Source organism: Tannerella forsythia (assembly GCF_003860135.1).
GTDB lineage: Bacteria > Bacteroidota > Bacteroidia > Bacteroidales > Tannerellaceae > Tannerella > Tannerella forsythia_A.
In genome coordinates this window covers 1-57,671 of record NZ_RQYN01000010.1, presented here as the reverse complement: position 1 = coordinate 57,671, position 57,671 = coordinate 1, and the positions used below count along the sequence as shown (strand labels likewise).

Sequence of the window (57,671 nt, the reverse complement as noted above, 5' to 3'; positions counted from 1 at the left end):
GGAAACACCGATGAGTGTAAGATTGCTTCCACGATCCTCCTTCGGTCATACAACTTTAGCCTATCAATATGCATCGGGTGAACTGATAAAGGTGCAGATGCCTGAACAATTTCGCGACGTTTCATTGACATCCATCGGGCTATACTCTGCCGAACGATGGCAGGTATACGGGGAGTTCGCTTATCATCGTACCTTTTCCGACAGCGTACAATGGCTCTTGAGTGAAAAGCCTCGTGATGGTATGCCCTATTATTTTGCATCACCACAAAAAGGAAACTGGGAAACGGAAATATACGATATCAACGGGAATTTTAATATCGATCTCTTCCTATCATTTGTGGTTGGAGCCTCCGCATCCATACATTATTTCAAAGGCACCCGTTCAAACGATCCGCGTCCGTCGGCCGAAAGTTTTCGCTCACATTACTATTTATATGCCGGATTAAGACTTCCCAAACTCTCTCTGACCGTCGAAGGCGGGTGGGGCTATGGTACACGCGACAACAACATTGCCTATCGAAATACAGATAACGATCGCCCGATACGCCTCGATAAAATGGCTTATGAATTTATGGGCTTCGGAATCAATCGGAAGACACAAAAGTTTCAGAACAGAGACTTAGAAGCGAATCTCTACGCCCAGCACATCGGCGTGCAGCTGGAGAGCCGGTTAAGCAACACGATGACTGTATGGGGACGCTTGGCCTACGACCGCCAACAAGACAGCATACGCCGTAGCCGTACCACGAATGTCGACCGCAGTCTGCTTTCAACGTATACGGTACATAAAACATCTTTAGCATTGGGGAGCACATGGTCACCCTGCGGCAAGATAAAATGGGGATCCTTCTTCTTTCTGTATCAGGCAAAAGGCTTCGACAAATTGAACAACATCCTCCAAGGACAAAAAAACTATGTATACAATCATACCGATCTCGGATTAAGGACTTGGATGAATGTAAAACACAATCCCCGACGAACAGATTGTTACGGGATAACCCTCAACCGTTTGTCGGAAAGACGAGCCGACGGGTCGTCCGAACATCTTTTCCGCATAAACAGCACGGAAGCAAGCATCATGTGGGGACAGCAGCGGGTCGTACGCTCCTCTTATCGAATCTCATATCATCTTCGTCAAGGGCTGGAAGTCCCGCGCTCCACATTGACTTATCCGGACTCTCAAATAAACATCTTTACAACCGATGTGGCTGTTCCGTTATCTCATTATTATCATACGGATCGTGGTTACACGAATTTGCACGCCGTAATCGGCAAACAGTTCGGAACAAGCCTACTGTACCTATCATTCGATTACAACATCCTATACTTGCTCGGAAACTCTCCTTATCTGAAAGGCGCTCGAAATACTTTCACCTCAGCACTGACCTTGAGCTTCTAACCCTCTACCGCCCTACCGTCTCGCGGTAGAAGTCGAGCGATTCGAAGACGCGCTTCTTGTCCACTTCCTGATCGATACGGATATCGCCGACCCCTCCCAAGAGCACAAAACGGATACGTCCTCCTTCGTTCTTCTTATCGTGGGTCATGCGCTCGTACAAGGCTTCGTAATCGTGGCAGTCGAAAGCGAGCGAGGGGTATCCGCTACGGATCAGATTCACCGTCCGCCGTAAGACTTCGACAGACATCGCGCACTGTTTATGCGAGAGATACAGTTCGCAAATCATGCCGGCGGCCACCGCATGACCATGGAGGATCGGGTGATGCTTGGCAAAGAACAAACTCTCGAGTGCATGGCCGATGGTATGGCCGAAATTAAGCGCTTTGCGGATGCCCAGTTCTTTCGGGTCTTCGTGAACAATGCGTTCTTTGACAGCCACTGAAGTCTCGACCAGCGCGTGCAGTGGTTCTATGTCGATCTTTCTCCCCTCGATCTCGAACGCGAGGAGGCTGTTCAGATGATTTTCGTCGCTGATCAGCCCGTGTTTGAGCATCTCGGCAAAGCCGGAGAGGAGATTGTCACGGTCGAGCGAATGCAGGAAGACCGTATCGATCAGCACGGCATCAGGCGGGTAGAATGCCCCGATCTCGTTCTTCAGTCCGTCGAAGTTAATGCCCGTTTTCCCGCCTACGGCCGCATCGACCGCGGCCATGAGCGTCGTAGGGATATTAAGCGTATGCAGCCCGCGTTTGAACGTAGCTCCTGCAAACCCGCCCAGATCGGTCACCATCCCTCCGCCGAGATTAATCAGCAGAGAATGGCGGGATGCGCCGCTTCGCGAGAGGATCGTCCAAATTCGGGCAACCTGTTCGATGTCCTTATGCGTATCTCCGGGCTCGATCGTAATGACCTCCGCCTGCCTGAGCTTCTGTACGGGCTCCAAAAGCGGCAGACAAGTATCTCGTGTATTCGTATCGGTCAGGATATACGTCCGGTCGTGTTGATGCGACGCAAGATACGACGTCAACTCCCCGACAATATCTTTTGTGATAAGCACCATCGTTTATTTCAACCCGGCTTCTTCAAGGATGGTTTCTATGGCGGCGTTCAGACCGTCTTTCTTTTTGCCGCCGGCCGTGGCGAAATGCGGCTGTCCGCCGCCGCCGCCCTGAATGTGCTTGGCGCCGCTTTTAACGAGTCGTGAAGCATCCCATCCGTCGGCCACGAGCGCATCGCTGAGTGCGACAATCAGTCCGCATTTATCGTGATCCTCGATGCCCGCAACGAAACAGACCCGTTCGTCCTTCCGGCTTTCTCCTTTGATCTGGAAAGCAATGTCTTTGAAGATATCGAGGTTCCCTTCGCCGTTGAAGACAAACAGCTTGACCCCATTCCTTTCGATGGCACGAGACAAGATTCGTTGTTTGATCAGCACCGCTTTTTCTTTGATATATTCGCCCAACTGCTTCTTCAGTTCGCTGTTCTCCTCGATCGATTTGCGGATCGTCATGGCAAGGTTCGGCACATTATTGAACATGGCACGCAACTCGCGGATGGCATCCTGCGCAAGGTAGAACTGTTTCTCGGCGCTCTCGGCCGTTACCGCTTCGATACGACGCACTCCGGCCGCGATCGAACTCTCGTTCACGATATACATCGAACCGATCATCCCGGTCTTCGGGATATGCGTACCGCCACACAGCTCGACAGACGATCCATAGCGGACTACACGCACTTCGTCGCCATATTTCTCGCCGAAGAGCGCCATCGCGCCCATCGCTTTAGCCTCCGCGATCGGGATATCACGATATTCTTGCAGCGGAAAATCTTCACGTATCTTGCGGTTGACCGCCATCTCGACCTTGCGGATTTCTTCATCTGTCAGCTTCTGAAAGTGGGAGAAGTCGAAACGCAACGATTCGGGCGACACGTACGAACCTTTCTGTTCGACATGCGTACCCAGCACTTCACGCAACGCTTCGTGCAGTAAGTGCGTAGCCGAGTGATTACATTCGCAACGGATACGCATCTCCTTGTTGATTTGAGCGGTGAACGTACCGGACACTTCGTTCGGCAACTTTCGGGTCAGATGAACGGGTAAGTTATTTTCACGCTTGGTGTCGATGATCTCCGTCTTCTCGCCGTCCGGAGCGATCAGCCAACCGCAGTCGCCTACCTGTCCACCCATCTCGGCATAGAAAGGGGTCTTATCGAGTACGATCTGATACAGTTCTTTATTTTTTTGCTTGACTTTCCGGTAACGCAGAATCTCCGCATCGCACTCGAAATGATCATAACCGACAAAATCGGTTTCACCATCGCGAAGCACGACCCAGTCGCCGGTTTCGATCGTCGCGGCATTGCGTGCCCGCTCTTTTTGCTTCTGCATCTCCGCATCAAAAGCCTCGATATCGACGGTCATCTGATGTTCGCGCAAGATCAGCTCCGTGAGGTCGAGCGGGAAGCCGTACGTATCGTAAAGCACAAACGCATTCACGCCGTCCAGCATGCTCTGTCCGGCAGCTTTTGCTTCTTCTATTTTTTTATCCAGCATCCTGATACCGGTCTCAAGGGTACGCAAGAACGCATTTTCTTCTTCGCGCATCACTTTGCCGATCAGTTCCTGCTGAGCAACCAGCTCGGGGTATGCCGTCCCCATGGTGTCGATCAGAGCCGGAAGGAGCTTATACATGAATGCTTCGCGTCGGTCGAGGAACGTATATCCGTAACGCACCGCGCGACGCAGGATGCGACGGATGACATAGCCGGCCTTGGCGTTCGAAGGCAACTGTCCGTCGGTAATCGAGAAGGCGATGGTACGGATATGGTCGGCGATGACGCGCATCGCAACGTCTTTTTGCTTATCGGTACCATAAGGTGTCGACGTCATATCGGCAATGGCACGGATGATGGGCTGGAAGACGTCGGTATCGTAGTTCGAGGTCTTTCCCTGCAAGGCCATGCAAAGCCGCTCAAAGCCCATCCCCGTGTCGATCACATGGTTCGGAAGCGATTCGAGTGTGCCGTCGGCTTTGCGGTTATATTGCATGAACACGAGGTTCCATATCTCGATGACGAGCGGATGGTCTTGGTTGACGAGCGTGGCCCCGGGCACCGTCCGGCGTTCGCTCTCGGGACGCAGATCGACATGGATTTCGGAGCAGGGGCCACACGGACCGGTATCGCCCATTTCCCAGAAGTTATCGTGTTTGTTGCCTTCCAAGATATGATCGTGAGGCAAAAACTGTTCCCAGTATTGTGCCGCTTCATTGTCACGATCGATATTTTCGGACGGACTGCCCTCGAAAATCGTCACGTAGAGTTGTTCCGGATTGAGATGCAGACAATCGACGAGATATTCCCATGCCCAACCGATGATTTCTTTTTTGAAATAGTCGCCGAACGACCAGTTGCCGAGCATCTCGAACATGGTATGGTGGTACGTATCGTGTCCCACTTCTTCCAAGTCATTATGTTTCCCGCTGACGCGCAAACATTTTTGCGAATCCGCCACACGCGGATATTTAATCGGCACATTGCCGAGGATAATGTCTTTGAATTGATTCATCCCGGCATTGGTAAACATCAGGGTCGGGTCACCTTTGATAACCATGGGAGCCGAGGGTACGATATGGTGTCCTTTTGACGCAAAAAAAGACAGAAACGATTCACGAATTTCCTTTGCTGTTAGCATATTAATAAAAGAGGAATGCTTGTTAAAACCTTTCAAATATTTTGCAAAATTAGAGTAAAATCTTATATTTGCAACCTGATTTAAAGAAAGACTTTACGAATGGGACTGTTTAAGTCGAAGAAAATATACTATTTATATAATCCGGACACGTTGAATTATGAGCGCGTATATCCAACCGCCAAGCAACGTCTGTTTGCCGTAATCAGGCATCTGAGTGTCGGGCTTTTTTTCGGCGCCGTGGTCTTTTTTATTTTCATCAATACGTTCTCATCCCCCATGGAATCTTTGTTGCAGAAAGAGAACAAACTACTGCAAACACAGTATGAGGTACTCGATTTGCAACTCAGCGAGGCCTTGAAAGTGTTGGATGACATTCAGCAGCGAGACGAGAACTTGTACCGCGCGATTTTTCAGGCCCACTCGATTCCCGAATCGGTTCGTAAATCAGGATTCGGCGGTACGAACCGGTACGAGTATCTGACGAGTCTTTCGAACTCCGAACTGGTGATTGAAACGACGAAGAAGCTGGATATGCTGAAGAAGCAGCTTTATATCGAATCCAATTCGTTGGAAGAATTGATTGCCATGGGTAAAAATCTGGAAGAACGCAGTCGTTGCGTTCCGGCGATTCAACCGGTATCGAATAAAGACCTCAAAAGAACGGCTTCGGGATACGGGATGCGCATCGATCCGATTTACCGTACGCTCCGTTTTCATTCGGGCATGGACTTTTCCGCCCCTACCGGCACCGATATTTATGCCACCGGAAACGGTCAGGTCTCTTTCGTGGGCTGGCGACAAGGGTACGGCAATTGTGTAATCATCGATCACGGTTACGGTTACAAGACGTTGTATGGTCACATGGAGAAGTACTTCGTGCGCGTAGGGCAGAAAGTGACTCGCGGCGAGACGATCGGCACGGTCGGAAGTACGGGCAAATCGACCGGGCCTCACCTGCATTACGAAGTGTTGGTCAATAACAAGCCCGATAATCCTGCCAAATATTATTTCCAGGATCTGACCCCCGAAGAATATGACCAAATGCTCCAGATATCGGAGAATCACGGTCAGGTAATGGATTAAAGCTCTTTCATGGCTCTGAAACAAGAGAAAGTCGAAAAGTTATATTTCTCGATCGGAGAAGTAGCACACTTGTTTGGTTTGAATGAATCCACCCTGCGATTCTGGGAAAAAGAATTCGACGAAATCTCGCCCCGAAAAACGAAAAAAGGAACTCGCTACTATCGTCAGGAAGACATCGAACAAATCCGGTTGATTTATCATCTGGTGAAAGAACGCGGCATGACCTTATCCGGCGCGCGTCGCAGGCTGAAAGACAATAAAGAAGCGACGGTTCGTCTGCTCGAAATATCGGACAGACTCAAAGGAGTGCGCGCCGCTTTGGTTTCCATGATCGAGGCGCTGAACGAAGCAGAAAAAGAACAAGAAAACAAGAAGAACAATTACGAACCATAAACAAAGAACAAATGATAAACAATGACATTTTGGCAGTAGGAATGGTTATTGCCGGTTTGGTTTTAATTTTAGTCGGCGCCAATGCTTTGACCGATGGAGCGGCCGCCGTAGCCAAACGATTCCGCATCTCGAACTTAGTGATCGGTCTCACGATTGTGGCCTTCGGTACTTCGGCCCCGGAATTGGCGGTAAGCGTCGTCTCCGCCTTGAAAGGAAGCCCCGATCTGGCCATGGGCAATGTGGTGGGCAGTAATATTTTCAACACGCTCCTGATTGTAGGATGTACGGCAGCGATCGTTCCGTTGGGAGTGCTTAAAAGCACGATTACGAAAGAAGTTCCCTTATGTATTTTAGCATCGGTCGTGCTGCTGGTATCGGCCAACGACATCTTAATCGATGGTGCGACCGAAAATATCCTCACCCGTTCCGACGGCGTGATTCTGATCGGTTTCTTTCTGATATTTTTCGGCTATACGTTTGCGATTGCCCGTAATCACACGGAAGGAGACGAGACGGAAACGGTAAAAGATATGCCGATCTGGAAATCCGCCCTGTTTATCGTAGCCGGATTGGCCGGGTTGATTTACGGCGGACAGTTCTTTGTCGACGGTTCTTCGCAGATTGCCCGAAGCCTCGGCGTAAGTGAGTCGGTCATCGGACTGACGCTGGTGGCCGGAGGCACGTCGTTGCCGGAATTAGCCACCTCGGTCGTGGCGGCATGGAAGAAGAACCCGCAGATGGCGATCGGGAACGTAGTCGGTTCGAACCTGTTCAATATCTTTCTGGTACTGGGCGTCAGCTCCTCCATTTACCCATTGCGTGTACAAGGCATTACGCTTCTCGACTATGCCGTTATGCTCGGCTCCTGCGTGCTGCTGTTCATCTTCGGAAGGTTCTTCAAGAAGCAGATCATCACGCGTTGGGAAGGCATCGTCATGGTACTCTGCTTTCTGGCCTATATGACGTATTTGGTGCTGAATGCTCAGGCAACGACAAGCCCGGTGTAAGGCGCTGTTTTCGGTACGCAAACCCGATCGCGTCAAACGTCGGAAGGCTTTTCCCAATCCGGCCAATCTCTCTCTGAGGTGAAACGGAAGACCAAAAAGGTGAAACAGATCACCTCGGAGATGAAACGGAACACTAAAATGACGATACGGAATACCAAAATGACGATACGGAACACCCAAATGACGATACGGAACACCCCGGAAAGGATATGGAAGACCTCGGGAGGTGAAACGGAACATCAAAAAGGTGAAACGGAAGACGAATTTGGAGAAACAGATCACCTCGGAGACGAAACGGAACACCTCCGGAAGTGAAACGGAACCTTAAAAAGGTGAAACGGAACGTCAATCAGGTATAACGGAAGGTCAAAAAGGTATAACGGAAGAGCTTTGAGGTGAAATGAAAAGCCTCCAAGGTTAAACATATCGTCGATACGGTCAAACGTTTGGCATAAAAAGCCAATGGTTTAGCCCGATTTCTTAAAAGCTTTTCGATTTCATTTCTTTTTTATCCCCGTTTTTAATCCAAATTACGCGATACACTGTTCGGCGTTTACCATTAATAACTATTATATCAGGCTTACAGCCCTCTGCCGGGATGCGATGTCTTTTTCCCCAACGCTTTGCATTGGGCTGAATTAAGGCGCCCTTTCAGGGCTTTTGTTTAATTGTTAATTGTCAATGGTTAATTGTTATACCGGGTACATGGTTCGGCGTGTACCATGCATAACCATTGACAATTAACCATTGACAATTATTTAACTAAGGGCTGAAAGCCCGAATTATTTCAGCCCCATCCCGTAAGGGTGGGGTATCAACATCCGGACCTTGTTCGGAGGGCTGAAGGCCTGAATTAAATTCATGCTTATTTGTTCTATCGCGGAATCCGGGTTTAATCCGCAATTCGGGCGATTGATTTCACGTTTTTAATTTTGGAAAGGATGACACACATTTTCTGAATATCTTCTACATTGTGTACCATCATTTTAATTTTTCCTTCAAATACTCCGTCTTTGGCTTCGATAGATAGTTTCTGAATATAGACGTTGAAATCTTCCGAAATCGTTTTCGTAATCGTGTTTAAAACGCCCAGAGAATCGATTCCTTTGATTTCGAGGGTGGCTTCGAACGAAGTATTGATATGATTGCTCCATACGATGGAAAGAATCCGTTCGCCGAAACTGCTTTTCAGGCGTGTGGCGATGGGACAGGATATTTTATGCACGACCACATTGCCGTCGTCATTGATAAAACCCAATGCTTCATCGCCCGGAATGGGTTTACAGCAACTGGCAACGACATAATTTCGATCGAATTTATTTTCGCTGAGCACATAAGGTTTTTTCCGGTCGTACTGCGAAAGTTTCTTTTTATGATTCTCCGGTAAAACGGTTATCTGTATTTCTTTCTTCTTCCCTACCCGAAGCGCCTGTTTGAGATATTTAAAAAGCACATTGTCCGTCTTCTCCTGAATCACTTTTTTCAGATTATCCGAGAGAAGCACATCGCCTTTTTCAATCGCATAACAGAAATCCTCACGCGACGAAAATCCGTAATAAATCGCCATCTTATCCATCCGTGAAGTGGTGGGTTCCATACCGGCTTTCTTGAAAGCCTCCAACAACTTCTGTTCTCCTTCCTTCACCGTCTCTCTGCGTACGCGCTTGAGATAAGCCTCGATTTTGGTCCGCGCCTTGGCCGTAACGACATAATTCAACCATTCCGGAAGCGGTCGTTGCGATCGGGAAGTCAGAATTTCAACCTGATCTCCATTCGATAACGGATGGCTCAACGGAACAAGCCGGTGATTCACTTTGGCACCGATGCAGTTATTCCCGATATTCGTATGCAGGGTATATGCAAAATCAAGCGCCGTGGCTCCCTGAGGAAGGGTCTTGATGTCGCCTTTGGGCGTAAAAACAAAAATCTCGGACGAGAAAAGATTCATCTTGACCGTATCCAGAAAATCGAGCGAATTCGGATTCGGGCTTTCCAATATTTCGGTAATCGTAGCCAGCCATTTATCCAGCTCCGTATCTTCTTCGATGTTTTTCTCTTTATATTTCCAGTGAGCCGCAAAACCTTTCTCGGCAATGTCATCCATCCGCCGACTGCGAATCTGTATTTCGATCCATTGCCCGTCAGGCCCCATCACCGTGAGATGAAGCGCCTGATAACCGTTCGATTTCGGACGACTCACCCAGTCTCGAAGACGATCGGGACGGATGCGATAAATATCGGTAATGGCCGAGTAAATATCCCAACAAAGATTCTTTTCATCCACGCCTTCTTTCGGCTCGAAGATGATGCGAACGGCAAAAAGATCGTACACATCTTCAAACGGAATATTCTTGGCCGTCATCTTATTCCAAATCGAATACGCCGATTTGACACGAGCACGCATCTCATACGTCAAACCCATATTCTGTAGCTTCTGGTCTACGGGCTTGGCAAACTTTTCGAACAGCCGCTGACGGGCAGCCTCGGTAGCTTTCAACTTCTGATTGATGTTCTCGTATTCCTGCGGATGTTCATACTTGAAACTAAGGTCTTCAAACTCCGTTTTGATGGCAAATAATCCGAGCCTGTGTGCCAACGGAGCATACAAATACAACGTTTCGCCCGCAATCTTATACTGCTTGGCCGGCAACATGGAAGTAAGCGTACGCATATTGTGCAGACGGTCTGCCATCTTAATGAGGATCACGCGAATATCACTGCTCATGGTCAGCAACAACTTGCGGAAGTTTTCGGCTTGCGCCGATGCCTGCTCATCAAAAATAACTCCACTGATCTTCGTCAGTCCGTCTACGATCTGAGCAATCTTATCATCGAACATGTCACGAATATCCTCGACCGTATATTCCGTGTCTTCCACTACATCGTGCAACAAAGCGCAACAGATGGAAGTAGAGCCGAGCCCCATCTCATTACATACGATACGGGCCACTGCCAAAGGATGCATGATATAAGGCTCTCCCGAACGACGCCTTACTCCTTTATGCGCCTGACGGGCAAAATGAAACGCTTTGGTGATACGTTCAATCTTCCGTCGGTGATTCGTATGAAAATAATCATCCAGCAAACGGTTGAATTCCTCCTGCACCATTTGCTCTTCCGTAGCGAGCAGCTCTTCTTGTGTATTCATGTTTTTTTCCTCTATCACCCTACCGGTATCTTCAATATCTGACCGGCATGAATGGTTGAACTCTTCAACCGGTTAGCCGACTGGATTTTCGCAACCGTAACTCCCGGATATTTCCGGGCAATCTTCATCAGGGAATCTCCCGATCTTACCTTATACGACACATATCCTTTCCGACTATTCGTTGACTTTTTCTGACTTTGAGATTTGACGGTTGATGAGGACGATGGGGTCGTCTGAGAAACCGTCGCCGCGATTGCCGCCAAACTACCGCTTTCTTGCTGTGTGCTCGCTCCATAACTGATACCTCCGTTATCGACGTGAATCACCAGCCGCTTTCCACGCGGCACCCGGTTTGACTTCAACCGGTTCCATTTGCGAATATTTTGGGCCGTAACCCCGTATCGATTCGCAATGATATAAAGATTCTCACCGGATGCCACGGTGTGCTTGATCGTCTCCTTCGTTGAGTTCGTAACGCCCTTTGCCGCGGCAGACAGTTCACCTTCGGGCATGCTGTTTCCCAAAAGCTCTTCCGCCCGATGAAGATTGATCGTATCCTGATGATCAATATAAGCATACGTGGCCTGCACGGGCAGTTTAAGTACGGAAGGCCTGATGTTGCCCGGAATAATCTCGCGTTTATACTGCGGGTTAAAAGTCCTCAGAAGTTCCATGTCTACTTTCAGAAGATCGGAGACCTGTTGCAGATGTAGCATTTTTCGGACCATGACCGTGTCCGAAGCAACCGACAGGCTCGTCTGCATCGGACAGAGATTATGCTCGCAATGATACGTCATAATATACGTTGCGGCAATAAAAAGAGGCACGTATGAGCGTGTTTCCTTCGGTAAATAGGGAAAAATATCCCAAAAATTCGTTCGTCCCCCGGCGCGCCGGATCGCTTTGTTTACATTACCGGGGCCGCAATTGTACGAGGCCAGCACCAAATGCCAGTCGCCGAAGGTCGCATACATATCTTTAAAGTAACGACAAGCCGCATGAGTGGATGCATACGGGTCTAATCGTTCGTCAATCAGACTATTGATCTCCAATCCGTAGAGTTTTCCGGTAGGAAGCATAAACTGCCAGAGGCCGGCAGCTCCGACCCTCGACAAAGCCCGCGGATTGAGTGCGCTCTCGACAACAGCCAGATATTTCAATTCGAGCGGTAAATCATATTGATCTAAGATTTGTTCGAAAATCGGGAAATACAAATCCGCCATCCCCATCATGTACCGTACCAGGTCGCGACGACGGTCGGCATACAGGCTGATACAATTACGTACGATCGGATTATAATCGAGCGGAATAATACTGGGAATACGGGCTAACCGGTCGCGGTAAATTTCATCGGCAAAATAAACGTTTTCATGGTCGTCCAGACAATGCTTCTCCGTCTGTGAGAAATACTGGGCGTGCCAGCCTTGAAGCAAGGTTTTCACATTTTCGTCCATTACTTCAGGTATCAGTCCGATCGCTTCATAGGCCGAGTCGGCCGACAAAACGGAGTAGCTTGTCATGTCCGGACGGGAACCGCTGCGATCGCCTTGGGCCGAAACAGCCGACACCATCAGACTGCATATCCATAGGGCAAAAAGAATCTTCTTCATATCATTAAAATTTTATACTACAATTGAGTCCGTATAGTTGCGGACTGTAACTTGTGCGAGGTACCACAACAGGCTCGAGATGCAAAGACAGATCGCTCGATATATCGAAGTCGAACAGCTGTGCATCAACGTAAGAATCTGCAATACAAAGAAAATACCACGCAACGGTGAGAATAATACTCAGATCGCGATAACGACGGTAATAGTCTTTTCCGCTTTTCAGATTACTTCTGAAGTTCGCATTCGAGATATAATCTTTCGGGTCCCGGCCTGCCGGCACAAAATTCTTCCAACTCGAATGCCACGTATCGGGTTTCACCGGGTCATCCGTGACGATATGCAGATAAGCTTCCGAATAGTCCCGATAGTTTTTGTTATTCCACGTCACGGCATAAACGAATCCCATGAATCCTCCGTACACAAGAGGTAATTTCCAATATTTCCGGTTATAAATCTGCCCCAATCCGGGAAAAATGGCCGAATAAACAACCGCTTTTTTCGGATTGGGCTTGAACGAAACAGGCGTACGGCTCATGCGCACGGTGTCTATCCCCTGCCATGGCTCCATAGCTACATTGGCCGGTATACGGATCGTATCTTCTGCCGCCGTAATCACTTCCTGCGCTTTTCCTTCCGTAGAGAAGCCCATCCAGCCCACGACACACAACCCAACACCGATTATTTTCCGACACCGATCCTTCATGAGATACCTCTCTCTTGATTTATCCTTCTTTCATACGGTCTAAAAGTCCCATGATACTTTCCAATTCTCCTTCCGACTGAAACGGTATCGTGATCTTTCCTTTTCCGCTTTCTTCGTTGTATGTCAGCTTTACCTTCGTTTGAAAGAACGATGACAGATGCTCCTTGAGAATTTTAAATTCTTCCGGCAGAATTTTGCGGGAAGGTTGTGGCGAGGGCGCCTCCTCCTGAGGTTTCACTTCTTCTCCGGCCAAAGCATTGCGCGCCAGCTCTTCTACATTTCGGACGGATAATCCTTGCGTGATGATCTGCTCATAAAGGGCCAGTTGGACTTCGGGATCATCGATCGAAATCATGGCACGTGCGTGCCCCATATCAATCCGTCGATCTTTCAACCCGACTTGTATCTCTGCCGGAAGTTTCAAGAGACGCAGATAGTTGGCAATCGTTGTCCGTTTTTTCCCGACACGTTCGCTCAGCTCTGCTTGTGTGAAACCATTCGAATCAATCAGCTTCTGATAAGCCAGAGCCGTTTCGATCGCGTTCAAGTCTTCCCGTTGTATGTTTTCGATCAGGGCTATCTCCGCGATGTTTTCATCGGCAGATGTTTTAATATAAGCCGGTATTTTTTCGAGTCCGGCTTTAACAGCCGCGCGATAACGACGTTCACCGGCAATGATCAGGTATTTGCCCGCGCCCGTATCTTTCAGGATAATGGGTTGAATAACCCCGTAAGTGCGAATTGATTGAGCAAGCTCGTTGAGCGTATCTTCTTCGAAGATCGAACGGGGCTGGTCCGGATTGGGTTCAATCTGTGCCAGCTCGATCTCGTTGATCGAGGAAGAGCCGCTTGTCGTCACTTCGTCGGGCGGCGTAAGAAGCGCCTCTAACCCGCGTCCTAATCTGTTTTTATTCGGTTTTGCCATCTGTTATTTATTTTTCTCAATGATTTCCTGTGCCAGTTGCATGTGATTGGCAGTCCCTTTCGAGTCCGCATCATAAAGCAAAATGGGGCTTCCGAAACTCGATGCTTCCACTAATTTGACATTTCGCTGAATAACCGTTTTGAACACCAAATCCTGAAAGGGGCGTTTCACCTCTTCATAAATCTGGTTAGCCACTCTCAGACGCGAATCATACATGGTAATCAGAAAACCTTCAATTTCCAACGCCGGATTTAATTTCGACTTGATAATCTTAATCGTGTTCAGCAATTTACTGATTCCTTCCAGCGCAAAATATTCACACTGAACAGGGATAATAACCGAGTCGGCAGCCGTAAGCGCATTCACCGTAATCAGTCCCAACGACGGAGAACAGTCGATCAAAATGTAGTCATACGCATTTTTTAATGGCTGAATGATCCGCTTTAAAATTTGCTCTCGCTGCTCCATATTCAGCATTTCGATTTCTGCCCCTACCAAATCGATATGTGACGGAAACACATCCAATCCTTCCAATTCGGTCTTTACGATTGCCTTCTGCGGTTCCTCACCATTGATAAGACATTCGTAAAGAGAACAGTCCAGATTTTTGATATCAATACCTAATCCCGAGGAGGCGTTAGCCTGCGGGTCGGCATCGATTACCAGCACCTTTTTCTCTAAAGCCGCTAACGATGCAGACAAATTGATGGTCGTGGTGGTCTTCCCAACACCGCCTTTCTGATTTGCTAATGCGATAATTTTTCCCATAGTGTTCTTTTGTTTTTATTACAATCGCGCGTATTTGTTTCCGTATTTTATCCCTGCTATTGTAACTTGCAAAGGTATGGATTTTTTTTTATTTTCACTTCGCCGTTGCTCTGCCTTATCGAAAGAACTCCGCCAAAGCCCTCTCAAACCGCTTATAAATAATATGTAAAAATCAACAAACCACACTATTCCCCTCTCGGTCAGATCTACATAGAACGCTTTCTCAGAAAGTATCCTGACATGAAACCACACAACAGCCTGAAAATTTATACATGACTCAATTTTGTTTCGTCTTTGAAGTAATGTAGCGAATCGCTTCTTCGATGATGGTGTCTTTCCCTTTCTTCATGTCTTCACTCTTCATGTCTACTTTGATATCCGGGTCGATACCGTTTTCGGTATGTTGTTTCTCGGCATCGAGCATGGGAGAGGCTGAAAAGCGCACCGTCCATCCGTTAGGAAGCTCAGAGTTAAAGGGGAGTCCGCTCCCTCCTCCTGTCCGGTCCCCCATAATAGTCACCTGATCAAGAAGCCGCATTTTATTCACAAAGTCGTTCGTCGCACTGTAACTGTGGCGGTTGGTCAGCACCACGACCGGGCGCATCCAACGAAGGCGGTTCGAGGGCTCCAGCTCGATCGGGTATGGTTCGGAAAAAGCGTCATGCGCAGGTCCCGTCTTATGGAGGATATATCCGGCAACGATTTTCTTTTTCAGAAAGCGCGAGGCTATGCGGTCTGAATTCGTCAGTGAGCCGCCACCGTTATCACGCACATCAATGATCAATCCTTGGCATTTCCGGAAAGCAAAAAGAACTTCGTCCAGATTTTTCTCCCCGACACTGTTCGAGAAACTTCCGTAGTAAATATAGCCGATTTTCGTTTCCGGTAATTGCAGGTACTTCATCCCCCCGGCAATCGAATAACGGGTTCCGAGGTAGTTCTTTTGTATTTCCCGATTAAAGTTGGAAGGATAATCTTCGTACCACGACCAGTAACGGGCAACATTAAACGGCGATACGAGATTCGTATGCCCGTCCTTCAGTTCGGCCAGCATATTTCCCAACAAATCGAACAGCTTGTATCGATCCATCGTATCCGTTACCTGAGGGCTATACTTTTGATAGACCTCATCCCAATTCACATCTTTATATCCGAAGAAACAGTAATGTTCATCCATGATGGTCCAGAGCGCTTCGAAATTGGCACGCGCATCCATCGTATAATCATCCGCCTTCTCACACGATGAAAACAACACCCCCACAAAGAGTAACAGACCTTTTAAATAATGTTTCATCCCTCAATAATATGCACTTTGATACAAATGCGTTTTTCGAAGACGCTTACCGCCCAGCGAGATCAGTTCCTTCACCATCCCGACCATAAAACTGTGCGACACATAATTGGCGTGAATGCCATTCACTTTCGTATGATAAAGATCATTCAGATAGCCCAAACGAACCGTCCAATTGCCGACAGGCAAATCGACTGTCAGATAGTTACGGAGAGCCCACTTATTGTGCAGAGAAAAGAATTGAACAACACCGTCCGAATTACCGACACCGAATATTTCGTAATACGACTGTCCGTAATGCGGCGAAAAAAGCGCTCCCGCTATCGGAATATCGGTCTGGTAACGTGCCGTCAACGGATAATGACGCAGACGAAAAGTATAAATGGCTGCTGCCGAGAGACTCATATCCAGATCCACGTGTAACGCTGCCAGGTTGTTGCCGTTTTGCATGTTATAGACAAAACCGAACATAGCGCCGGCCGAGCCTCCCGCCAGAATTTTCAGTCTCGGAGCGGGACGGAAATGATAATGCAAGCCGTAAGCATAATCGATGAAGCCCGCATAAGCGCGACTGGTTCCCGCAGGATGACCCACAGTCGACAAATCGAGGAGAAGCGTCTGCTGCCGGGAGATACGCGGACGTATCAGCTTCATCCGTTCATTCAGCACGTTGATCCCCCAACCATCGTATTTAATGGCCGAGAGGTAGGTGTTCTTGATCTTATATCGTCCGCAACCGATCAGTGTCGCCTCATTCACAGAACGGGGCGGCTCATCCGCTTGTGCACACAACGAAAGAACGAATACCGAAAAAAAAAGGAAACAAACGGTTTTTCTCATACATTTATCTTTCTATTCTTCTATACATCAAAGAGGTTCATCTGTTCCTCACGTTCTTCCGGTTCTTCATCGTGTATGGTTGCCGGCCTGTTCTCTTCTTCTTTAGGAGCAAAACGCACCGGTTCCAGCTCATTAACAGTCTCTATCTGATAGGTGCTGATACGTTTCCCTCTCGCTTTGACACTCTTGACGCCGATAAACTGTTCGGCATCGACTGTCAGCGGCTCACGGAAGCTATCGTGTCCCCCGAACAGCACTTCGATGCGAGGATACGCCTCGTCGGTAAGCAGGAAGAGGCGGTGCTCCGGGTTCTCTCCCATCAGATTTTGTCGCTTCCCACCGGCATCGAGCTGGAAACGTTTGAGATAAACGTATTTTTGGTCGGCATCGTAGAGCACGGCCGTCCATATCTTACGACTGTCATACCGTTCGATCAGGAGGATATTTTCTTCATAATGATTACTCAGGTCGAAGTCGGTGGTATAAAATTCTCCACTGCGGAGCACGACCAGAATCTGGTCATCGCTCTGGAATTCTCCCAGTTCTTCGCCACGGCCATCGTAGTTGAGGCGTAACACATCACGATCGAACCATACCTGACGTCCGCCAAGTGTAGAACTACCTTTCTGCTTCAACGTAATTTTATGTATCTCGGCTTTCGTCAAAAGATTTCCCATCGAGGCACGGCCTTTGATTAAAATCTCGCTGAAATCTTTCTCGAAAACGAGTGTCTTCTGACGCAACTTGGGTTTAAGAATCACTTTTACCGTCTCGGCCTCTCCATTCGGATTAGCACTGAAATAGAGGATACGCGAGCCTTCGACACCTCTCGTTACGGTATATTCTTTATCGCGCGTAACCCCCGTAACGGCAAATCGCTTGATAAAGTTTCGCCCTATTTTTCCGTCACGGTAGATGACATTGTAAATCGTACGACTGTCGTTCCGTTTGAAAACATTGACGTAAATAACGCCCTTGCCGACAAAGATTTTATCGCTCACGCGTATAACCTTATATGTGCCATCGCGGTAGAACAGAATGATATCGTCGATGTCGGAACAATTGCAGACAAACTCGTCCTTTTTCAAGCTCGTACCGATAAATCCTTCGTTACGGTCGATGTACAGTTTCTCGTTGGCTTCAACCACTTTCGTGGCCTCGATGGTGTCGAAACTGCGGATTTCCGTACGTCGCGGATAAGCAGCACCGTATTTCTCTTTCAATAACGAAAACCACGCCACCGTATAGCCGACCATATTGGCCAGATGTTTTTCAACCTGCGCGATGTCTTTCTTCAACTGGGCGATCAGTTTTTCGTTTTTGTCGGCGTTAAACTTCAAGATGCGTCCCATTTTGATCTCCATCAGTCGAAGGATATCGTCGCGGGTGATGTCACGGATCAGATCGGGTTTGAAAGGCTCCAGTCGTCGGTCGATATGCGCCACGGCCTTATCCATATCCTTCGCGTTCTCAAACTCCGTATCTTTATAGATGCGCTCTTCGATAAAAATCTGCTCCAGCGAAGCGTAAAAGAGCGATTCGAGCAATTCACTTTTCTGAATCTCCAGTTCACTGCGCAACAAGCTCAGTGTCTGATCGGCCGAGTGACGCAACACATCGCTGACCGACATGAAGCGCGGCTTGTTGTCTTCGACGACACAGCAGTTCAGATAAATGCTTTTTTCGCAGTCGGTAAAGGCATAAAGCGCATCGATCGTCTTATCGGATGATACGCTCGGCGCCAAATGAATCAGAATCTCGACATCTTTGGCGGTATTGTCATCCACTTTGCGGATTTTAATTTTGCCTTTATCGTTCGCCTTGATGATCGAGTCGATCAGCGACCCGGTCGTGTGACCGAACGGGATTTCCGTAATGACGAGCGTTTTATTGTCGAGCTTGCCGATCTTCGCACGCACTTTGACCATACCTCCGCGACCACCGTCGTTATATTTCGAGACATCGATCAACCCACCCGTCTGAAAATCGGGATACAATTTGAACTCCTCACCTCGCAGATGTGCAATTGAAGCGTCGATCAGCTCGTTAAAGTTATGCGGTAGAATTTTAGACGACAGTCCGACGGCAATACCTTCGGCTCCCTGAGCAAGCAACAGCGGAAATTTGATCGGTAAGCTAACCGGCTCTTTATTACGACCGTCGTATGAGAGTTTCCAAAGAGTTGTTTTAGGGTTGAACACCGTCTCGAGAGCGAATTTCGAGAGGCGCGCTTCGATGTATCGCGGTGCGGCGGCGCTGTCGCCCGTCAGGATATTCCCCCAGTTTCCTTGGCAGTCAATCAGCAGGTCTTTTTGTCCCAGCTGCACCAAAGCATCGCCGATCGACGCATCGCCGTGCGGGTGAAATTGCATCGTTTGCCCTACCACGTTGGCCACTTTGTTATAACGGCCGTCATCGATCCGCTTCATCGCATGCAGGATACGCCGCTGAACCGGTTTCAATCCATCGTTGATATGCGGTACGGCACGTTCAAGAATCACATACGAGGCATAATCGAGAAACCAGCTCTGATACATACCCGGCAGATGATGGACCGCGTCGCCTCCTCCCTGTACAGTGTAGCCGGAGCGTGAAGGCAATACGTCTCCTTCTTCTACGATCTCATCCGACTCCGATGTTTTAGATATTTCATCGTCAGAATATGCGTTTTCATTTGCCCGGACTTCTTCGTCGGGCTGCATTTCTTCGTCTCGTTCTCGTTCAGTCTGATTCTCTTCTGCCATGTGCTTAGCCTCTATCATTCACGCCCTGCAAATGTACATGAAAAAGTTGGAATCGCAAATAAAGCCATCCGCTCGTCGGACGCAAATCGACCGTATCTTTACGCACCAAAAAACCGATGATTGACTCTCTCAATACGAGGATTACAATCCGTTTATAAACAATGAATTTAAAAGGGCAAAATTCTCCTATAAGACCATTTAAATTGTCTTATAGGGGAATTTAAATGGTCTTAGCAGAGAGTTTAAATTGTCTTAGCAGACAATTTGGAGAGGCTACGCAACAGCCACATATTGTCTTGTAGCCGGCATCAATTTGCACCCATCCAACACTCGTTTTTCTACAGAAAATATGAAGCCCAAATTAGGCGATATACGATTTGAGATGTACCATGCATAACCATTGACTATTAAATTATATATATCAGATTTACAGCCCTTTATTGAAATACATTCTTCCCCCCCCAACGCTTCGCATTGGGCTGAATTAACACGCCCTTTCAGGGCTTTTACAGCTGTCAATGATCAGGTTTCACCGTAATTTAATTGTTATGGAAAAATGAAAAACGAAGAATGAAAAACGAAAAGTCCTCATTTAATTGTGAATGGTTATTCTTTACTGCTTTAACTACTTTGACTACTTTTGACTACGTTTTTCACTTTTCACTGTCTTTAAAAACAGATTTGCGGATTTCGATTAAAACGCTTACCTTTGCTCGCGATTTTTGAACATCGTTTCCAAGAATCGGTCCCATAGCTCAGTTGGTTAGAGCACCTGACTCATAATCAGGGAGTCCTTGGTTCAAGCCCAAGTGGGACCACGCGTTGGATGCATTTGTGCAAAATGCTTTTTTAGAGAATGTATGGAGATGGAAAAAACCGTTACGTATCAATCGGAGAAGGGTTTTTCAATACACGACGTGGAGAGGCTGCTGTTGGAGCAGAGCCATCTAAAACTATCCGCAGAATCGTTGCAGAAAGTAGAACGTTGCTTTACTTTTTTATGTGATTTTTCGACCGATAAAGTGATTTACGGCATCAATACCGGTTTCGGTCCGATGGCGCAATATCGCGTGGACGATAATTTCCTGAAACAACTGCAATATAATATCATCCGCAGTCACTCGACGGGAGCCGGCGAACCATTGGCTCCGATCTACGTGAAAGCAGCCATGATCGCAAGGTTATCGACCTTTTTACAAGGCCATTCCGGCGTACATACCGACCTCGTCCGACTGCTGACCGAGTTTATCAACCGCGACATCTGCCCGTTCATTCCCGAACACGGGAGCGTAGGAGCAAGTGGCGACCTCGTACAGTTGGCACATATTGCCCTGACCCTGATCGGCGAAGGTGAAGTTTTCTACGAAGGCAAGCACCGGCCAACGGCCGAAGTGATGCAGAAAGAAAAACTCGCTCCCCTCAATATCTACATTCGGGAAGGGTTGTCGGCCACGAACGGCACCTCGGTCATGACAGGCATCGGACTGGTGAACCTGATTTATGCCAAGCGACTACTGAGCTGGTCGATCGCCGCCTCGGTGATGATGAACGAGATTGCATCATCATACGATGACCTGATGTCGCCCGCGCTGAATGCGACTAAACGACACGAAGGACAGCAGGAAATCGCCCGCGCGATGTGCCGGTGGGCGGCGGGAAGCCAAGCGATGCGTAAACGTGAGATTGAAATGTTTCAACGACATACCGAAAAAGTATTCAGACACAAGGTACAGGCCTACTATTCGCTGCGTTGTGTACCACAAATATTAGGTCCGGTATGGGATACGATCGTACACACAGAAAAGGTGCTCGTTGACGAGCTGAACTCGGCTTGTGACAATCCGATCGTAGACCCGGAGACACAATACGTCTATCACGGCGGCAACTTCCACGGCGATTATATTTCGTTCGAAATGGACAAGCTGAAGATTGCCGTGACCAAAATGACGATGCTGGCGGAACGACAGCTCAACTATCTGTTTCATAATCGAATTAACGACGACATTCTGCCACCGTTCGTGAATCTCGGCGTGCTGGGGCTGAACTACGGTTTGCAAGCCGCGCAGTTCACGGCCACGTCGACAACGGCCGAATGCCAAACGCTCTCTAATCCGATGTATGTACACAGCATCCCGAACAACAACGATAATCAGGATATCGTCAGCATGGGCACCAATTCTGCCTTGATGGCAAAAACGGTTATTGAAAACGGTTATCAAGTGATGGCAATCCATTTCATGGCGCTTGTGCAAGCCATCGACTACCTGAAACTGCAACCGCGGATGGCGGAAAAAACGCGCGCCGTTTACGACGAAATCCGCTCGTTCTTTCCCGTATTTACGGACGATACCCCGAAATACCGGGAGATCGAAACGATGGTAACGTATTTAAAATCTTCAGAAGAAAAAGATAAGGCATGAAAGTTCCCGAAAAATATTACGACGAAATATTCGAATTTAACGGGCAGTGGGATATGTTGTCGAAATGTGGTCTCAAAATTCTCGATAAGGGAGGGAAAAAGACGGTCATCGTCACCGAGCTATATCAGGACAACCCCGGCACTTCGGTTACGTATGCGGGATATGCCTTAGCTCGTCAGATATGCGAACGCAAAAATCTCGACTTAAACGACATCTGTTATCTGGAATGTAACCCCGATACGCAGTCGAAGCTCTCGTTCTACGACGAGGAGTATTTTGAAGTGACCTTCCCCGAAGCAACGGGAGGGAACGGCCGGGCAACTTACCGCCAACTATCGAAAGACGAAGTCATGGCTCTATTCGCATAACCCGTCAAACGCATGAATATCAAGCCCAGCATAGAGACGCAACCGGCCTCAGTCATCAAACAGTTTCAGGAAACGAAGCTGACAGTCGCTTTAGCCTATCTCTCCGATCATTCGGCTTTCTACCAACGGATGTTCCATGAACATCGCATCGATATAAAGAAAATCAGGACGCTGGAAGACCTGACAACGATTCCGTTTACAGACAAATCCGATCTCCAGACATATAACAAGGATTTTATCTGCGTACCGCAACATAAGATCGTGGACTACATCACCACGTCGGGTACGCTCGGCGATCCGGTGACGTTTGCCATGACGGATGCCGACCTCGACCGACTGGCCTACAACGAACAAATCTCTTTCCAATGTGCCGGTGCCAAGCCGGGGGATATCTTCCAGCTGATGACGACCATAGACAAGCGGTTTATGGCCGGACTGGCGTATTTCCTCGGTATACGCAAACTGGGAGCGGGTATCGTTCGTGTCGGGAACGGTATCCCCGAACTGCAATGGGACACGATCCGACGCATCTGCCCCGACACGATTATCGTTGTGCCGTCATTTATCCTGCGCATCATCGAATATGCCGAAAAGCACGGCATCGATTATCGCCGTTCGAGTGTACGGAAAGCTGTCTGCATCGGTGAGAACCTGCGCGAACAGGACTTTTCACTTAACTTGTTAGGGCAAAGCATCCGCGAGAAGTGGGACATCGAACTGTATTCGACATACGCTTCTACCGAGATGGCCACCACTTTCACCGAGTGTCATTGCGGATGCGGCGGGCATCATCACCCCGAACTGATTATCTGCGAATTGATCGGTGAAGACGGGATGCCTGTCGAGGAAGGGGAAGAAGGGGAATTGGTGGTGACGACACTGGGTGTCGAAGGGATGCCGCTGCTGCGTTTCAAGACGGGCGATCTGGCACGCTTCCACCGTGAGCCGTGCCGCTGCGGCCGCACAACCATGCGTGTTAGCCCCATCATCGGACGACGCAACCACATGGTCAAATACAAAGGGACCACCCTCTACCCGCCCGCCGTCTTCGATGTATTGGATCAGACGCCTTACGTCGAGAACTATGTGATGGAAGTCAGCGATAACGAGTACGGAAACGACCGGATCGTCGTCCGGATCGGACTGCGTGAACAGCCTTCGTTCGATGTGACAAAAGAATTGAAAGACCGCTTCCGCGCCCGCATACGGGTAGCCCCGGAGATCGAGATCGCCGAAGTCGGAGAGATACGACGCATCAATTATCCGGACATGAGCCGCAAACCTGTAAAATTCATCGACAAACGCAAACACACAGCGAATCATGCACCATAAATTCGACGATATCCGCCCTTTCTGCACCTCGGAAATACCGGAAGCGATGCAGGTCATTGCCGAAAGCGAGCATTTCGAACTACTCGCACGCTATATCTTTCCCGACAGAGACATCGAAGAAGTGCGTGAGATGATACGAGCCATCCGGACAACCGACGAATTTCAAATCAACGTGATGTACTACGTGAACGAACAAATCGTTCGCCGCTCGATCACCCAACTGACACAAAACAGTTTCGCCCACCTCGATCCCCAAAAACAGTACCTTTTCGTCTCCAACCACCGTGACATCATGCTCGACTCGTCACTGCTCCAGTATATCCTTCATATCAACGGTTTCCGTACGACGGAGATCACTTTCGGCAGCAACCTGATGCGGGGAGCGCTCGTCACCAACATCGGACGAGCCAACAAAATGTTTAAAGTGATACGTAGCAGCAACCTCCATGACTTCCTGAAGAACTCGATGCACCTCTCGGAATATATCCGCTACACCCTCACGCAGAAAGACGAATCCATCTGGATCGCACAGCGAAACGGACGCACGAAAGACGGTCATGACGCAACGGATCAAGGGATTATCAAAATGTTTTGCATGAGTGACAAGTCCGACTTAGCCCATTCTGTCGGAGAACTGAATATCGTGCCCATGGCTATTTCGTATCAGATCGAACCGTGCGATATCCTCAAGACACGTGAGCTGTATCTCTCACGAGATGGTGAAAAATACGTCAAGCAGCCGGATGAAGACTTGAACAGCATCCTCACCGGCATCACGCAACCTAAGGGACACGTACATATCAGCCTCGGTGAACCGATCACATACGAGCAGCTCCCATTCGATCACCGCCATGCCAACGAATTTTATAAAGGGGTTGCTTCGTTGATCGATCAGCAAATCTACACGCACTACAAGCTCTACGATAACAACTACATCGCGCATGACTTGCGCAGCGGCACATCGACCTATGCCGACCGCTACACCCTTGAAGCAAAGAAGACTTTCGAAGAGCGCTGCAACGCAATGTTGCAACAACTCGAAGGAGACCGAGACACGCTACTCAACATTTTCCTCGGCATTTATGCCAATCCGGTAGAGAACGCACTCTCTTGTCCTGAAAAAGGTTAACAGTTAATGGCGCACCTCCTCTACATGTCTGATTGTATTTGATTTGCATAAGCCTTGGTAATTGACAATTAAACGCCCCTCGGCATTTCATCCCTCCGAACCAGATGATAGGTAACGATTACCCTACCCTTGCGCAATGAAGATGAAATATCTCGGGTTTACACTCCTTACATGCCCCGGAAAGGATTTAATCAACTGATTTATTTATTGTTTATCGACTGACTGCTAATTGCAAATACAATTTGTAAAACCCGTAAAAAAACTTGTGATCAATCTGATGAGTGAATGCTGACTAATAGACGATGAAAGCTAAACAACTCAATATTTATAATGTGAAGGAGTAAAGATTCAACAAAAACAGCAAAGAGAAGAGCACGGAATGAAACAAAAAAAAGAGGGCATTTTAAATAAAATGTCCTCTTCTTATTTTCTGTGCGAAACGGATTTACTCGGCTTTCGGTGCTTCTTCAGCCTGAGGTGCTTCGGAAGCTTCTTCAGCCGGTGCGGTAACTACGGTTTCTTCCGCTGTTGCTTCTTCCGCAGCTTCTTCTTTAGCCTTTGCCTCGGCGGCGGCAGCCAACTCAGCCTTTTTCTTCGCTACCACTTCCGCTTTTGCCTTGTTCACTTCTTTCTCCGCATCCAGACGGGCTTTCACTACGGCTTTCGATTTTTCTCGTTCCGCATCTTTCACTTTCTGTAAAGAGAGTTTCTTCTCCGTCAGCCACGACTGGAACTTTTCCTCAGCTTTAGCCTCGTCGAATGCACCTTTCTTTACCCCGTCGAGCAAGTGCTTTTTCATGCACACGCCTTCGCGCGAAAGAATCATACGCGCCGTGTCGGTCGGTTGCGCGCCTGTCTGTAACCAATACAAAGCTCTATCGAAATTCAAATCTATTGTGGCAGGATTTGTGTTCGGATTATAAGAACCGATCCTTTCAATAAACTTTCCATCTCGTGGAGCCCTGCTGTCTGCAATAACGATCTGATAAAAGGCGTAGCTTTTACGACCGAATCTTTGCAATCTAATTCTTGTTGCCATGTTTGAATAATTAAATAAAACTTTGTTCGTAAAAAATTGAGCGGCAAAGATACGCATTTTTTTTATACCTCCGCCTCTTCCGACAGAAAAATCAGGCTTTTCGGTTGATAATTTATAACGAGCGTTTAACACGAAATTACGTCACGTTGTTGTAGCTTTGCGACGATAAAACGGAGATAACAGGTATGAAAATAAAAAGATGGAGCATGGTGTTCGGACTGCTACTCATAGCAGGGACGTTGCAGGCGCAGACGTATGAAGAAATGATTCGCAGAAGTTACGAGTACGCGGATCAGGGCGATTTGCCGGCAGCTGAGGAGGCGTTGAAGGCAGCCATGCATGCCGAACCGGCCAATAAGAACAACTTCGCCCTGCTCTCGAATCTGGGAACGATTCAGCGACAGCAAGGCAAAATGGATGAGGCGCTCGTGTCGTATGCGGCTGCGCTCACTCTGCAACCGAAGAACAAGTTAATTCTTTCGAACCGTGCGGAGCTTTATGTCGAAATGGGTGAGACAGAAAAGGCGCTGAGCGATTATCTGGCGTTGCTGCTTCTCGATCCACTCGATCTCGATGCGTATTACCGCCGCGGGATGTTATATATAGAAATGAAGGATTATATGTTGGCCGACGAAGATTTCGAGAAGATCATGTCGATCGACAAAGAGTCGGAGCAAGGCCGTTTCGGGTTTGCCGTACTTGATAAGGCACGTGGTAATTACGAAGACAGTGAAGCCATTCTCAACTACCTGATTGAGAAATCGCGAACTCCTCTCCCCTATTACGTAGAACGTGCCGAGCTATATTTTCTGATGAAAAAAAACACACGCGCCATGGCCGACTTGAACAAAATCTTTGCCGAAGCGAAAGACGTACCGGCACACTTATACGTCTTGCGCGGCAAGATTAAACTCGCGCAATTTGAGAAAGAATCGGCTGCAATCGATTTCAAAAAAGCGCTCGAACTGGGTTATGACAAAGCCGCAATCGACGAATTCATCAAAATGACTTTTTAGCGATATCCCGCTTTATACCGGATAGTTCTCTCGGTTAAACGGAGCATATTTCGGTTCCATCGGCTCATACGCGTCGTCGTCCCAAAGGCTGCTGGTAATCATCAAGTCAGCGCTGTAACGGTTGCACGCGATGGGTACGTTGTGAACGCGGCACTGTCGCAGGAGCATCTGGATGTCGGCCTCGTGCGGCTGCGGGTTGAGGTCGTCGATCAGGAATACGGCGAGATTGATCTCCTTGCGTACCACCATGGCGGCAATTTCGGTATCTCCCCCCATCGGGCCTGAGTGCATACAGCGGATGTTGCTGTATTCGATGCCCCGCTTTTCGAAGGCGTCGCGAATCAGCGTGCCGGTCGTGCCGGTGCAAACGAGGTTGTGTGCAGCCAGAAAGTCGGCGTTGAAGACGGCCCAGTCGATCATATCGACCTTACGGTTATCGTGTGCTACGAGTGCTATCGTTAATTTCTTTTTCATTATATCTTCAGTTTTTATATCGTCTTACGCGACAAATGTAGTGATTTTTCTGTTGTAGCGAAGTGCTATTCGTTATTTTCGCGAAGTAGGAAGCATAGATCGCGCACATCGGACAGCTTGGCTGTTTGAGGGGAAGCAAAGACGGCCGGTCGATGTACAACACCTCGTTCCACCAACTCGCCAAGGATGTCCCACATGACTTCGTGGTAGAAAATAACCATTGCTTCATGCGTATCGGAAAAGCCGTATTTGTGAGTGATGGCTTCGATATCGATCTTTGTTTGGAGCGCTTCTGTAAGTTTGTCGCTAATCGTCTCGGCAAAAACATGAATGCTGTTTGCTTCGGAATCTTCAATAATCGGGATGTTGATGGAACCATCCGGACGGATCACTCCGATTTCGGTAAAAAATGAGAATGCCGAAGGTTCGGAAACCTTATCGTTTGCATCGATTTCTTTCAAAAAAGCGTTCAGGTTCTTCGAGCTGAAAAGAGGGCTTGCCATACGAATCAGGTCGTCCGACCAATTGATTTTGAGCGAATACTTTCCGCGCGCGTTCATTGTATTTGTTCCGCATTGCAAGGTTTTTCGCTTGTTGTACAGTATCCAATAATTGCCCTCCCACGATTCGTGACTCTCTTTGTTGCGTCCGGTCACCATGTTTTCTTTTTCCATCACTTTCCAGATTTTTCCGTCGAGGACGTAAGAGAAAAGGAGGCTGAATGCATGATGGGGCATCCCTTCGGACGAAAGGTGCTCGACCAGATTTCGACAGTCGTCGACGATTTCGGGGACAAGTATTTTTCCGGTCTCGTATGAATCGGCTCGTAAGGCGCTTGTTTGCAAACTGTCGAGAATGGGGATCGTTGTCCGGTACGTGTTGCCATCGCGCTCGATCAGGCGTTGCGACTGTAAGAGCAGGATTTGGTTCTCGCTGTGTGGGATACCGGTGGCAGCAAGCTCCTCAAGTGTCATTGGGTGGCGTAGCACCAACAATATCTCGTAATTGTTGCTGTTTTTAACAACCTGACGAGGATGTAGAAATTGCACGGCGCAATAGCATATATCTTCGACACGATCGAAAGACGGAAAACGACCGGCGTTTTGCGCCAGGGTCAATTACACCCAACATAATAACATCACGGATAAAGAGGATAACTTTTTCATGATTTGTCTATTTATGTTATTGTCTTTTTATTGTAATCATGCTGTCCGGTACGATCATCTTCAGATCGGCTCTGACTTGATGCTTCGAGGTCGAAGTCATCGAAACCGGTAGCCGAACGAAAAAGTCACGTCGTTTTGATAAATCTGCGATTCAGACGGTTGCTTTTCCCGTAGTTTATTGATAAATCCCGTTTGGGCATATACGGAGAAGAAAACGCGCCGGTGCTCGACATAGAGTCCTGTTCCTGCACCAATGTCGAACGGTCTGAAATCGCGGGTTTTCCATTCGTGACGCTCCCGCTCTCGTGTGGAAACGGAGAAGAACGGGCCGGCTTGAATACCCATCTGCCAACTGCCGAGATTGATCTTATACACTAAATTAACGGGTAACTGAAGCGAGTAATAGTTGCATGTATGTTGCCCTTGTTTTCTGTTATCGTTGACCAAAAAGATATAGCCGTATGAGCCGCCCTGATTGACGAATGCAAGTTCCGGACAGATGGAAAATTTGCGTGAAAGCGGGATGTCGGCCAACCCGGCTACGCTGAATCCCAACCGGCCGCCATACGTGACTTGGTCGTCGACAATCTGCGTCAATGAGCTGTATGATAAACCCGCTCGGGCACCCCATGTAATCTTGGCTTCCATCGCCCACGAAAGCAGGCACATCATCAGTATTAATCCTCCTTTTTTCATCTTCTTTCATCTGATTTGCAAACAAAAGTACTATTTTTTCGAGACCCGACCTATTTATTACTAAAAAAAACGAGTAATGATGAAATTTCTTGCCGACTTCCGAAACATCTCTTATCTTTGAATCGAATTTAATCATCAATAATTGCATAGAGTGTAAAATTTATGATACCGTTTGTCCATTTACATGTACATTCACAGTATTCACTGCTCGACGGACAGGCTTCCATCGACGCGTTGATCGAAAAAGCGCAGAGCGATGGTATGCCGGGTATGGCGCTTACCGATCACGGAAGCATGTTTGGCATCAAAGAATTTTACAATAAAGTTCAGAAAAAAAACAGCAAACATCTTGCTACGATTAAAGACTGCGAAAGCGAGCTTCGGAAGTTAAACGATAAAGATAACCCGACAGCCGAAGAAACGGATCGTATGCAAAAACTTTCGGAGAAGATACATGAGAAAAAAAGAGAAATCTTTAAACCGATCTTAGGTTGTGAGTGCTATTGTGCTCGAAACGGACGCTTTAACAAAACGGCTAAAGAAGACCTCGGAGGGTGGCATCTGATTGTTCTGGCCAAAAATCTGAAAGGGTACAAGAACTTGATTAAGATGGTTTCGCTCTCATGGACGGAAGGATTTTATCGTAACCCGCGCATCGACAAGGAATTGCTTGAAAAGTACCATGAGGGGCTGATCATCTGTTCGGCATGCCTCGGAGGTGAAATCCCGCAGTTGATTATGCGAGACCGGAAAGAAGAAGCCGAAGCCTCGGTGCTTTGGTTCAAAAATCTCTTCGGCGACGATTACTATCTGGAGCTGCAACGTCACGAAACGCATGCGGCGAATGCCGACCAGAAGACTTTCCCGAAGCAGGTGGAAGTCAATAAGGCGCTGATTGAACTGGGACGTAAGCATAGCATCAAAATCATCGCGACGAATGATGTGCATTTTGTGAACGAAGACGATGCCGAAGCGCACGATCGCCTGATCTGCCTCAGTACCGGCAAAGATATCGATGATCCGGCACGAATGCGCTACTCCAAGCAGGAGTGGCTGAAAAGTACGGCCGAGATGAACTCGATTTTTGCCGATGTCCCCGAAGCCTTGAGCAATACGCTCGAAATTCTTGATAAGGTGGAGTTGTATTCCATCGATTCGCCGGCATTGATGCCTTTCTTCGAGATCGACCCTTCGTTTGGCACAGAGGAAGAGTATCGCGAGAAATATACGGCCAAAGATTTGATGGACGAGTTTAACGAGACGGACGCCGATGGCAAAGTAACGGATAATTATTTGCGTCTCGGCGGTTACGAGAAGGTGATCCGCATCAAACTCGAAGCGGACTACCTCGAGCATCTGACGCTTAAACGGGCTATAAGCCCGAACCGTTATGGCGAAAATATACCGGAAGAAGCCAAAGAACGTATCGATTTCGAACTGCAAACGATTAAAAGGATGGGATTCCCCGGCTATTTCCTGATCGTGCAGGATTTCATAACGGCTGCCCGTGAGATGGGGGTGTCTGTCGGACCGGGACGCGGGTCGGCTGCCGGATCGGTCGTCGCATACTGTTTGGGGATTACCGATATCGACCCGATCCGATACGATTTACTGTTCGAGCGTTTCCTCAATCCCGATCGTATTTCCATGCCCGATATCGACATTGATTTTGATGACGACGGGCGGGGCGAAGTCCTGAAATGGGTGACGGAAAAATATGGTCAGCAGCGTGTGGCGCATATCATCACCTACGGTACGATGGCGACCAAACTGGCGCTGAAAGATGTGGCGCGAGTCCAACAACTGCCCCTGAAGGAGTCGAATCGTCTGGCTAAACTCGTACCCGACAAGATTCCGGATAAGAAGCTTACGCTGAAGAATGCCATTGAGGCCGTACCCGAGTTGAAGGATGCGGCCAACAGCATGAATCCGATCCTGCGCGATACGTTGAAGTACGCTCAGAAACTGGAAGGCAATGTACGGAATACAGGTGTTCATGCCTGCGGTGTGATTATCGGACAGCAGGATATTTCCGATATTGTGCCCGTTGCCACGGCCGAAGATAAGGAAACGAAAGAGACCTTGCTCGTTACACAGTACGAAGGTTCGGTTATTGAGGAAACGGGGCTCATCAAGATGGACTTTCTTGGTCTGAAAACCCTGTCGATCATTAAAGAAGCGATCGAAAACGTCAAACAGACGACCGGCAAAGCCATCGATATTGATAAAATTCCGATCGATGACAAGCAAACTTACGAATTGTTCTGTCAGGGAAAGACCGTCGCGACGTTCCAGTTCGAGTCTGCCGGCATGCAAAAGTATCTGAAGGAATTGCAGCCGACCGAGTTCGAAGACCTGATCGCGATGAATGCGCTCTATCGTCCCGGACCCATGGATTATATTCCCGCGTTTATTGCGCGTAAGCATGGCCGGGAAGAGATCACCTACGACATTCCCGAAATGGAGCGTTATCTGAAAAATACGTACGGCATTACCGTTTATCAGGAGCAAGTCATGTTGCTTTCGAGGTTGCTCGCCGGCTTCACCCGAGGACAAAGCGATACGTTGCGTAAAGCCATGGGGAAAAAGCAGATTGACAAGATGAATGAGCTGAAAAGTAAATTCTTTGACGGCGGACAAAAAAACGGGCATAATGTAAAAACGCTTGAGAAGATTTGGGCCGACTGGGAGAAGTTTGCCTCTTACGCGTTCAATAAGAGTCATGCTACGTGCTATTCGTGGGTGGCTTATCAGACGGCGTATCTGAAAGCTCATTATCCGTCGGAGTTTATGGCCGCCGTGTTGAGTCGTAACCTTTCGAACATCAAGGAAATTACGAAAGCGATGGACGAATGCAAGGCCATGAAAATTCAGGTATTGGGGCCGGACATCAACGAGTCGCACCGTAAGTTCGGGGTGAATACGAAGGGAGACATCCGATTCGGGCTGGTGGCCGTTAAAGGAGTGGGAGAAAGTGCGGTGCAGGCCATTATCGAGGAGCGTGACAAACGTGGGCCTTACAAGGATATTTACGATTTCGTCGAACGCGTCAATTTGAGCGCATGCAACAAGAAAGCTTTCGAAAGTCTTGCACTGGCCGGGGCATTCGACGCGTTAAACGTGGCACGTGAACCGTTCGGAATGCCGAACGAGAAGGGTGAGACTTTTATTGATGTTATTATGCGCTACGGAACAAAATACCAGACGGATAAACAAATGTCGTCCGCCTCGCTGTTCGGGGATGATCATGCGATACAGATTGCACGTCCCGAAATTCCGAAATGCGAGTCGTGGAGTGTGCTGGAACGACTCAATCGGGAGAAAGAGCTTATCGGCATTTACTTGTCCGCGCATCCGCTCGACGAATACCGCATCATCCTGAATCACGTCTGCAACATGACGATGAAAGATGTGGACAGCCGAGAATGGGAAGATTTTCAGAACAAGGAACTTTTACTTGGCGGTATCGTGACGGGCTATCGTGAAGGAATCACGAAGAACGGAAAGCCTTACGGTATCCTCAAGATCGAAGATATGTCGGGCAGCGGAGAGATGCCGCTTTTCGGCGACAATTATATTAATTTCAGCAAGTACGGCAAGGAAGGGCTTTATCTTTATATAAAAGCGGTGGTTCAGCCGCGAAGATGGAAAGAAGCCGAGCTTGATTTTAAAATCAACTCGATTCAACTGTTGCAGGACGTGAAAGATTCGTTGATTCACTCCATCAGTATATCGATCCCGATCGCTGATTTGAATGAGGAGGTGATCAGCGAATTGTCCGCCTTGATGAAAAGCAATCCGGGCAAGACGCAGTTGTTTTTCAACGTCACCGGAAGCGACCATGTGGCACTGAATTTCTCGTCGCGCGACATCAGGCTGAACGTAACGCAAGAATTGCTGAATTTTATCAACGATTCGGATCATTTGGATTTTACGATCAATAAATAATTTTTCAACCAATTAAAAACAATAGAGTTATGGCATTAACAGTAACAGATGCGAATTACAAGGAAGTATTGAATGCAGGGAAACCTGTAGTATTGGATTTTTGGGCAGAGTGGTGTGGTCCCTGCCGGATGGTAAGTCCCATCATCGATGAGTTGGCTGCCGAATACGAAGGCCGCGTGACCATCGGAAAAGTAAACGTCGACGAGAATGACGATGTGGTTTCCGAATACGGAATCCGCAACATTCCTACGATTTTACTCTTCAAGGACGGCCAACTGGTCGACAAGCAGGTAGGCGCCACGCAGAAGGGCGCACTGGCCGAGAAGATTGACAAACTGCTCTGATCAGTTTTTTTGATCACGAGTCCGGGCTACGCTATTCATGAGCGTTTGCCCGGACTGAGTTCCGTTTCATTGAAAATTATCCGGATATATTTGACCAGATTGTTTTTTTACCCTACCTTTGTGTCCATTACAAACTTAGATAAGCCGCGCAGCATGAGATCAACGCAACAATATCTGCTGGCACATGGCATCAAGCCATCTGTTCAGCGCATAGCCATTATGGAATTTCTGTTTAAACACCAGACGCACCCGACAGTCGATGAGATCTATACGGAGTTGTTGCCGCACATTCCGACATTATCCAAAACAACCGTATATAATACCCTGAAACTTTTTGTTCAACAAGGAACGGCCACGCAGATTGATATTGATGAAAAAAATGCCCGGTTCGACAGTATCATGGAAGCGCATGGACATTTTCGTTGTAAGGCATGCGGGTGTATTATGGATATTTCGTTGCCCGAAATTCATCACCTACTCCCTAAAAATACAGACTTTTCGATCGATGAAGCCTATGTAAACGTAAAAGGTTTGTGTGCGGCATGCAAGTCCGGGCAATCCTGTTGAGTTATGGGCTGGCAGAAGATGGCTATGAAGGAGTATGTATTCGATTAAGAGTGGACTTGTTCGTTCCGATATGCTTATTATAAGAACACGACATCAGATAACAGATACGAATATATTTATAGAATGCAAATCATGAAAACATTGAAAATCTTATTTTTACTGCTTTTTTTAGTCGGGTTTGCCGGCTGTTGTAAAGAGGAGGCCGAGGAGATTGATAATCCGGCAGTAGAGGCTTTTGTCCAGCAACTGAGGACAAAAACGTATGAGGCCTCCATGAAACTTCCGCAATTTACCCATAAGGATATTCCCGCCTTGCTTCGGTACAGGAATGAGAAAGAGATGATTACTCATTTTCCCAGAAATCCGATTTCTTCTCTCGAACTCTCTGAATGCAAGTTGGGAATCTATATGTTGTGGACGATAGAAGGGATTCGAACCGAGACGATTAATCGGGACGGTCTGTTAGGTGGTTTTCCATCGCAGAATCCGCTGTTGGCTTTGCGGAATGATGCGGAATTAAAATTCGTGCGCACGGATGTTTCCCATCGTGAGGTTGCAAAGGCTTACGCAGACTGGTGGGAAAAGAATAAGGATAAAAGTGCAAAGGAGTTAAAAAAAGAAGACCCTCTAAAAAATACGGATTACCGTTGGTTTTAGGATTTTACCGTGCAGCATGAGATCAATGCGGTAATATCTGCCGGCACATGGCATCAGGCTTCTGTCCATCTCATAGCCATTTCCGGGCAAACTTCTTGAGCTTATCTGCTTGAGGGGGCTTGTTTCTTTATTACATAGTTAAGAATATATAACGCAGTCGGCTGTTTTGTTAACGCGGTCGACTGTTTTATAAACGCATTGTGAAGAATATATAACGCGGACGACTGTTTTGTTAATGCGGTCGACAGTTTTATAAACGCATTGTGAAGAATATATAACGCGGACGACTGTTTTGTTAACGCGGTCGACAGTTTTATAAACGCATTGTGAAGAATATATAACGCGGACGGCTGTTTTGTTAACGCGGTCGACAGTTTTACCAACGCATTGTGAAGAATATATAACGCGGACGACTGTTTTGTTAACGACGACGCTTGTTTCATTAACAACCGTGCTCGTATTATAAATAACGGCACTTGTTTTAATCATGACGATGCTTCTTCTATCAACACAGATGGTCATATTTTCTCCGGACTATTAAAATATTTCTCCGAACAGGCTGTTATGAATATTCGCGAAAGGTGTTTATCTTTGTACAATTCGAGAACTCGTCATGATGGATTGAAAATACATAGTGTAATAGAAAAAAACACCAAGAATGATTACGGTTTTAATAATCTTATTGATTGTGCTCGCGCTGATCAACATCTTCCTTACGTTGAGGAAGGGCGAGAACATTCGTGACGAGGAACTGGAGGAAAGACTAATCAAGATGGACGCCGATCTTTCGCGAATGGATCCGCTGATTCGCGATGAATTCGGCCGAAGCAGGGAAGAAAATCTGCGGGCGGCAAAAGAAAATCGGGCGGAACAGCGGCTTTCTTTGAAATCGTTCGAGGACAGTTTTATGCATCATGCGAAGGATTTCAATTCGTTTCAGAAAGAAAAGTTCGAGACGCTGATCACTCGGCAGGAGAGGATGAAACAGGACGTCGAGGGGAAGTTGAAAGAAATACGGGACACGGTAGAAGGGAAGCTGAACAGCATTCGCGAAGATAACAGCCGAAAACTGGAAGAGATGCGCAGAACGGTGGAAGAGAAACTGCAGGAAACAGTCGAGAAACGGTTTAACGAGTCGTTTAAGTTGATTAGCGAACGATTGGAAGAGGTACATAAAGGATTGGGAGAGATGCAATCGCTCGCTTCGGGAGTGGGGGATTTGAAAAAGGTGTTGACGAATGTGAAAACGCGGGGAAATTTGGGAGAGATACAGTTAGGAATGATTCTTGAGCAGATTTTATCGCCCGAGCAGTATGAGCAGAACGCAATCGTGAAAGAAGGTAGTCAGGAGAGGGTGGAATATGTAATCAAGCTCCCGAATCGTAACGACGAGGAGAAGAGTTTGCTGCTTCCGATCGATTCGAAATTTCCGAACGAAGATTATCAACGGTTGATCGAGGCGTATGAACGTGCGACGGATTTGAGTCCGAAAGAATTGGAAACGATTGCAAAACAGTTTGAGACTTCGATTAAAAAGAATGCGAAGAATATCCGGGATAAGTATATTCGTCCGCCGCTGACGACCGATTTCGCGATCATGTTTGTGCCTACGGAAGGTCTGTATGCGGAGATTTTACGTCGGACGGGGTTGTTCGAATCTTTGCAGCGGGAATTTAAAATTACGGTCGTAGGGCCTACCAATCTGGTGGCGTTTCTGAGCAGTTTACAGATGGGGTTCAAAACGCTGGCCATCGAAAAACGTTCGAGCGAGGTGTGGGAGATATTGGGCGCTGTAAAGACGGAGTTTGGGCGTTTCGGGACGATTCTGGAAAAGACGAAGAAAAAGTTGCAGGAAGCGACAAATGTAATCGACCGTGCGGGAGTAAGATCGCGAGCAATTGAGCGTAAGTTGAGAGCTGTACAGGCACTTCCGCAGGAGGAGTCGGTAGCGGTACTGGGTGAAGCGATCGAGACGGAAGAAGAGACGTGATTTTTGGATCAGATAAAAGTCAAACATATCATTAAATAATAAATACGATGAAAAAAACAGTTTTACTTATGGTTGTTATGCTGACAGCTCTCTCGTACAAAATGGCATCGAAGGAGCAGAGTTTCGATAAGCAGCATGAAATAGAAAAAAAGTATCAGGCAAAAGCTCCTCCTACTCAGTTCTTCGGAAAGGAAGCGTTTGATAAAACGAACGAAACGATCATCCGTTGGTTAGGCATGTCCGGTTTCCTGATTAACAGTCATGGCACTACGATGATGATCGATCCGGTTCTTAAAGATTTCGATATGCCTTTATTGATCGATATGCCGATTGAAACACATACGGTACCTCATTTGGATGCCGTCTTGATCACACACAGCGATAACGATCATTACAGTGTTCCGACTTGCACCGATTTAAAAAATGTTACGGACGTTTATCATTCAACCGAATATGTCGATTCAATTATGAAAAATCAAGGCTTACCTTCTCAGGGACATCTGATCGGCGACACTTTTTCGGTGAAAAACATCCGTGTTTCCTTAACCCCTGCCGATCATGCGTGGCAAAATGATTATCCCGAAGCCAGAAACGGCAGATTCTGGAAACAGGCAGACTGCGCAGGCTTCCGGATCGAGACGCCCGACGGATCCATATGGGCCACAGGCGATTCTCGCTTGATGCCCGAACATTTGCAAATGCCCGTACCGGATGCGATATTATTCGATTTTTCGGATAGTGAATGGCACTTTACGTTCGAAGGCGCGATTCGTCTGGCTAATGCTTATCCCGATACCCCTTTGTTGCTCCACCATTGGGGTTCGGTCGACGCACCCGATTTTACTCCTTTTAACGGCGATCCGGAGAAGCTGAAAGCAAGGGTAAAGAACCCCGAAAGAGTCGTTCTTCTGGCTCCCGGAGAACCTTATAGGCTTAGAAAACTTGATAAGTAAGACAACGCCTTCCCTTAAAAAGTAAAAAAGTCCGTTTTGCTTTTATCCGGGCATACGTTCTGATCTGTTAAACTCTTTAATCGTATAAAAAATGAAGCTATTATTTAAAATTATTTTGATTAGCATTTCAATGCAGGTATATGCTCAGCATGGAATAACTTTTAGTGTCGAAGAATTGTCAAAGCCGCGAGAACTTTTGTCTGTGCAATCGTATGAGGATATATATAAAAGTCTAATCTTAAAAGATGCAGGTTTTTCTCAGTGGGAGATTGAACAAAAAGGAATCGATTTTCAAGATTCGATCTTAGCAAAAAGTAAGGCACCGGACAGTCTGGTGAATTTCGGTTATCATTCATTTTTTCAGGGAATGTATCATGCGTATGCCCATCATCGTCCTTTTGTGCTATCGCCCGATATGGTCTGGCTGTTGATAAGTCAGGGATTTGCAAGACATGTAAATGCAAATCCGGAGACATTACGCGAAAAATTCGTCGATTTCTCGGATAAATCTACCTTGAAAGTGCTGGCCGAAAAGGATTTATTGAAAGATTCTATTGACTGGGAAGCGCTTTTTCCACAGTTTACGTCTCTGATCGCGACTTATACGGGAGAAGAATTGATACATACGTTGACTGCCGATTTTTCTACGACAACAGCCGTTGAAAAAGTAGCTTCCGAAATTACGATTATGGAAGCGACGGAGCCTTATTTTGAGTTTGTGGTTCTTTATATCGTCTGCGGTATTCCCGAAATAACGTTGCAGGGGACAACGGAAGACTGGCAGAAAATACTTACCAAAACGAAGCATCTCAAGAAGTATGATTTGGCTTGGTGGACCGACGAATTGGAGCCTGTTTTGGAAGAATTTGTCAAGGCTTCGCAAGGAAAGGTGGATACTGTATTCTGGAGAAACATGTTTAAGTGTCATTCTCAGAAAAAATATGGTTTGCCGGATGTGATTGATGGTTGGATCGTGAAATTTTTTCTATATGATAAATACGGTAAACGGAATAATTTGAATAAACTTATCGGAGGAGATAAATTACCTGAAGAAATGGTGAAAGTCGATCTGAAATACATCCGAAGATACGGCACTCATTCGGAGGAAACAATGCTGGAGCTATGGGCCGGCTTTATCGGACTGGAACAAAACGCGGAGACCTTTGCTCTTACCCCCAGAATCAGTTGGATGATTAAGAAGAAGGACGTGAATAACGAAGGGCTTCACAAAAAAATGGTCTCGCAAAATATTCCCGGAGAGGAGGGAATAAAAATAGAGATCGAAGAAGTTCCGGAACATTTGAAGAAGTTTAACGAAATCTATTCGTTACATCTTCGTTTTAGAAATCAAGTCTCGATACCGGAATGGCTGAAGGAAATAAGAATCGGCAGACTTCAGATAGACGGAAAGATAACCGATGAAGAAACGGAAAAAATACTCCGTTGGTTTCCTGATACGGAGCTAAAAATAAATCGCGAAGAGTATCATCAAGGGAAAAACGGATGGGTCTGCATTTCAGGGAATAAGATACCGGAAGAAGTGCTTAAATTAAAGGAAATCTGGATTCTTGAGATATGGGATGCGGAATATAAAGGAGAGAAACCTATATGTCCGGAGACTTTAAAGGGGAAAAAAATCGATCATTTGATATTCGTCAATGAACCCTCACCCGAAAATCTGAAGAAATGGGTGACATTCCTGCCCGAAACGAATATATACGTTAGGGGAAATCGAATCAATCATGCGCGTGAATAGAAAAAGACGATTGATTTTCAGAGAGGTTTGCGTACAGCCTTTGGTTGACTCTTTTCGTGTCTCGTTTGATCACTTAAGAGTCAACGTTCAGGCTTTCGAGTAAAACAAAATCGTGCGTTTGTCTCTCGTTCAAATCAGCCCAAGCATCTTACTGCGCGAGAGGAGGCAGGCGCCGATCACGCCGGCACGCTCTTGAAGACGGGAGAGCTTAATCTCCGTGTCCTGACTGACAAGATTCAGGGAGTATTTCTTGATGGCGCTTCGGATGGGCAGGCGGATATAGTCGCCGGTTGCGGCGAGTGCGCCCCCAAGTACGACAAGCTCGGGATTGAAAATATTGATCAGTCCGGCGATGCTTTTTCCGAGATTCAACGCGATCTGTTCGAGGATGTCGATACAAAGAACATCTTCTTTCCGGATGGCCTCGATCAGATCGGCCAGCGAGACGGGTTCGCCGCTTTCGAGGCGTGGTGCCAAAATGGTGCTGCTACCTTCCTTATGGCGTGCCACAAGGTGCCGGTAGAGCGCTGCCCCCGAAGCCTCGGTTTCGAGACATCCTTTTTTGCCGCAATGGCAGAGAATCTCGTTATCGAAAAGGCAGAAGTGTCCGAACTCGCCGGAGAAGCCCGATTTTCCGTAATAGAGGCGTCCGTCGACGATGATGCCGAGCCCCAGTCCCCACGTCAGGTTGAGGAAGAGGACGTTCTTCTCGCCCTGTACGACGCCCTGCATGTATTCGCCGTATGTCATCGCTCGCGAATCGTTCTCGACGTACGTTTTAATGCCGAGTATTTCTTCGAACAGTTCGGCGAGCGGCTTTTCTTCGAAATAAAAAATGCTGTAACTGTAGCCCGACATGGGATTGACGCGCCCCGAAATGTTTACGCCGATGGCCAATATTTTGGAACGAGGGATGGGCAGCACATTGATAAATTGGGCGATGATCTCGCACAGAACATCTAACGCTTCGCGTGTATTTTCGAGTTTATAGGGAACGTTTTCGTTCATCCTGAGGCGTCCGCCCTTGAAATCGACGGCTGCCAAATGCACGCGATCGCGCATCACATCGACTCCGATAAAGTAACCGGAATCGGGATTCAGTCCGTAGATGTTCGGCTTACGTCCACCGCTCGTGTCTTGCTTGCCAAAGTCCAGAATATAGCCGTCTTCCTGCAGTTCGCCGATAAGTTTGGTGACAGTCGGTACGCTCAGATCTACTTCTCTGCACAGTTCGGCGATTGTGGTATCGCCATTCGCAATATAATACTGAATGATTTTCTTCTTCAGCATCTCGGTCCGATTGTTACTCTCGGCAGTAATCAAAAACTTTGCTCCCATATCTTTCGATTGTCGCGCAAAAGTAAACACTTTATCTCCGACGTACAATTTTTTTCGGATTATTCGGTCGTTTTTGGGGCAGGATTTCCTTTCAAACCGAGCGTTTCGGTTTCTTCCGCGAGGTGACGTGTTATCGATTCTCCCAATAGAAAAAGCCTTTACGCCGGTCTCCATAATTGGAGCACCGGAGCAAAGGCCATGGAATGCGGATGCGAATAAGGTCTGTTGCTTTTCTCGTCTTTTACGAAGTAATGATTTCGTTCAGAGACTTCGGAATCTCGATTTCTTCGCAACAGATCGAAGCGATTCTTTCGTGTCCTTTTTCCGTCAGGACAAAGTACATCTGTCGTTTATCCGTCGTCCCGAGGATGCGGGTAATCAATCCTTTCTCCTCGACCGAGGCGATGACTTTCGACGTGTTCGAGGGAGTCAGTCCCAACAACTCGCCCAGTTCACCCGACGATAAACGCCCCGACTTATGAAGGGAGCAAAGAAGCATCCCTTCGTTGAGGCAGATCCCGTAGCGTTTCACGAAGCGCTGCTCGAAGGCGATGATGCTTCGCTGCACATCCCTGATTTTACATAATTTGTCCATGTTCTCCGGCATCGCACTTACTTTTTCAGCAGGATCTCGTCGATGGCTTTCTTCAATTCGGCTTTGCCCATGGCGCCCATGCTCATCTGAGGTTGCTCGTTCATCGGAACGAACAGTAACGACGGGATGGAACGGATGCCGAAGGCTGCGGCCAGCTCTTGCTCTTTCTCCGTGTCGATCTTGTAAATCACGATGCTGTCGCCATATTCGGCAGCCAACTCTTCGAGAATCGGAGCAATCATTTTGCACGGACCGCACCAGGAAGCATAAAAATCGATCAAAGCCGGCTTATCGCCCAGATATTTCCATTCCGACGGGTTCGTCTCATAGTTCGCTACTTTCGTTAAAAATTCTGCTTTTGTTAATTCTACTGTTTTCATTTTTTCTTCGTTTTCAGAATGATTATGTTTTGCTTCTTTGTTGCCGCAGGCGATCATCGCCACCGAGGCAAATAAAATTAAAAATAATTTATTCATTGGAGTGATTATTTAGATGGTTTGTTAAACATACTGAGTAACAGGCCGCCTGTGACAGCACCCCAAATGACACTGCCAATAGGCGACGCCGTGATGGGGCAAGTGCCACTTGCACAGCCTACGAATTTCCAATACAGGAATCCTCCCACACCTCCCAACAAGGTGCCGAGCAGGGTAAGCCCGTGTTTTTTTAATGATTTTGTTTCCATTGCTGTTATTATATATTTATATGAATAAGTTGACGTTGGCTTCTTCCGCGCGTTCCATGTAGGTGGCTACTCCGCCCACGGTGACTTCGTCGAGCAGCTCTTCGCGTTTCACGCCCATCACATCCATCGACATCTGGCAAGCGATAAACTCTACTCCAAGATCGATCGCTTGCTGACGCAACGTTTCGAGCGAGTCGATGCCTTTCCGCTTCATGATATGGCGCATCATCTTGTCGCCAATCCCGAACATACTCATCTTGGAGAGATGGAGCTTCAGGGAGCTGGACGGCAGCATCATCCCGAACATACGTCCGAAAATATCTTTTTTGACCTTCGGCTTCGATACTTTTTTGATGACATTCAGTCCCCAGAACGTAAAGAATATCGTTGTTTTATGCCCTGTGGCGGCCGCGCCTCCGGCCAGTACGAACGTGGCCAGCGCCTTGTCCAAGTCGTCGCTGAACATGATCAGGGTCTTCGACTTGCCATCGCACGACGTCACCGTCCGGCAAGCTTGTGATGCACCTTTCTCGATGACAACCGTATATTTGCCTTTCTCGTCTGCCATCGAAATCAGACGTTGCCCCGTCGTATTACACCATGCCTGAGCATCGCGGGCAAACCCGGGATCGGTGGCTACCATTTCAATGCGCTCGCCTTCGCCGATCGAATCGATGGCCTGTTTAAGTTTCATCACCGGTCCCGGACATTGCAGCCCGCAGGCATCGACCCGAACGACCTTCGTTTCATTCTTCACCTGAGTCTCTGTATTGATGTTCGTCTTCGAAGGTGTCGGCATCGGCTGATTGGACAAGGGCGCGATGCAGGTGGAATAAGTTTTGTATCCTCCCGAAAGATTCTTTACTCGTGCGAAGCCATGTGCCCGCAGGATTTGTTGCGCCAGATAGCCGCGAAGACCGACCGCGCAGAACGTATAAATCTCTTTGTCTTTGGGGATTTCGTCGAGACGGTCGCGCAAATCGTCGAGCGGGATATTTACAGCCCCTTCGATCGTTCCGAACGCATATTCTGCCGGAGTACGCGCATCGAGCAGGAACACCTTGTCACGGTCAGCTCGTACGACATCTCGCCATGAAACGACCGGCATCGTTCTGCTGACGATATTGTTCGCCACGTAGCCTGCGATGGCTATCGGATCTTTAGCCGACGAGAAGGGCGGGGCGTACGCGTGTTCGACTTTCATCAAATCGTAAATCGTGCCGCCGTTTTTGATCAGTAGCGCAATCTGGTCGATGCGTTTATCCACTCCTTCATATCCGACCGCCTGCGCACCGTAGAGTTCGCCCGTTTCAGGGTGAAACGTGAGCTTGACGGTCAAAGGCAACGCGTCGGGATAATAACTTGCGTGGGAAACGGAATGCGTCGTGGATCCGGCATAATCCATCTCCAACTGTTTGAGACGTTTGCCGGCCAGACCGGTCGAAGCAACCGTCAGATCGAAAACTTTCGCAATCGACGTGCCCATCGCACCTTCATATTTCGTTGTATTTCCGAAAACCATATTGTCCGCCACGATACGTCCTTGCCGATTGGCCGGATTGGCGAGAAAGTTCAGGTAAGGTTTGCCGGTCAGGGGATGTGGATATTCGATGGCATCTCCTACGGCATAGATGTTTTTTACCGACGTTTCGAGGTATTCATCTACGCGTATGCCTCCGGTCTCGCCGAGAGCTATTCCGGCCTTCTTCGCCAATTCGGTACGGGGACGGACGCCGATGGAGAGTATTACGATATCGGTCGTAAGCGTTTTACCACTCTTAAGGAGAACTTCGATCTTGTCTCCCTTGCGTTCAAAACCTTCGACGCTCTGCTCCAAGAAAAGCGATACTCCTTTTTGCAACAGATGCTGATGAACATGCGAAGCTATCGAAAAGTCGACGGGCGCCATCACTTGGTTACCCATCTCGACAACGGATACGTGCGCTCCTGTTTGATGCAAGTTCTCGGCCATCTCCAGACCGATAAATCCGGCCCCGACAATCACCGCGTTTTCTACCTTGTGCGAAGTGATGTACGCCTTGATCCGGTCGGTATCCTCCACATTCCGAAGCGTAAAAATCCCTTTGCTGTCGATCCCTTTCAACGGCGGACGGATGGCTGATGCACCGGGAGAAAGCAATAGCTTGTCATACGTTTCCGTGTAGGAAGAACCATCTGCACGCCGTATGGTCACTGTCTGTTTCGACGGATCAATCGCGACGGCCTCGTTTTCAACCCTTACGTCGATCTTAAACCGGCGACCGAATGATTCGGGCTTTTGCACAAACAGTTTTTCGCGCTCCCCGATTGTGCCGCCAATATAATAAGGTAGTCCGCAATTGGCGTACGAGATGTATTTTCCTTTTTCAAGCAGTACGATCTCCGCAAATTCATCCGCGCGTCGAATCCTTGCCGCCGCGGTCGCTCCTCCCGCAACTCCGCCTATAATCATGTATTTCATCTTGAATCAATATTCTATTTTATGATATGTTTATTATATTCCAATGGAAATAATGGCGCAAAGATAAATACATGTTTCCAATAAAACAAATTTCCATTGGAAAATTTATACTTTCGGGTTGAGTTTCCTGTTTGAAATTTACCATGTCATGCCTTTATGATTCCGGGATGAATGCCTCTTTTTACTATTCATCCCAGATTCTGCAATAGAAAAAATAAGCATGAATTTAATTCAGGCCTTCAGCCCTCTGAACAAGGTCCGGATGTCAATATACCCCACCCTTGCGGGATGGGGCTGAAATAATTCGGGCTTTCAGCCCTCGTAACCCCCGCAGAGGCGGTGAGTTCTTAAATTGTTGAGGTGTTTAGTTGTTGATTTGTTGATTTGTTGGCTGTTCTGTCATGTCCTGATTGCTGAATACTGACTGTTGATTGCTGAAACAGCCCTGAAAGGGCGTAATAATTCAGCCCAATGCGAAGCGTTGGGGAAAAAGGCATCGCATTTCGTCGGAGGGCTGTAAGCCTGACATAATAGTTATTAATGATTAATTGTCAATGGTTATGCATGGTACACGCCGAATCATGTACCCGGTATGACAATTAACCATTGACAATTAACATTAAATAATGGCAAACGCCGAACAGTGTATCGCGTAATTTGGGTTTATCCAACAGTATGTTCGTCAAACCCCACGAAGAAGAAACGATAGAAAGTGTGATCCGGAAAAACGGATTATCCGGTAAAATCAGAGAGAACGAACTGATTTTGCCGGCATCGGGAATATCCCTGCTTACTTTAGATTGCAAAACCAGAGAGAGATTCTTTCGATACACCTCAATATGTTAAGAATGAGAGCAAGGAAACATACCGACACATGTAACCAGGCCACATTCCACAAGCAACGAAGGGGGTCGCCCATCATCACACATCGTTTTATTTCTCCGGGCTTTATTTAGTCTGTTTTGTTCTGTTCAAACAGACCGTTATGACCGAATTTAACAGGTTGCCCTGAAGATTATTTACAGAGCAGGCTTCTTTTATGATTTATTTTCTACCTTTGCCCCCGAAAAAGTCAGTAGCATGAGACGCATTTTTCTGATTGGCTACATGGGAGCCGGTAAGACAACGATGGGCAAAGAGCTTTCGAAGCAAAGCGGCTTGTCGTTTATTGACCTCGATCACTTTATGGAGGGCCGGTATCGTAAAACGGTCCGACAGATTTTTGAAGAAAAGGGAGAAGAGGCGTTTCGGCAAATCGAGAAAAAGGCCTTGCATGAAGTGGCTGATTTTGAAAACGTGGTTATTTCTACCGGAGGAGGCACTCCGTGTTTTTTTGACAACATGGCATACATGAATTCCATCGGGACGACCGTCTATTTAAAGGCTTCTCCTCAAGGTCTGTCCGATCGTCTCGAACATTGCAGGCCGAACCGTCCCTTATTGAAAGGGCTTTCGGGAGCGGGCTTGACGCATTTCGTCAAAGTATCCTTGACGGAGCGCGCTCCTTTTTACGAACAGGCACACATTACATTCGATGTAGAAGTACTGGTTACCGAGAATCACGTCACAACACTGGCTTCGAAACTTCAAGAAATGATTGACACACGCTATTCGTAAAATATATATCCATATAATTATACTTTTTCTGAAAATATTGAACAATATTTAAATTGTCATGACAGAACCAACCAAAGTAACGACACTGGATCATGTGGTGATCCGTTTTTCGGGAGATAGTGGTGATGGTATGCAACTTACCGGCACGATCTTCTCCAATCTGTCGGCCGTCTTCGGGAACGATATTTCCACGTTTCCCGACTATCCGGCCGAAGTGCGTGCGCCGCAAGGCTCGCTGAGCGGCATTTCCGGTTTTCAGGTACATCTGGGAACGAAGAAAGTGTACACCCCCGGTGATAAGGCCGATGTATTGGTAGCGATGAATCCGGCGGCGCTTAAAGTGAACGTGAAGAACCTCAGACCGGGTTCGATCGTAATCATCGACTCCGACTCGTTCACGACGAGAGACCTTGAGAAGGCCGAGTTTAAAACCGAAGATCCCATTCAGGAGCTTGGTCTAACGAATGTGCAGGTCGTTTCCGCACCGATCTCGACCATGGTGCGCGACGGACTGGCCGAATTCGGGCTGGATAACAAGTCGGCCTTGCGCTGCAAGAACATGTTTACGCTCGGACTCGTCTGTTGGCTGTTCGACCGTCCGTTAGATCATGCCATGACCATGCTTCAGACGAAGTTCGCTAAAAAACCGGACATCGCCAAAGCCAATATCAAGGCTCTGACCGACGGCTACAACTACGGGAACAACATTCATGCCTCCGTTTCGACTTATCGAATCGAAGGATCGAAGCAGAAGCCCGGCGTCTATATGGATGTGAACGGTAACAATGCTACTTCGTACGGATTGATCGCCGCAGCCGAAAAAGGTAACCTCCGGCTGTTCCTTGGCAGTTATCCGATCACTCCCGCAACCGATATTTTGCACGAACTTTCCAAGCATAAAAACCTTGGTGTCATTACGGTACAGGCTGAAGACGAGATTGCCGGAATTTGTACGGCGATCGGCGCCAGCTTCGCCGGCTGCTTGGGGGTAACGTCGACTTCCGGCCCCGGACTGGCACTCAAAAGCGAAGCCATCGGATTGGCCATGATTGCCGAGTTGCCGTTGGTGGTGATCGACGTGCAGCGCGGAGGCCCGTCGACCGGTATGCCAACCAAGAGCGAGCAGGCCGACTTGATGCAGGCGCTTTACGGACGAAACGGGGAAAGCCCTGTCGTTGTACTGGCTGCCTCGACTCCTACCGATTGCTTCGATATGGCCTATTGGGCCGGTAAGTTGGCTGTAGAACACATGAGTCCGGTCATTCTGCTGACTGATGCGTTTATTGCCAACGGTTCTTCAGCCTGGCGTATTCCGGATTATCTGAACGATTATCCGGCGATCAAGCCGAACTACGTGGAGAATTACAAGAGTGAGGAGCCGTGGAAGGCTTATCGGCGCGATAAAGAAAGCCTCGTTCGCTATTGGGCGGTACCCGGCACCGAGGGCTTTACCCATCGTATCGGGGGATTAGAGAAAGATTACGATACCAGCTCTATCTCGACCGATCCGAAGAACCACCAGAAGATGGTACAGACACGTCAGGGGAAAATCGATAAAATTGCAGATTATATTCCCGAAGTCGAAGTGTTGGGCGACCAGGATGCCGATCTGCTGATTGTGGGTTGGGGAGGAACGTTCGGTCATCTGCATGAGGCGATGGACATTCTGCGTCAGAACGGCCATAAGGTCGGATTGGCTCATTTCCGTTTCATCAACCCGTTGCCTAAAAATACGGAGCAAATCCTGGAACAGTATCCCAACGTTGTGGTAGCCGAACAGAATAACGGACAGTTTGCCAGCTATCTGCGGAGCAAGGTCAAAGACTTCAATCCACACAAGTTTAACCGTATCAAAGGACAACCCTTTGTCGTATCCCGCTTAGTTGAAGAATTTACGAAAATTATGGAGGGCAAATAATTATGAATACAGATTTGAAATATACTCCCAAAGATTATAAAAGTGACCAGTACGTGCGCTGGTGCCCCGGATGCGGTGATCATGCCACGTTGAACTGTCTGCATAAGGCAATGGCCGAAGTGGGGATACCGCCTCATCAGACGGCTGTGATCTCCGGTATCGGCTGCTCCTCGCGATTGCCATACTATATGAATGCGTATGGTTTCCATACCATTCACGGACGTGGTGCCGCCATTGCGACAGGTGTGAAAACCGCGCGTCCCGATTTAAGCGTATGGCTCGTTACCGGCGACGGCGACTGTCTGGCCATCGGAGGAAATCACTTTATCCATGCCGTACGACGCAATGTCGATCTGAATATCGTGCTGATGAACAATAAAATCTACGGTTTGACGAAGGGGCAGTATTCTCCGACTTCCGATCGTGGATTCGTGTCAAAAAGTTCGCCGTACGGAACGGTGGAAGATCCGTTCATCCCCGCCGAACTGACCTTGGGGGCCCGCGGTCATTTCTTCGCCCGGGCACTCGATGTGGACTTGTCGAACCTGACGGATACTCTTGCGGCTGCCGCTCGTCATAAAGGAACATCCGTTACGGAGGTGCTTGTCAATTGCGTCATCTTTAACCACGGTATTCATCGGCAGGTTTCAGACCGTGAGGTACGTGCCGAGAAGACGATTTTCCTGCGCCACGGCGAAAAGATGCTCTTCGGCAAAGACAATCAGAAGGGGCTTGTGCTCGATGGCTTGAAATTGAAGGCGGTGACGCTTGGTGAAGATGGCTATACGATCGACGATGTCCTTGTTCACGATGCGCACGAAAGAGATAACACGTTGCACATGATGCTTGCTATGATGGGAGACGAGATGCCTGTAGCGCTCGGTATCATTCGCGATGTGGAAGCACCGGTATACGATGAGTCCGTACATCAGCAGCTTGCCGAAGTACAAGCGAAGAAATCAACCCGAACATTGCACGAGATGTTGATGACCGGCGAGACGTGGGAAGTCAAGTAAGCCGTTGTGTTTAGATAAAACAGGAAAAAGTCGCCCCTCAAGATGAGGAGGCGGCTTTTTTTGATGCCATACGAACGGTATCGTCAGAGAGCCGGTATGGAAGAGCGGACAGAAGCATCAGGGGAGTGCTTTGACCAATCGCCCGCGATAAAGACGGAGCAGGCCATTCTGAGGTGTCGGCAACCGCGAAAAGCTTAGGATGTTCACGTTAAATAATACTAACACGTTGTGTCGTTCCGCAAATAAATCGTTCTTTTGCACTAAAATTGGGTAGGTCATATCCTGATCGCCTCCCAATGGTTGCAGAAATAACGTACAGGAGCATGACAGCAAGCAAGAAGAAAGCGCCGATTTCGTTTTTCAACTCCCGCCTGATTTCCGTCATAAGCATTGCACTCGCATTGTATATGATGGGTCTTTTCTTTATTTTCGGGCTGATGAGCAAAGAATTGTCGGTTTATATGAAGGAAAACATTGCGTTTTCCATCATCCTTAAAGAGGAGATCAAAGAGGCGGATATCCGGCAAATGGAAAAGCGGTTGAATGCCCAGCCATTCATCAAGTGCGCGAAATACATCTCGAAGGAAGAGGCGGCCAAGGAGATGGTCGCTGAATTAGGAGAAGATCCGCAGACGTTCCTCGGCTTCAATCCGTTTCAGGCTTCGATCGAGGTGAAGTTGAAATCCGCTTACGCTAATCCGGACAGTTTGCAACAGATTGAAAAGAAGCTTACTTCATATACGAATGTGTCGGAATTGCTGTATCAGAAGGACATTATGCAGGTGGTGAACAACAACATCCGGCGCATCGGTCTGGTATTGTTTACGCTGATAACGATTTTGATTCTGATTTCGTTCGTGCTGATCAGCAATACCATCCGACTATTGATTTACTCGAAGCGCTTTCTGGTGTACACCATGCGTCTTGTCGGGGCTACGCCTGCGTTTATCCGTCGGCCGTTTATCCGCTACAACATCGTCAGCGGACTGATTGCCGGTGTACTGGCAATAATGATGCTGATGGGTACGTTGTATTATTTGCAGGGCGAACTTGCCGGGCTGGAACAAATACTGCGTAGTGAAGGACTGCTTGTCGTTTATGGTGCGGTGCTCGTGCTGGGTGTCCTGTTGTCGGTGTTGGCGGCCTATTTTGCCGTAAACCGCTATTTGTATATGGCCAGAGGGAAAATGTATTATATTTAAACATAAAAGATATATTTAGAAAGAATATGAAAGATTTTGCATTTGGGAAGAGCAATTTTATCTGGATCGGAGTCTCCGTTTTATTGATTATCGTTGGTTTCGCTCTGATGAGCGGCGGTGGCTCGAAAGACGGTATCTCTTTCAATCCCGAGATTTTCAGCAAACAACGCATTGTTATTGCCCCGATCGTGACGATGGCCGGGTTTATACTCATGGTTTTCGGTATCTTGAAGGGGGATAAGAAAACGGCGGAACGTAAGGAAGAACCCCTCGGAGAATGAGCTGGATCGAAGCGGTTATTCTCGGAATCATTCAGGGGCTGACGGAGTTTTTGCCGGTCAGCAGCAGTGGGCACCTGACTATTGCGGGCACGCTGTTCGGGATGAAGAGCGGTGAAGAGATTCTTGCCTTTACCACTTTGCTTCATGTGGCTACGGTATGTAGCACCATCGTCGTGTTGTGGGGAGAAATCAAAGACCTTTTCAAAGGGTTTTTCGCGTTTCGGCGCAACGAAGAGACGTTAACCGTCGCCAAGCTTTTACTCTCGGCCCTACCGGTCGGCATTATCGGGCTGTTTTTTAAAGATCAGGTCGAGGCCGTATTCGGGCAGGGACTGTTTATCGTAGGGTGTATGTTGCTGCTTACGGCAGTGTTGCTGATGGTATCGTATTTTACCAAGCCTAACGTGCGGAAAGAACGAATCTCGTTTCGCGATGCTCTGCTGATCGGAGTGGCGCAGGCTTGCGCCGTTATGCCGGGCCTTTCTCGATCGGGCACAACGATTGCAACGGGCATTATGCTGGGAAACAAGAAAGAACAGGTTGCCAAGTTTTCGTTTTTGATGGTGTTGATTCCAGTTTTGGGCGAAGCTCTCCTTGATGCCTTAAAACTTTTGAAGGGGGATGAAGCGTCGGCTTATGCGACCATGTCACCCGTAGCGATGTTGTGCGGTTTTGCGGCGGCATTCGTTGCGGGGGCTGTTGCGTGCAAATGGATGATCGGTATCGTCAAGCGAGGCAAACTGATCTATTTTGCTTACTATTGTATGGCTATCGGAACGCTGGCCATCATCTATTCATTCTTTAACTAAACGAGGCGGCAATGGATTTTCTTTCGGGTGAAATCGTCTATTTTGACAAGCCGTTGGACTGGACGTCGTTCGATCTGGTGAACAAGTTCCGCTATCTGCTTTCCCGCCGGCTGAAGGTCAAAAAGATCAAAGTAGGACATGCCGGGACGTTAGATCCCAAGGCGACAGGTGTCTTGATTGTCTGCACGGGTAAGGCGACGAAGCGTATCGACGAGTTTCAGTATCAGACGAAGGAATATGTTGCCACGCTGCATCTGGGAGCGACTACTCCGTCTTTCGATTTAGAGAAGGAAATCGATTGTACTTATCCGACCGAGCATATCACGCGCGAGCTGGTCGAGCAGACATTAGCCACGTTCGTGGGCACGATCCGGCAGGTTCCGCCTGTTTTTTCGGCGTGCAAGGTGGGAGGCAAGCGCGCTTACGAACTGGCACGCAGAGGCGAGGAAGTTGCTTTGAAAGCAAAGACGCTTGTTATTGACGAGTTGGAGCTGCTGGAATACGCGCTTCCGGTCATCAAGATACGGGTGGTATGCAGCAAAGGTACGTATATCCGTGCGTTGGCGCGCGACATCGGGGCTGCTCTCCGTTCCGGAGCGCACCTGATTGCCCTGCAACGCACGCGCATCGGTGAGGTGACCCTCGACCGATGTATTCGTCCCGAAGAGATGGAGGCTTTTCTGGATCGTGTGCTGGCGGAGTCGTCTCATCCGGTTGAATCATCGAATTAAAACTAAAATAATCATAATGAAACTCTCAAACTTCAAATTCAATTTGCCGACGGAACTGATTGCGGCCTATCCGGCACCGCACCGTGACGAATCTCGCCTGATGGTCTTACATCGCGATACCGGCAAGATCGAACATAAAGTCTTCAAAGACCTTATTAAATATTTCGGCGCCGGCGATGTATTCGTAATGAACAATACGCGGGTGTTTCCGGCTCGTCTGTACGGAAATAAGGAAAAGACCGGAGCCAAGATCGAAGTCTTTCTGTTGCGGGAGCTGAACGAGAGCATGCGTTTGTGGGACGTACTGGTCGATCCGGCACGTAAGATTCGCATCGGAAACAAGCTTTACTTCGGCAAGAACGACTCGATGGTCGCCGAAGTGATCGACAATACGACGTCGCGCGGACGGACATTGCGTTTTCTCTACGACGGCACGCACGAAGAATTTATCAAAGCGCTGTTTGCTTTGGGCGAAACGCCACTGCCCAAATATATGAATCGGCCGGCCGAGCCTGATGATGTAGAGCGTTACCAGACCATCTACGCGACGGAAGAGGGCGCTGTCGTAGCTCCCGCTGCCGGACTGCACTTCAGTCGCGAGCTGATGAAGCGACTTGAAATCAAAGATTGCAGTTTCGTTTACCTGACCGTACATTCCGGCTTGGGAACATATCGTGATATTGATGTCGAAGATTTGTCGAAGCACAAAGTAGACTCCGAGCAGATGATTATCAACAGCGAGGTGGTTCAGGCCGTCAACAAGGCCAAAGGCGACGGACGCAAGGTATGCGCCGTGGGCACGTCGGTGATGCGCGCCATCGAAACGGCGGTCGGGACAGACCGTAACCTGAAAGAGTATGACGGATGGACGAATAAGTTTATCTTCCTGCCATACGAATTCAGCATCGCCAACGCGATGATTACGAACTTCCACATGCCGCTCTCCACGTTGCTGATGATGACGGCCTCGTTCGGAGGGTACGACCTGACGATGGAGGCCTATCAGACGGCCATCAAGGAGAAATACCGTTTTTGCGCTTACGGCGATGCCATGTTGATTTTATGACGACGGGCGACGGGCGAACAAGCCATGTTTATCTGAGCTTAGGCTCCAATCAGGGGAATAAGCGAAAAAATATGATTACAGCCTTGGCGCTGTTGGCCGAAAGGGCGGGAGATATTCCTTCCCTTTCTGCTTTTTACGAGACCGAACCGTGGGGCTTCGATTCGGAGAATATGTTCCTCAACGCCGTGGCACACCTGCAAACTACACTTTCGCCTGTTGAGCTGCTTTCGCTTACGCAGCAGATCGAGGGGGAATTGGGTCGCACGGTCAAAAGCGAAAACCGTACTTACCACGACCGCCCAATCGATATCGATATCCTGCTGTACGACGATTGGGTGTGTGAGACACCTGAACTGACGATTCCTCATCCGCTGATGCACCGGCGGCGGTTTGTGCTCGAGCCACTGGCCGAGGTAGCACCGGCACTCCGCCATCCGGTATTGCATCGCACAGTCGAAGAGCTGCTTCACGCGCTGTGACGGAGCTTCGACATGGTCGCGATCACAAATTCAGCTGCATCCCTTTCGGGTACTTCACGCTGTAACTGATCTGATAGCTCTTCGTCTCGCCCGGTTGAAACGTATCTTCCCACGTGATCACGCCCGTTTCCGTTTTGTTCGTGGTCGGCGGGGTCGTTTCTTTCAGCAGCTCGACTTCGATGTTCTTTTGTGTCGAGATCGGATACTGATCTTTGAGCGTCAGCTTGATTTCTTTCTTTTGGTTATTCTTGACGGTGATTTTGTACGTGAACACTTGCTTCACGTCCGAGCCGAACAGGCGCGTACTGCTGAAATCCTGCATCTTCTCCCGTTTCACGGAAATGCGCTGATCCGTGCCAAGTGTCAGCGTCAGGTTTTGCAGCGTGCCGGAGCCGTCGATATACGTTTCGCCCAGATACATATCGTCGTACGAGATCATCGCCTTGCCACTCGGCAGATCGAGCTTCTGGCTTTCCGTCAGTTCGGCCGTAAGGTACGTGCGCGTGTCTAATTTCGGTGCCGCGTAGAAGCGGTAGTTCGCGTTGGCCTGCTGCACCCGAAGGTCGATGTTCTGTTCCTTGCCGTTACCGGGGATGGTGTAGGGCAGGTCGATTGCATACGTCGTGACCAGCGCGTTTTCGTCCACCGTCAGATAGTCGTCGACCGTCGCTTCAGCCATAGCTACGGCGACTTCTTCTACCACCATCTTTTGGCTTTCTTTACTGTCGTAGACGTTTCGTGCGGAAGGCTGACTGCGCAGCATCGGTCTTGGGTTCCATTCTTGCAGGAACCATGTGTTGAAGAGCGGGGCTACTTGTCCTTTGCCGGGTGCTCCCGTCGAGAGGGTCAACTTCACACGTTTCCAGTCGACGCCTGTCGTCTGGTGTACCCGCGCTTTCGAGACGATCTGCACCGGGTGTTCGATCGATTCCACATGCAGGTGGTAATAAGGCGACCAGCCCGCCGCGAAGGTGCAATAGCTCACTGCCAGCCGGCTCTTCATGGCCGACGGTGCGGTGAGGCTCAGCTTCAGCGCGCCCGTCTCATGTCCGCTAACCTTCAGTTGGCCCGTGATACGCGCGATGTCCGCTTCGAGGCGCTTCTTTTCTTCTTCGCGCTTGATCAGCAGCGTCTCGATTTCGATGTGTTTATTTTTGAAGTACTCCATGCTTTTGGCCAGCTCGTCGAGCGTCATGCCTTTCTCCTGCGAAGCCATCTTCTGGCTCATTCCCTTTTCCAGCATCTCCAGCATCTGCCGGTGTACGTTGATCTCGATATTGATCTGCTGTACGTTCTTTTGATACAGCACCAACGAGTCTCGGAGCTTCCGCAGCGTTGGGTCGGTGATCTGCTCCGATACATGTTTCGGTACGAATTCATAGGCCGAGATCACGATCCCCTCGCCGGCACGCAGGTTCAGACTGCCCGCATCGATCTGGGTACTCAGCCCTTCGATCCATACTTCGTTCTCGCCTTGGGTTAAGGCAATTTCGGCCGAATGTTTCAGCTCGGCCCCACGCAAAAAGACTGTCACTTCGTCCAGTTTCGAGCGGACCGTCTTTCGTTCATTCGCTTGTGTTTCCATCATCATGCTCATCATAAAAATTCCGGTTAAAATAATTCCTGCTGTTCTCATTTCTACTTGTTTTTAAGGTGTCCTTAACGTGATGCAAAGCTACACGATAATTTTGAATTTCTTAGGATGATTGAGTGAATTGTTTATTTGTTTTTTAGAGACAGTTCTACCCACGACGCCCGACGAGGCTTGTCGCGTAACGAAGAACACGGCGATCCTACCGCTTCGTGCTTCACATCCGACTGGATAAGAAACTCTTTCTTATGATCCTAAAAGTTGAAAGAGCTTGACGAGCTCCAATTCATTCCCAATATTTATCTTTGCAGTTCATGAATCGCCGCTACGCAGCCCCAACATGGGCAGCGCAGGGCATTTTCTGTCGGTTATATAAGAGTGAAATATGAAGCGCGGATGGATCATAGGGTTGACGATGGTCGCAGGAACAGCGGGACTGTGGTTCTTGGGGAAGCATGATAAGCCCCTCGACCGATCGCTCACGGTCGATAAAATCGTCGTCGAAAAAAGCAAACGGCGACTGAGTCTCTACTCCGGTGAGACCTTGCTGAAAACGTATCCGATCTCACTCGGACAGCAACCTGTCGGACATAAAGCGTTCGAAGGAGATAAGCGTACCCCCGAAGGCCAGTATATCATCCACGATAAAAACCCTCACAGCGGCTATTACAAGAATCTGGGTATCTCCTACCCCAACAAACACGACATCGCACACGCGAAAGAAATCGGGAAAGCTCCCGGCGGACATATCAAAATACACGGACTGAAGAACGGCTGGGGCTGGATCGGCAAAATACACCTGCTCAAAGACTGGACAGCCGGCTGCATCGCCCTGACAAACGAAGAGGTCGAAGAACTGTTTCAAACCGTGCCGATAGGAACCCCCATCGAGATTAAGCCGTGAAGATTTCTGTGGTTTGCGCAGTGTTTTTTGTTGAGAGATAGTTGATTCGTTGAAAAAAAATGTAATCAACTCCGTTTATTTGCTTGAAAAAATGTAGAGCCGCATAAGCAATAATACGGTTATTAGGCAAATACAAATTACACCTTTACAGGCATAATGTCTGAATTTCATCTTAACTTTGCCCAAAAAAGGGTATAAATTTGAATGATTATGAATCATCTCTCTACTACGGTCAAAATGTTGAGAAAGCAGTATACCCTGACACAAGAAGAACGTTCGTTGAAGTCGGGTGTAGGGTTGCGCTTTGTTCATGACCTTGAACAAGGAAAGGAAACGCTGCGCCTCGATAAGGTGAATCAGCTTCTTGGGTTCTTCCATTATGAAATGGTTGCTACGTCAAAACTAATAATCAATGAGAAAAGCTAAAGTATTATGTGTTACGATTTGTCGTCGAAATTAGACAAGGTGGTTGCATTGGTGATGCAAAATCAGGCAGAAAAGGCAATCGCTTTAATGGAATCAGGTGGATTTGACAAACATCTTTTGGATGATATTGGATGTTGTGAATCTTCTTTGCCGTTATATAAATTGTCCATGTGTAATGCCATTTTGTTAAACGATGATAACTGGACAAAAAAATTTTTCCCTATAGTTGAGCGAAATAGAATTGGCTGTAAGAAATTATTGGATTATTGGGAGAAGCAATGGAAGTATCCGATTGGTGTTCCTTTGGATTTTGGGATGTATCAATCAGAATGTGCCCATTTCAATGATTGGGATTGGGATATGGAAAGTTTATTGGATGGGAATATGAGTGAATTAATGGCATTGGGATATAATGAAGCTGAAGTTGAGTTTTGCTATGCGGTTCTGACTTATAAATCAGATTTGATTCAAAAACACATCGAGAAACGAACAAACCCTGATGTTTATATATCAGGGACTGTTCCTTTTGGTAAAGGAAGATATGATGATGGCGTAAGTTATAATGCTTTGGAGTGTTGTAGCACTTTTTGTTGCGACGCATTTGATTGTTATGGGTTAGCAGGTCTTTGGAGTAGCACTCAGGATCAACAGATTAGAGCTAAAGATGTGCACCTACTTCTTGAAGCAGCAGCCTATTGTGACTTAGAGAAAAAATTAAAAAAGTTAAAGTAATGGATTAATAGATAATGGTTGATTTCAGATCGAGGGTGTATCAAAACGCAATGTTTGGGCACACCCTCTTTAGGTGTGTAAGAATAGGTAAAATTGGGGGACGCTAAGGATGAGAGCGAGGGAGCATACTAACGTATGTGACCGAGCTCACATTCCGCATGCAACGAAGCTCTTCGCCCGTTATGACACATCGCCAAAAGAGAATTTTAAAAGTGAGACAATTGTGCCTTTGAGCAGCTTAATTATCTATAGAACCGTTGGGTGCTCGATTTTTATCCGAAGGTATATATAGTTGCTCCTTAAAATATATTCATTAAACTGTTTGTCAATAAAATAAATGGAATAATTATTGGATATTCT

Annotated in this window: 48 protein-coding genes, 1 tRNA gene and 1 pseudogene (1 of these 50 running past the window's edge); 30 read left to right on the top strand and 20 right to left on the bottom strand. The window is 47.9% G+C overall.

The annotated features are described in order from the left end of the window. Window positions 1-1,399, top strand: partial view of a DUF6850 family outer membrane beta-barrel protein gene (locus EII41_RS04405; protein WP_124789578.1) — the 3' portion only. It extends 140 nt beyond the left edge of the window; 1,399 of the gene's 1,539 nt are visible here — the last part of the coding sequence; its start codon lies off the left edge, out of view; the stop codon is at window positions 1,397-1,399. Between the two features lie 4 nt (window positions 1,400-1,403). Here the strand turns inward: EII41_RS04405 and aroB are convergent, their stop codons facing one another. Both aroB and alaS read right to left on the bottom strand, forming a co-directional pair. After that, window positions 1,404-2,459: a 3-dehydroquinate synthase gene (gene aroB, locus EII41_RS04400; RefSeq protein WP_124789577.1), complete on the bottom strand. Its 1,056-nt coding sequence runs from the start codon at window positions 2,457-2,459 to the stop codon at window positions 1,404-1,406. Window positions 2,460-2,462: 3 nt separating this feature from the next. Further along, a complete protein-coding gene (alaS, locus tag EII41_RS04395) occupies window positions 2,463-5,093 on the bottom strand; it encodes an alanine--tRNA ligase (RefSeq protein WP_124789576.1) in 2,631 nt (876 codons plus the stop codon). A 99-nt stretch (window positions 5,094-5,192) separates the two neighbouring features. Here alaS and EII41_RS04390 point away from each other — a divergent pair, with 99 nt between their 5' ends. The 4 genes from EII41_RS04390 (at window position 5,193) to EII41_RS04375 (ending at window position 7,891) form a co-directional block, all read left to right on the top strand. Beyond that, window positions 5,193-6,176 (top strand): M23 family metallopeptidase, encoded by a 984-nt coding sequence (locus EII41_RS04390; RefSeq protein WP_124789575.1) that lies wholly within the window; start codon window positions 5,193-5,195, stop codon window positions 6,174-6,176. Between the two features lie 9 nt (window positions 6,177-6,185). Next, complete coding sequence (locus EII41_RS04385; RefSeq protein WP_124789574.1) at window positions 6,186-6,569, top strand: MerR family transcriptional regulator; 384 nt, start codon at window positions 6,186-6,188, stop codon at window positions 6,567-6,569. A gap of 11 nt (window positions 6,570-6,580) precedes the next feature. Beyond that, window positions 6,581-7,576, top strand: a complete 996-nt coding sequence (locus EII41_RS04380) for a calcium/sodium antiporter (protein WP_124789573.1) — start codon at window positions 6,581-6,583, stop codon at window positions 7,574-7,576. A 99-nt stretch (window positions 7,577-7,675) separates the two neighbouring features. Next, window positions 7,676-7,891, top strand: a complete 216-nt coding sequence (locus tag EII41_RS04375; RefSeq protein WP_124789572.1) for a hypothetical protein — start codon at window positions 7,676-7,678, stop codon at window positions 7,889-7,891. Window positions 7,892-8,468: 577 nt separating this feature from the next. Here the strand turns inward: EII41_RS04375 and EII41_RS04370 are convergent. The 8 genes from EII41_RS04370 to EII41_RS04335 form a co-directional block, all read right to left on the bottom strand. Further along, entirely contained in the window at window positions 8,469-10,724 is a 2,256-nt protein-coding gene (locus EII41_RS04370; protein WP_124751770.1) for a RelA/SpoT family protein, read from the bottom strand. A gap of 14 nt (window positions 10,725-10,738) precedes the next feature. Next, window positions 10,739-12,334: a lytic transglycosylase domain-containing protein gene (locus tag EII41_RS04365; protein WP_124789571.1), complete on the bottom strand. Its 1,596-nt coding sequence runs from the start codon at window positions 12,332-12,334 to the stop codon at window positions 10,739-10,741. Window positions 12,335-12,338: 4 nt separating this feature from the next. Next, the gene (locus EII41_RS04360) at window positions 12,339-13,037 is read right to left on the bottom strand and encodes a DUF5683 domain-containing protein (protein WP_124789570.1); all 699 of its coding nucleotides are present in this window, start codon (window positions 13,035-13,037) and stop codon (window positions 12,339-12,341) included. A gap of 19 nt (window positions 13,038-13,056) precedes the next feature. Then, entirely contained in the window at window positions 13,057-13,962 is a 906-nt protein-coding gene (locus EII41_RS04355; RefSeq protein ID WP_124751773.1) for a ParB/RepB/Spo0J family partition protein, read from the bottom strand. Window positions 13,963-13,965: 3 nt separating this feature from the next. Beyond that, the gene (locus tag EII41_RS04350) at window positions 13,966-14,730 is read right to left on the bottom strand and encodes a ParA family protein (protein WP_124751774.1); all 765 of its coding nucleotides are present in this window, start codon (window positions 14,728-14,730) and stop codon (window positions 13,966-13,968) included. Window positions 14,731-15,007: 277 nt separating this feature from the next. Then, entirely contained in the window at window positions 15,008-16,024 is a 1,017-nt protein-coding gene (locus EII41_RS04345; protein WP_124789569.1) for a S41 family peptidase, read from the bottom strand. A 3-nt stretch (window positions 16,025-16,027) separates the two neighbouring features. Then, window positions 16,028-16,861 carry a DUF3316 domain-containing protein gene (locus tag EII41_RS04340; RefSeq protein ID WP_124789568.1) on the bottom strand — a complete coding sequence of 278 codons (834 nt, stop codon included), beginning with the start codon at window positions 16,859-16,861 and terminating at the stop codon, window positions 16,028-16,030. Between the two features lie 20 nt (window positions 16,862-16,881). Next, the gene (locus EII41_RS04335) at window positions 16,882-19,563 is read right to left on the bottom strand and encodes a DNA gyrase/topoisomerase IV subunit A (protein WP_124789589.1); all 2,682 of its coding nucleotides are present in this window, start codon (window positions 19,561-19,563) and stop codon (window positions 16,882-16,884) included. 786 nt (window positions 19,564-20,349) lie between these two features. Between EII41_RS04335 and EII41_RS04325 the strand changes: the two genes are divergently transcribed. The 5 genes from EII41_RS04325 (at window position 20,350) to EII41_RS04305 (ending at window position 24,854) form a co-directional block, all read left to right on the top strand. Continuing rightward, window positions 20,350-20,423: transfer RNA gene (locus tag EII41_RS04325), tRNA-Ile, on the top strand. A gap of 48 nt (window positions 20,424-20,471) precedes the next feature. After that, window positions 20,472-22,025 (top strand): histidine ammonia-lyase, encoded by a 1,554-nt coding sequence (gene hutH / locus EII41_RS04320; protein ID WP_124789588.1) that lies wholly within the window; start codon window positions 20,472-20,474, stop codon window positions 22,023-22,025. Next, window positions 22,022-22,393: a hypothetical protein gene (locus EII41_RS04315; RefSeq protein WP_124789566.1), complete on the top strand. Its 372-nt coding sequence runs from the start codon at window positions 22,022-22,024 to the stop codon at window positions 22,391-22,393. Before hutH ends, EII41_RS04315 begins: the two co-directional genes overlap by 4 nt. Window positions 22,394-22,405: 12 nt before the next feature. Then, complete coding sequence (locus EII41_RS04310; protein WP_124789565.1) at window positions 22,406-23,725, top strand: phenylacetate--CoA ligase family protein; 1,320 nt, start codon at window positions 22,406-22,408, stop codon at window positions 23,723-23,725. Beyond that, the gene (locus EII41_RS04305; protein WP_124789564.1) at window positions 23,715-24,854 is read left to right on the top strand and encodes an acyltransferase; all 1,140 of its coding nucleotides are present in this window, start codon (window positions 23,715-23,717) and stop codon (window positions 24,852-24,854) included. Before EII41_RS04310 ends, EII41_RS04305 begins: the two co-directional genes overlap by 11 nt. 445 nt (window positions 24,855-25,299) lie before the next feature. On the opposite strand, the gene EII41_RS04300 is transcribed toward EII41_RS04305, so the two are convergent. Then, window positions 25,300-25,893: a 30S ribosomal protein S16 gene (locus EII41_RS04300; RefSeq protein WP_124789563.1), complete on the bottom strand. Its 594-nt coding sequence runs from the start codon at window positions 25,891-25,893 to the stop codon at window positions 25,300-25,302. A gap of 185 nt (window positions 25,894-26,078) precedes the next feature. Between EII41_RS04300 and EII41_RS04295 the strand changes: the two genes are divergently transcribed. Further along, window positions 26,079-26,909, top strand: a complete 831-nt coding sequence (locus EII41_RS04295) for a tetratricopeptide repeat protein (protein ID WP_124789562.1) — start codon at window positions 26,079-26,081, stop codon at window positions 26,907-26,909. 12 nt (window positions 26,910-26,921) lie between these two features. On the opposite strand, the gene EII41_RS04290 is transcribed toward EII41_RS04295, so the two are convergent. The 3 genes from EII41_RS04290 to EII41_RS04280 all read right to left on the bottom strand — a co-directional run bounded on the left by EII41_RS04290 (window position 26,922) and on the right by EII41_RS04280 (window position 29,245). After that, entirely contained in the window at window positions 26,922-27,383 is a 462-nt protein-coding gene (locus EII41_RS04290) for a methylglyoxal synthase (protein WP_124789561.1), read from the bottom strand. A 65-nt stretch (window positions 27,384-27,448) separates the two neighbouring features. After that, the gene (locus tag EII41_RS04285) at window positions 27,449-28,357 is read right to left on the bottom strand and encodes a hypothetical protein (protein WP_124789560.1); all 909 of its coding nucleotides are present in this window, start codon (window positions 28,355-28,357) and stop codon (window positions 27,449-27,451) included. A 288-nt stretch (window positions 28,358-28,645) separates the two neighbouring features. Continuing rightward, window positions 28,646-29,245, bottom strand: a complete 600-nt coding sequence (locus EII41_RS04280) for a porin family protein (protein WP_124789559.1) — start codon at window positions 29,243-29,245, stop codon at window positions 28,646-28,648. A gap of 162 nt (window positions 29,246-29,407) precedes the next feature. Between EII41_RS04280 and dnaE the strand changes: the two genes are divergently transcribed. From dnaE to EII41_RS04245, 7 genes and pseudogenes are all read left to right on the top strand, one after another. Next, window positions 29,408-33,193, top strand: a complete 3,786-nt coding sequence (gene dnaE / locus EII41_RS04275) for a DNA polymerase III subunit alpha (RefSeq protein WP_124789558.1) — start codon at window positions 29,408-29,410, stop codon at window positions 33,191-33,193. A gap of 29 nt (window positions 33,194-33,222) precedes the next feature. Next, entirely contained in the window at window positions 33,223-33,537 is a 315-nt protein-coding gene (gene trxA, locus EII41_RS04270; RefSeq protein ID WP_124751785.1) for a thioredoxin, read from the top strand. A gap of 153 nt (window positions 33,538-33,690) precedes the next feature. Next, window positions 33,691-34,104 carry a Fur family transcriptional regulator gene (locus EII41_RS04265; protein WP_124789557.1) on the top strand — a complete coding sequence of 138 codons (414 nt, stop codon included), beginning with the start codon at window positions 33,691-33,693 and terminating at the stop codon, window positions 34,102-34,104. Window positions 34,105-34,236: 132 nt separating this feature from the next. Further along, entirely contained in the window at window positions 34,237-34,761 is a 525-nt protein-coding gene (locus EII41_RS04260) for a DUF4943 family protein (protein WP_185711824.1), read from the top strand. A gap of 658 nt (window positions 34,762-35,419) precedes the next feature. Then, window positions 35,420-36,751: a DNA recombination protein RmuC gene (locus EII41_RS04255; RefSeq protein WP_124789555.1), complete on the top strand. Its 1,332-nt coding sequence runs from the start codon at window positions 35,420-35,422 to the stop codon at window positions 36,749-36,751. Between the two features lie 47 nt (window positions 36,752-36,798). Further along, window positions 36,799-37,704 carry an MBL fold metallo-hydrolase gene (locus tag EII41_RS04250; protein WP_260425475.1) on the top strand — a complete coding sequence of 302 codons (906 nt, stop codon included), beginning with the start codon at window positions 36,799-36,801 and terminating at the stop codon, window positions 37,702-37,704. 91 nt (window positions 37,705-37,795) lie between these two features. Continuing rightward, window positions 37,796-39,178: pseudogene (locus EII41_RS04245) on the top strand (DUF4419 domain-containing protein); the annotation flags it as partial. Window positions 39,179-39,589: 411 nt separating this feature from the next. On the opposite strand, the gene EII41_RS04240 reads toward EII41_RS04245, so the two are convergent. The 5 genes from EII41_RS04240 to EII41_RS04220 all read right to left on the bottom strand — a co-directional run bounded on the left by EII41_RS04240 (window position 39,590) and on the right by EII41_RS04220 (window position 44,539). Further along, window positions 39,590-40,798, bottom strand: coding sequence for an ROK family transcriptional regulator (locus EII41_RS04240; RefSeq protein WP_124751272.1), 1,209 nt, complete (start codon window positions 40,796-40,798; stop codon window positions 39,590-39,592). Between the two features lie 241 nt (window positions 40,799-41,039). After that, window positions 41,040-41,393: a MarR family transcriptional regulator gene (locus tag EII41_RS04235; protein ID WP_124789586.1), complete on the bottom strand. Its 354-nt coding sequence runs from the start codon at window positions 41,391-41,393 to the stop codon at window positions 41,040-41,042. A 17-nt stretch (window positions 41,394-41,410) separates the two neighbouring features. Beyond that, a complete protein-coding gene (trxA, locus tag EII41_RS04230; RefSeq protein WP_124751271.1) occupies window positions 41,411-41,869 on the bottom strand; it encodes a thioredoxin in 459 nt (152 codons plus the stop codon). Window positions 41,870-41,877: 8 nt separating this feature from the next. Then, window positions 41,878-42,078, bottom strand: a complete 201-nt coding sequence (locus EII41_RS14515; protein ID WP_124751270.1) for a hypothetical protein — start codon at window positions 42,076-42,078, stop codon at window positions 41,878-41,880. A 16-nt stretch (window positions 42,079-42,094) separates the two neighbouring features. Next, on the bottom strand, window positions 42,095-44,539 hold the full coding sequence (locus tag EII41_RS04220; protein ID WP_124789553.1) for an FAD-dependent oxidoreductase: 2,445 nt from the start codon (window positions 44,537-44,539) through the stop codon (window positions 42,095-42,097). Window positions 44,540-45,619: 1,080 nt separating this feature from the next. Here EII41_RS04220 and EII41_RS04210 point away from each other — a divergent pair. From EII41_RS04210 to folK, 9 genes are all read left to right on the top strand, one after another. After that, window positions 45,620-46,156, top strand: coding sequence for a shikimate kinase (locus tag EII41_RS04210; protein WP_124751266.1), 537 nt, complete (start codon window positions 45,620-45,622; stop codon window positions 46,154-46,156). 58 nt (window positions 46,157-46,214) lie between these two features. After that, a complete protein-coding gene (locus EII41_RS04205; RefSeq protein WP_124789551.1) occupies window positions 46,215-48,074 on the top strand; it encodes a 2-oxoacid:acceptor oxidoreductase subunit alpha in 1,860 nt (619 codons plus the stop codon). A gap of 2 nt (window positions 48,075-48,076) precedes the next feature. After that, on the top strand, window positions 48,077-49,090 hold the full coding sequence (locus tag EII41_RS04200; protein WP_124751264.1) for a 2-oxoacid:ferredoxin oxidoreductase subunit beta: 1,014 nt from the start codon (window positions 48,077-48,079) through the stop codon (window positions 49,088-49,090). Window positions 49,091-49,413: 323 nt separating this feature from the next. After that, on the top strand, window positions 49,414-50,292 hold the full coding sequence (locus EII41_RS04195; RefSeq protein ID WP_124751263.1) for a cell division protein FtsX: 879 nt from the start codon (window positions 49,414-49,416) through the stop codon (window positions 50,290-50,292). 26 nt (window positions 50,293-50,318) lie between these two features. Next, complete coding sequence (locus EII41_RS04190) at window positions 50,319-50,573, top strand: DUF3098 domain-containing protein (RefSeq protein ID WP_124751262.1); 255 nt, start codon at window positions 50,319-50,321, stop codon at window positions 50,571-50,573. Continuing rightward, complete coding sequence (locus EII41_RS04185) at window positions 50,570-51,382, top strand: undecaprenyl-diphosphate phosphatase (protein ID WP_124789550.1); 813 nt, start codon at window positions 50,570-50,572, stop codon at window positions 51,380-51,382. Before EII41_RS04190 ends, EII41_RS04185 begins: the two co-directional genes overlap by 4 nt. An 11-nt stretch (window positions 51,383-51,393) precedes the next feature. Then, complete coding sequence (truB, locus tag EII41_RS04180) at window positions 51,394-52,113, top strand: tRNA pseudouridine(55) synthase TruB (protein ID WP_124789549.1); 720 nt, start codon at window positions 51,394-51,396, stop codon at window positions 52,111-52,113. A 16-nt stretch (window positions 52,114-52,129) separates the two neighbouring features. Continuing rightward, window positions 52,130-53,179, top strand: a complete 1,050-nt coding sequence (queA, locus tag EII41_RS04175; protein WP_124751259.1) for a tRNA preQ1(34) S-adenosylmethionine ribosyltransferase-isomerase QueA — start codon at window positions 52,130-52,132, stop codon at window positions 53,177-53,179. Then, window positions 53,176-53,658 carry a 2-amino-4-hydroxy-6-hydroxymethyldihydropteridine diphosphokinase gene (gene folK / locus EII41_RS04170; RefSeq protein ID WP_124789585.1) on the top strand — a complete coding sequence of 161 codons (483 nt, stop codon included), beginning with the start codon at window positions 53,176-53,178 and terminating at the stop codon, window positions 53,656-53,658. The genes queA and folK overlap by 4 nt, the downstream gene beginning before the upstream one ends. A 22-nt stretch (window positions 53,659-53,680) precedes the next feature. Here folK and EII41_RS04165 read toward each other — a convergent pair whose 3' ends face one another. Further along, the gene (locus tag EII41_RS04165; protein WP_124789548.1) at window positions 53,681-55,294 is read right to left on the bottom strand and encodes a DUF4139 domain-containing protein; all 1,614 of its coding nucleotides are present in this window, start codon (window positions 55,292-55,294) and stop codon (window positions 53,681-53,683) included. Window positions 55,295-55,634: 340 nt separating this feature from the next. On the opposite strand from EII41_RS04165, the gene EII41_RS04160 reads away from it, so the two are divergent. The 3 genes from EII41_RS04160 (at window position 55,635) to EII41_RS04150 (ending at window position 57,311) form a co-directional block, all read left to right on the top strand. Beyond that, on the top strand, window positions 55,635-56,153 hold the full coding sequence (locus EII41_RS04160; RefSeq protein WP_124789547.1) for a murein L,D-transpeptidase family protein: 519 nt from the start codon (window positions 55,635-55,637) through the stop codon (window positions 56,151-56,153). A 210-nt stretch (window positions 56,154-56,363) separates the two neighbouring features. Further along, complete coding sequence (locus tag EII41_RS04155; protein WP_124789584.1) at window positions 56,364-56,579, top strand: helix-turn-helix transcriptional regulator; 216 nt, start codon at window positions 56,364-56,366, stop codon at window positions 56,577-56,579. Window positions 56,580-56,585: 6 nt separating this feature from the next. Next, window positions 56,586-57,311, top strand: a complete 726-nt coding sequence (locus EII41_RS04150) for a hypothetical protein (RefSeq protein WP_124789546.1) — start codon at window positions 56,586-56,588, stop codon at window positions 57,309-57,311. Window positions 57,312-57,671: the final 360 nt, after the last annotated feature.

What these genes read in the sequence shown, in the direction of transcription:
- EII41_RS04345 (WP_124789569.1), bottom strand. Translation starts at nt 16,024, where the DNA reads ATGAAACATTATTTAAAAGGTCTGTTACTCTTTGTGGGGGTGTTGTTT.
- EII41_RS04310 (WP_124789565.1), top strand. Translation starts at nt 22,406, where the DNA reads ATGAATATCAAGCCCAGCATAGAGACGCAACCGGCCTCAGTCATCAAA.
- EII41_RS14515 (WP_124751270.1), bottom strand. Translation starts at nt 42,078, where the DNA reads ATGGAAACAAAATCATTAAAAAAACACGGGCTTACCCTGCTCGGCACC.
- trxA (WP_124751271.1), bottom strand. Translation starts at nt 41,869, where the DNA reads ATGAATAAATTATTTTTAATTTTATTTGCCTCGGTGGCGATGATCGCC.
- EII41_RS04190 (WP_124751262.1), top strand. Translation starts at nt 50,319, where the DNA reads ATGAAAGATTTTGCATTTGGGAAGAGCAATTTTATCTGGATCGGAGTC.
- EII41_RS04300 (WP_124789563.1), bottom strand. Translation starts at nt 25,893, where the DNA reads ATGGCAACAAGAATTAGATTGCAAAGATTCGGTCGTAAAAGCTACGCC.
- aroB (WP_124789577.1), bottom strand. Translation starts at nt 2,459, where the DNA reads ATGGTGCTTATCACAAAAGATATTGTCGGGGAGTTGACGTCGTATCTT.
- EII41_RS04260 (WP_185711824.1), top strand. Translation starts at nt 34,237, where the DNA reads ATGAAAACATTGAAAATCTTATTTTTACTGCTTTTTTTAGTCGGGTTT.
- EII41_RS04255 (WP_124789555.1), top strand. Translation starts at nt 35,420, where the DNA reads ATGATTACGGTTTTAATAATCTTATTGATTGTGCTCGCGCTGATCAAC.
- EII41_RS04280 (WP_124789559.1), bottom strand. Translation starts at nt 29,245, where the DNA reads ATGAAAAAAGGAGGATTAATACTGATGATGTGCCTGCTTTCGTGGGCG.
- EII41_RS04365 (WP_124789571.1), bottom strand. Translation starts at nt 12,334, where the DNA reads ATGAAGAAGATTCTTTTTGCCCTATGGATATGCAGTCTGATGGTGTCG.
- EII41_RS04315 (WP_124789566.1), top strand. Translation starts at nt 22,022, where the DNA reads ATGAAAGTTCCCGAAAAATATTACGACGAAATATTCGAATTTAACGGG.
- EII41_RS04210 (WP_124751266.1), top strand. Translation starts at nt 45,620, where the DNA reads ATGAGACGCATTTTTCTGATTGGCTACATGGGAGCCGGTAAGACAACG.
- EII41_RS04200 (WP_124751264.1), top strand. Translation starts at nt 48,077, where the DNA reads ATGAATACAGATTTGAAATATACTCCCAAAGATTATAAAAGTGACCAG.
- EII41_RS04195 (WP_124751263.1), top strand. Translation starts at nt 49,414, where the DNA reads ATGACAGCAAGCAAGAAGAAAGCGCCGATTTCGTTTTTCAACTCCCGC.
- EII41_RS04220 (WP_124789553.1), bottom strand. Translation starts at nt 44,539, where the DNA reads ATGAAATACATGATTATAGGCGGAGTTGCGGGAGGAGCGACCGCGGCG.
- folK (WP_124789585.1), top strand. Translation starts at nt 53,176, where the DNA reads ATGACGACGGGCGACGGGCGAACAAGCCATGTTTATCTGAGCTTAGGC.
- EII41_RS04240 (WP_124751272.1), bottom strand. Translation starts at nt 40,798, where the DNA reads ATGGGAGCAAAGTTTTTGATTACTGCCGAGAGTAACAATCGGACCGAG.
- hutH (WP_124789588.1), top strand. Translation starts at nt 20,472, where the DNA reads ATGGAAAAAACCGTTACGTATCAATCGGAGAAGGGTTTTTCAATACAC.
- EII41_RS04350 (WP_124751774.1), bottom strand. Translation starts at nt 14,730, where the DNA reads ATGGGAAAAATTATCGCATTAGCAAATCAGAAAGGCGGTGTTGGGAAG.
- EII41_RS04165 (WP_124789548.1), bottom strand. Translation starts at nt 55,294, where the DNA reads ATGAGAACAGCAGGAATTATTTTAACCGGAATTTTTATGATGAGCATG.
- queA (WP_124751259.1), top strand. Translation starts at nt 52,130, where the DNA reads ATGAAACTCTCAAACTTCAAATTCAATTTGCCGACGGAACTGATTGCG.
- EII41_RS04360 (WP_124789570.1), bottom strand. Translation starts at nt 13,037, where the DNA reads ATGAAGGATCGGTGTCGGAAAATAATCGGTGTTGGGTTGTGTGTCGTG.
- EII41_RS04265 (WP_124789557.1), top strand. Translation starts at nt 33,691, where the DNA reads ATGAGATCAACGCAACAATATCTGCTGGCACATGGCATCAAGCCATCT.
- EII41_RS04155 (WP_124789584.1), top strand. Translation starts at nt 56,364, where the DNA reads ATGAATCATCTCTCTACTACGGTCAAAATGTTGAGAAAGCAGTATACC.
- EII41_RS04285 (WP_124789560.1), bottom strand. Translation starts at nt 28,357, where the DNA reads ATGACACTTGAGGAGCTTGCTGCCACCGGTATCCCACACAGCGAGAAC.
- EII41_RS04380 (WP_124789573.1), top strand. Translation starts at nt 6,581, where the DNA reads ATGATAAACAATGACATTTTGGCAGTAGGAATGGTTATTGCCGGTTTG.
- dnaE (WP_124789558.1), top strand. Translation starts at nt 29,408, where the DNA reads ATGATACCGTTTGTCCATTTACATGTACATTCACAGTATTCACTGCTC.
- EII41_RS04370 (WP_124751770.1), bottom strand. Translation starts at nt 10,724, where the DNA reads ATGAATACACAAGAAGAGCTGCTCGCTACGGAAGAGCAAATGGTGCAG.
- EII41_RS04160 (WP_124789547.1), top strand. Translation starts at nt 55,635, where the DNA reads ATGAAGCGCGGATGGATCATAGGGTTGACGATGGTCGCAGGAACAGCG.
- trxA (WP_124751785.1), top strand. Translation starts at nt 33,223, where the DNA reads ATGGCATTAACAGTAACAGATGCGAATTACAAGGAAGTATTGAATGCA.
- EII41_RS04335 (WP_124789589.1), bottom strand. Translation starts at nt 19,563, where the DNA reads ATGCAGCCCGACGAAGAAGTCCGGGCAAATGAAAACGCATATTCTGAC.
- EII41_RS04305 (WP_124789564.1), top strand. Translation starts at nt 23,715, where the DNA reads ATGCACCATAAATTCGACGATATCCGCCCTTTCTGCACCTCGGAAATA.
- EII41_RS04250 (WP_260425475.1), top strand. Translation starts at nt 36,799, where the DNA reads ATGAAAAAAACAGTTTTACTTATGGTTGTTATGCTGACAGCTCTCTCG.
- EII41_RS04290 (WP_124789561.1), bottom strand. Translation starts at nt 27,383, where the DNA reads ATGAAAAAGAAATTAACGATAGCACTCGTAGCACACGATAACCGTAAG.
- EII41_RS04385 (WP_124789574.1), top strand. Translation starts at nt 6,186, where the DNA reads ATGGCTCTGAAACAAGAGAAAGTCGAAAAGTTATATTTCTCGATCGGA.
- truB (WP_124789549.1), top strand. Translation starts at nt 51,394, where the DNA reads ATGGATTTTCTTTCGGGTGAAATCGTCTATTTTGACAAGCCGTTGGAC.
- EII41_RS04340 (WP_124789568.1), bottom strand. Translation starts at nt 16,861, where the DNA reads ATGAGAAAAACCGTTTGTTTCCTTTTTTTTTCGGTATTCGTTCTTTCG.
- alaS (WP_124789576.1), bottom strand. Translation starts at nt 5,093, where the DNA reads ATGCTAACAGCAAAGGAAATTCGTGAATCGTTTCTGTCTTTTTTTGCG.
- EII41_RS04150 (WP_124789546.1), top strand. Translation starts at nt 56,586, where the DNA reads ATGTGTTACGATTTGTCGTCGAAATTAGACAAGGTGGTTGCATTGGTG.
- EII41_RS04390 (WP_124789575.1), top strand. Translation starts at nt 5,193, where the DNA reads ATGGGACTGTTTAAGTCGAAGAAAATATACTATTTATATAATCCGGAC.
- EII41_RS04185 (WP_124789550.1), top strand. Translation starts at nt 50,570, where the DNA reads ATGAGCTGGATCGAAGCGGTTATTCTCGGAATCATTCAGGGGCTGACG.
- EII41_RS04355 (WP_124751773.1), bottom strand. Translation starts at nt 13,962, where the DNA reads ATGGCAAAACCGAATAAAAACAGATTAGGACGCGGGTTAGAGGCGCTT.
- EII41_RS04205 (WP_124789551.1), top strand. Translation starts at nt 46,215, where the DNA reads ATGACAGAACCAACCAAAGTAACGACACTGGATCATGTGGTGATCCGT.
- EII41_RS04235 (WP_124789586.1), bottom strand. Translation starts at nt 41,393, where the DNA reads ATGGACAAATTATGTAAAATCAGGGATGTGCAGCGAAGCATCATCGCC.
- EII41_RS04295 (WP_124789562.1), top strand. Translation starts at nt 26,079, where the DNA reads ATGAAAATAAAAAGATGGAGCATGGTGTTCGGACTGCTACTCATAGCA.